Here is a 44,984-nt window from a genome sequence, read left to right as displayed (position 1 = left end):
CAAAAACTGGATAATCTCAAGCGCGACATCGGCCAGACCGAAACCGAGAAAGACAGCGCCAGCGACGCCCTGGCCGACTCCGAAGCCGCGGTTTCCAAGGCCACCCGCTCCTTGCGCGATCTCGGCGCGGAACAACAACAGACCGAAGCCAAACTGGCCAAGCTGGCGAAACAGCACGACGAGTTGAGCAAGACGGTAGCTTTGCAGCAGACCCAGCTAGCCAACCTGCTACGCCAGCAATACGTAGCCGGCAATGAAGACCGCATTAAATTGCTGTTATCGGGCGACAACCCGAATCGCATCAATCGCGATCTGCAATACATGGGTTATGTTTCGCAGGCGCAAGCCAGACTGCTGGAATCGCTGCGCGCCAATCTGGCCGCGGTGGAAGCCAACCAGACTGAAGCCCAGAACGCCAAGGATGACCTGGATGAAATCGCCCAGGAACAGCGCGATCAAAAGAATCTGCTGGAAAAGGAAAAGGCCAAGCGCGCTGCCCTGCTGACCCAGCTGTCCAGCAAACTGGCCAGCCAGCGCAAGGAAGCCGGCAATATCCAGCGCGACGATCAGCGGCTGTCAGGCTTGGTCGACAAGCTGGCGCAATTGATCGAAGCGCAAAAGAAAGCCGATGCCGCGGCGCGCGAGAAGTTGCGCCAGCAGCAACTGGCACAGGCGCAAGCCAAGGCCCAAGCCCAGGCAGCGCGTGAACGTGAGCGCCAGCGTTTGCTTGAGCAACAGCGCGCCGCGCAAGCCAATAAGCCGCCGGCCACCGATAATCAGGTCAAGCCGAAGGTCCCGAATCCGGATGCGATCGACGACGATCAGCCGCCGGCGGTGGCGGCAACGCCAGCCCCGCCGTCGACAGCACGCAACGATCTGACCCCGGAAGCCGACGCCAAGGATAACGCCTACGGCAGGCCGTTCGAATCCCTGCGCGGCCAGCTCAGGCTGCCGGTGCGCGGCGACGTCATGGCCCGCTTTGGCAGCAAGCGCGGCGACGGCCCAAGCTGGAAAGGTTTGTTTATCCGCACCGCCGAAGGCAGCGAAGTCAAGGCGGTTGCCGCCGGCCGGGTGGTGTTTGCCGACTGGCTGCGCGGTTTTGGCAATCTGATCATTGTGGATCACGGCAGCCAGTACATGACGATTTACGGTAATAATCAGGCATTATTGAAACGTCCCGGAGACGCCGTGAAAACCGGCGACGTGATTGCCAGCGCCGGCAACAGCGGCGGTAATGAACAATCAGGTTTATACTTTGAAATTCGGCATCAAGGCCGTGCGTTTGACCCACTCGGATGGGTAACTACTAGGTGAAACATGGGCAGTAAACTCAAGAATATCGGTCTGATCAGTCTGGGCGTCATTGCAGGGATAGGCGCTTCCATCCAGTTCGACGCGATTGCACAGAAAAGTGCCGCAGCACCGTTGCCGCTGGAAGAATTGCGGCAACTGGCCGATGTTTTCGGCCTGATCAAATCCGATTATGTCGAACCGGCCGACGATAAAAAACTGTTGACCGAAGCCATTTCCGGCATGGTGGCCTCGCTCGATCCGCATTCCGCCTATCTGGACAAGAAGGCCTACAAGGAACTGCGCGAGAGCACCCAAGGCAAGTTTGTCGGCCTCGGCATCGAAGTCGGCATGGAAGACGGCTATATCAAGGTGGTTTCGCCGATCGAGGATTCGCCGGCCTACCGCGCTGGCATCAAGGCCGGCGACCTGATCACCCGCCTCGACGCTACCCCGGTCAAGGGCCTGACCTTGGAGCAAGCAGTCAAGCGCATGCGCGGCGAGCCTAACACCAAGATCACCCTGACCATCTCGCGCAAGGATGAAGACAAGCCGCTGATCTTCAGCATCACGCGCCAGGAAATCCGCGTGCAAAGCGTCAAGGCGAAAGTGATCGAACCGGGTTACGCCTGGCTGCGGGTGACTCAGTTCCAGGAACCGACGGTCGACGACATGGCCAAGAAAATTGCCACCGTCTACGCGCAAGAACCGAATCTGAAGGGCCTGGTGCTGGATTTGCGGAACGATCCGGGCGGCGTATTGCCGGGCGCGATCGGTGTCTCCGCCGCCTTCCTGCCCAAGGATGCGGTGGTGGTCACCACCAACGGCCAGCTGCCAAGCTCGAAGGCATCGTTCTACGCCAAGCGCGAATACTATGCCAATCCGGGCAATGACCCGCTGGCGCGCCTGCCGGAAGCGCTGAAGAAGGTGCCGATGGTAGTCTTGGTCAATACCGGCTCCGCCTCCGCCTCGGAAATCGTGGCCGGCGCCTTGCAAGACTATAAGCGCGCCACCATCATGGGCACGCAAACCTTCGGCAAGGGTTCGGTGCAATCGGTGATCGCCCTGCCGCCGGAGCGCAACACCGCGGTCAAGCTGACCACTGCCCGTTACTACACGCCGAACGGCCGCTCGATCCAAGCCAGAGGCATCGTGCCGGATGTGATGGTGGATGAGTATGCCGACGGCGACGGCTTGAACGGCCTGCGTCTGCGCGAAGCCGACCTGACCAAGCATCTGAGCAATGATACCGATAAGGGTCCCGAAGTTGCCGCTGCCAAGGTCGACGAACTGGAAGAAGCACAGCGCATTGCCGCGATTGAAAAGAAACGCAAGCCATTGGAATTCGGCAGCAAGGAAGATTTCCAGCTGGTGCAGGCGCTGAACCAGTTGAAGGGTCTGCCGGTACAAGTATCCAAGGTAAAACCGGAAATCCGCTCGGAAACCGACAAGGACGGCAAGACCTCCAAAGATGACAAGCCGGCTCCGGAAGACGGCGCCATCATCAAGAAAGATGAATCGAAGAACGAGAAAAAATAATCGTTTTTCACGCTAAACCAGGGCCTGTTAACATTTGATTGGAACGCATCTCCCAAATCAAATGTTAACAGGCCCTAGGGCCGCAGCGATGCGGCCTTTTTTACGTTCGCCCTACCCGCGGTGCCATTGCCCGGCACTGCGGTGAAATTTCCGCAGTATTGTTTATCTATTTGGCGGCTCACCATGAACGACCAGCAACTACTCCGCTATTCACGGCACATCCTGTTGGATGACATCGACATCGCCGGCCAGGAAAAATTTCTGGCGGCGCATGCGTTGATCGTCGGCGCCGGCGGCCTCGGCTCGCCGGTTGCCATGTATCTGGCGTCGGCCGGAGTTGGCCACATCACGCTGGTGGATAACGACAATGTCGACCTGACCAATCTGCAACGGCAAATCCTGCACACCAGCGAACGCGTCGGCCTGGCCAAGGTCAGCTCTGGCAAAACCGCCATGACGCAAATCAATCCGGATATCCAGGTGGAAGCATTGGCGGAGCGCGCCGACCAGGCGCGTCTCGATCAACTGATCAGCGCCGCCGACGTGGTGATCGATTGCAGCGACAACTTCGCCACGCGGCAAGCCATCAATGCCGCCTGCGTCGCCCATCAAGTGCCTTTGGTCTCCGGCGCGGCGATCCGGTTCGACGGCCAGATCAGCGTATTCGATGCGCGCGACGCCAGCTCGCCTTGTTATGCCTGCCTGTTCCCGCCGGATCGGGAATTTGAAGAAGTCGCCTGTGCCACCATGGGCGTATTCGCACCGCTGGTCGGCATCATCGGCAGCATGCAAGCGGCCGAAGCGCTCAAGCTGATCGCCGGCATCGGTACTTCCTTGTCGGGTTTCTTGCTGATGCTGGATGCGCGCAGCATGGAATGGACCCGCATCGGCGTTGCCCGCGATGCCGGCTGCCCGGTATGCGGCAAACACGATCACCCCTGAATATGGAAAACCGCTATCGCCCGCCAGTAGCGGGCGATAGCAAACTCCTCAATCAAGCGCTATGCAAAGCGCGGGCAGCGTTTGCCGGCTGCGCTGCTTTCAGAACCCGCAGTTTCTGGATGGTGTCAGCACAAGCACGTGCAGCTTCCGCGCCCTTCACCAGAAAATGTTCGAAGAAATATTTCTGATGTTCTGCGCCGCCGTGGAAATGATGCGGCGTCAATACCGCCGACAGCACCGGCACGGCGGTTTCCAGCTGCACCTGCATCAAGCCGCTGATCACCGCCTGCGCCACGAATTCATGGCGATAGATGCCGCCGTCCACCACCAGCCCGGTAGCCACCACAGCAGCGTATCTGCCACTGTTGGCCAGCAATTTCGCATGCAAGGGAATTTCGAAAGCGCCGGCGACTTCGAAGAAATCGATGTCTTGTTCGGTGTAGCCGGCTTTGGCGATTTCGGCGATAAAGGCGATCCGGCATTGATCGACGATCTCGCGGTGCCAGCCGGCCTGGACGAAAGCGATGCGCTCATTGGCCGCGGCGCCAGGAGTTTTTGATTTGATATCGACTGCTTGATTGTGCTGCTGTTGCATTTGAAGACTCCTGTTTAGAAAATAAAACAGGGCGTGTTGGATCGAAAGGAAGCGCGAATTTATACGGAATCCACAAGCGTCGGCCAGCAATAACAATAGCAACGGCACTGCTGCCGCCGCGTCAGCCAGACACTTATCAATTCCTCAAAACCAGCACGCAACCTGTTCTCTCTTTATCCGGACTATACCGTCGGCCCCGGGATCGCACCGGGTCTGCTGACCTTGCCGCGGCTCATCTTGCCACCGACACTGCAACAAGCGCTCGCGGGCTATGCGCATTGCGCGCAATTACCGCCGGTGGGGAATCGCACCCCGCCCTGAGAACGTTTCGCTCACAACTTGAGCGAGCAGAGAATTTATCACAGAAGTTGGGCCGCTGCAGAGGCCGGTCCAAATCCGAGAACATGGTATCAGCCGGTTTTCTTGGCCAGCCCGAGATAGGTGGCGATCACTTTCGGATCATGCGCCAGTTGCTCAGCCGGCCCCTGCAGCACCATGTCGCCGGTTTCCAGCACATAGGCATGATCGGCAGCCTGCAAGGCGGCGCGGGCGTTTTGCTCGACCAGCAAGATCGCCACGCCGGTCTGTTTCAGGCGCACGATGATGTGGAAGATCTCTTTCACGATCAGCGGCGCCAGGCCCAGGCTAGGCTCGTCCAGCATCAGCAACTGCGGCTTCGCCATCAAGGCGCGTCCAAGCGCCAGCATCTGCCGTTCGCCGCCGGACAGGCTGCCGGCCTGCTGTTTGCGGCGCTCCTGCAAGCGCGGGAACAAGTCGTAGACCACCGCCATCTGGTCGGCGTAAGCGTGGTCGCCGGCTTTATAGCGGCGGTAACTGCCTAGCAGCAGATTGTCTTGCACCGTCATGCTGGCAAACAGCTCACGCGTTTCCGGCACCAGGCACATGCCGCGCGCAACCCGTGTTTCGATCGCCACGCCGTCGAGATCCTGGCCCAGCAGATTTATCTTGCCGCGCATGCTGCCGTTGTTCGGCATGGCGCCTGCGATCGCGTTCAGCATGGTCGATTTGCCGGCGCCGTTGGGACCGATCACGGTAACAATCTGGCCGGCGCCGACTTGCAGACTGGCGCCGTGCAAGGCTTCGACCTTGCCGTAAGCAACGTGCAGATCGTCGACTGCAAGCACTGGGGTGGTCACGGAGTTACTCATCGATGCCTCCCAGATAGGCTTCCAGCACTGCCGGATCCTGTTGTATCTCGGCCGGCAAGCCTTGCGCGATCTTGCTGCCGAACTCCATCACCACCAAATGATCCGTCAGGTTCATGACAAAATCCATATCGTGCTCCACCAGCAAAATACTCATCCCTTCCGCCTTCAGCTTGCGCAATAAATCTGCCAGCGCCAGTTTTTCCTGATAACGCAAACCCGCTGCCGGCTCGTCCAGCAACAGCAAGGTCGGATCGCAGCACAGCGCGCGGGCGATTTCCAGAATCCGCTGCTGGCCCAGCGCCAGGCTGCCAGCTTCTTCATACAGCAGATGCCCGAGGCCGACCCGCTCCAATTGTTTTTTCGCTTCAAACAACAGGGTCTGTTCTTCGGAGCGATTCAGTCGCAGCAAACTGCGCGCGATATCGCTCACATCGTCGCGGTGAGCGCGCAAGTGCGCGCCGATGGCGACGTTTTCAAGCACCGTCATGCTGCTCATCAGCCGCACATGCTGGAAGGTGCGGGCAATACCGCGGGCGACGATCTGGCGCGACGGCAAGCCGGATATCTGCTGCAACTCGCTCTGCGCACGGAACTTGATCGATCCGCTGGTCAACGGCAAGACCCCGGTAACCAGATTGAACATGGTCGATTTACCGGCGCCGTTAGGACCGATCAAACCAACGATCTGGCCGGCCCTGACGCTGAAGCTCATGTCGTTGACCGCCACCAGGCCGCCGAATTCCTTGCGGGCACGCTCTATCTCCAGCACCACATCGGCATCCGCATGCCTGGCCCGGATAGCCAGCGGCGTGGCAGACTGCGGCGCCAGCGCCGTTGGCTTGCTTGGCATCCAGCGCCGCAAGAAAAGAGATAAATACGGCCACAAACCGTCGCGTGCGCGCTGCAACAGCAGCAGCATCAGGATGCCGAAAACGATGGTTTCGAAATTGCCATTGGCGCCCAGCAATTTCGGCAGCAACGATTGCAACTGATCCTTCAGCAAGGTCAGCAACGCCGATCCGAGAATCGCGCCCCACACATAACCGGCGCCACCGACCACCGCCATGAACAGGTACTCGATACCGGCGTTCAGGCCGAACGGCGTCGGGCTTACCGAACGTTGCAGATGCGCATACAACCAGCCGGATACACTGGCCAGCAATGCCGCCAGCACGAAGATCAGCACTTTGATCCAGGTAGTGTTGACGCCCATTGCCTCGGCCATCACTGCGCCGCCGTTGAGCGCGCGGATGGCGCGGCCGGAGCGCGAATTCAACAAGTTCTGCAAACCGATCAGCGCCACCAGCAGGATCGCCCAGATCAGGTAAAACATCTTGCGGCCGCTGTCGAGTTCGACCCCAACCAAGTTGAGCGCGGGGATGCCGTTCAAGCCATCGTATTTACCGAGGAATTCCAGATTGCCGAACAAGAAATACAGCGACAGCGCCCAGGCGATGGTGCCGAGCGGCAGATAATGGCCGGACAAACGCATCGTAATCGCGCCGATCGCCAGCGCCGCCAACGTCGTCACGCACAAACCGGCCAGCAAGCCCAGCCACGGCAACAGGCCGAACTGGGTGCTCAGATAAGCGGTGGCGTAAGCGCCGAGGCCGACAAAAGCCGCCTGGCCGAACGAAGTCAGGCCGCCCACCCCGGTCAACAGCACCAGACCCAGGGCGACGATGGCATACAGGCCGATGTAGTTGGCCAGGGTGATCCAGAATTCCGGTGTCGGCAAGATCGGCAGCACGACCATCACTACGACGAAACCGAGCAATGGCAACTTGTTAAGGGAAAATGGTGACATCATTGATCACCCTCATCGATCTGCTTGCTGCTCAGCGAACGCCATAACAGCACCGGGATGATCAGGGTAAATACGATCACTTCCTTGAATGCGCTGGCCCAGAAAGAGGAATACGATTCCAGCAAACCCACCAGCAAAGCGCCGGCAGCGGCAATCGGATAACTGCCAAGGCCGCCGATGATGGCGCCGACAAAACCCTTCAAGCCGATCAGGAAGCCGCTGTCGTAGTACACGGTGGTCAACGGCGCGATCAGGATGCCGCACAAGGCGCCCAATGCAGCGGCCAGCGTGAATGCCGAACGCCCCGCTTGCGCGGTGCCGATACCGACCAGGCGCGCCCCGAGCCGGTTGACGGCGGTGGCGCGCAAAGCCTTGCCGGACAAGGTGCGTTCGAAATAAACGTAGAGCGCGACAATCAGCAGCAGCGAAACCACGATGATCACGCAACTCTGGCCGGAAACAGTCAGGCCGCCGATCTCGAAACGGGCGTCGGAAAATGGCGCGGTGCGCGAACCTTCGGCGCCGAACATCAGCAGGCCGATGCCGATCAAGGCGTAATGCACCGCCACCGATACGATCAGCAGCACCAGCGTGCTGGCTTCCGCCAGCGGCTGGAACGCCAGCCGGTAAATCATCGGCCCCATCGGCACCACAATCAGCAAGGTCAGCAAAACCTGCAATGGCATCGCCAACGCGGCATGGCCATACCAACGGGTGACCCCATAGATAGCCAGTGGCAGCAGCACGAACTTCAGCAGCGCCAGACCGAGTCGCCGGGCGCGCAGGCTGTCGCCGCTGGCGTTATGGCCGAAAACCACGGTCGCCGCTTCCTGGATAAAACTCAGAATGCCGAGCACTACCAGCAATGTCGCCGACAGGGGGAATTTATCGGCCTGGATCGCCGCCAGCGTCAGAGCGCCGAAGGCAACGAATTCACCCTGCGGGATAAAGATGACGCGGGTGACCGAAAATACCAGCACCAGCGCCAGCGCCAGCAGTGCATATACCGCACCGCTGGTGATGCCATCCTGAGCCAGGATGGCGGCAATTGAAAGATCCATAGTTTACTGCGCAGCGCCTATCAGTTTCCACTTGCCGTTAACGATCTCCACCATCACACGCGAACGCTGATCGAAACCGACGTGATCGGTCGGGCTCATATTGACGATGCCTTGCGATACCGGCAGATTCTTGATGGCTTCGATAGCGTCACGCAGCGCAGCGCGGAATTCCTTGCTTCCCGGCTGGCCCTTTTTCAGCGCTTGCGGTGCGGCCGCGCCCAGCAGCATGCCGGCATCCCAGGCGTGGCCGCCGAAGGTAGAAATGCTGCCGGCGCCATAGGCTTTCTCATAAGCGGTGCGATAGGCCATGGCCGATTTCTTGACCGGATTGCCGTCTGGCAGCTGCTCGGCCACCAGCAACGGCCCGGCCGGCAGGAAGGTGCCTTCGCAATCCTTGCCGCAGACGCGCAGGAAGTCGTTGTTGGCAACGCCATGGGTCTGATAAATCTTGCCTTTGTAACCGCGCTCTTTCAGCGTTTTCTGCGGCAAGGCAGCGGGCGTGCCGGCGCCGGCAATCAGTACCGCATCGGGATTGGCGCTGGCCATCTTCAGCACCTGCCCGGTGACTGAAGTATCGTTGCGGGCGAAGCGTTCATTGGCGACAATCTTGATCTTGCGCAGCTCGGCCAGCTTGGAAAATTCGCGGTACCAGCCTTCGCCATAAGCGTCCGAGAAACCGATAAAGGCAACGCTCTTGACACCGGCGTCAGCCATGTGGGCGATGATCGCAGTCGCCATGTGCGAATCGTTTTGCGGGGTCTTGAAAACCCAGCGGCGCTTGGCATCGACCGGCTCGATCAGGGAAGCCGAAGCCGCCATCGAAATCATCGGCGTGCCCGACTCTGCGGCGACATCGCTCATCGCCAGCGAACCGGGAACCGCGGTCGAACCGATCAGCAAGTCGACCTTTTCTTCGCTGATCAGCTTGCGTGCATTCTTGACTGCGGTGGTGCTGTCGGTGGCGTCATCGAGCACGATGTATTGCACCTTCTGGCCGGCGATTTCCTTCGGCAGCAGCGCGAAAGTGTTTTTTTCCGGGATGCCAAGCGAGGCTGCAGGCCCGGTGGCGGAGACGCTCACGCCAACCTTGATCTGGGCGATGGCGCTGCTGTAGGCGGTCGCCAGCGCAAGAGTCAATACTGCGGAAAGGGTCGTCCCCAACAAAGTTTTTTTCATTGAATCTGCTCCGTTATGATGAAAATATCGCTAGCGTTAAACCAGCATCAATGCGATTTGCTGCGCGGCGTCGTCACCCGGCTTGTGCTGGAAACGGCTTTGGGCAAAACGCTGCCAGCGGCCCAGCACGAAGCTGGTCAGGATATTGGCGCGCAGCGCCACTTCCGCTTCATTCGACTCCCCTTGCGAGGCGGCGATCCGCAGCGCCTGCTTCAGCGCCAGCTCGATGCGGTCGACAAACTGATTCATGCGCAATTGCAGGCGTTCGTCCTCATTCACCAGCGCATCGCCGATCATGACCCGGGTCATGCCCGGATTGCGTTCGGCAAAATTGAGCAGCATCAGCGCAATCGCCTGCGCCTGATGCAAGCCTTTTTCCTGCTGTTCGGTAATCTGGTTGACCAGGCCGAAGACGCTGCTCTCGATGAAATCGATCAGGCCTTCGAACATCTGCGCCTTGCTGGCGAAGTGCCGGTACAGCGCCGCTTCCGACACCTCGATCCTGGCCGCCAGCGCGGCGGTGGTGATTTTTTCGCCCTTGGGCTGTTCCAGCATGCTGGCCAGGGTCTGAAGAATCTGGAGTTTGCGCTCGCCGGGTTTAGTAGTTGCCATGATTTTTATTTTAGTAATGATGGGATAAAGAAAAACTGCGCTTGCTCCCTGTCCAAGCCGCTGCAACAGCTATCGGTTGCAACAGCCCGGCCTCAACGCAAGCGGTGCAGATTCTTGCTCAGCAGCCGCACCGATTTTACTTTGACATCGACGTATTTGGGGCGCTTTATCAGATTTGACCGGTCGGCCAGGTATTGCGTGACCCAGACGGTACGCATGCCGACCCATTTGGCCGCCTTCAGCGTAGCTATCGTGTCTTCCACCAGAATGCAGCGGCGCGCCGCCATCCGCTCCCGCGCCAGCAGCTGGCGCAACAGGTGGCGCGACGGTTTCGGCCGCAATTGCCGATGAACGTGCATGGACTCGATCGAAATATGCTTGTCGAAGTGACGCTGCAAGCGCAAGTGGCGCAAGACGTCGCCTGAGTAGCGCAGCGGTGCGTTGGTCAGCAGTATCTTGCGCCCCGGCAGGCGCTTGAGCAAATTGATCAGGCCGCGTTCGGCCCGGATCATGCTCAGCAGATCGTCAAACCGATGCGCTTCGCGCAAAAAATCCTCGGGCCGCACCTGATGATGTTTGACCAGACCCAGCAAGGTTGCGCCATAACGCCGCCAGTAAGCCTCCCTGGCGGCAACGACCGTGGCGGCGTCGGCATCTACGCCGCCACTGCCCAGGGTGCGCGCCATGAAGGCGTTCATGTTGTCATGAATCGCCGGGAAAATTGCGTGCGAGGCGTTGTGCAGGGTATTGTCCAGATCGAACAGCCAGAGCGCTGTAGTATTCTTTGCCATTGTGCCGGGGGGTGCCTTCGGTGCATTCGTTATCAAGGAGAAAGTGTGCTTCGTCAGATTATAGTGACATTGTGCTGGTTGCCGCTAAGCCTGCTGGCTCAGACCGGCCCGGCTGCCCCGGCCAGCGCGGCAGACGCTGCGGCGGCCCCAGCCTTGGCCGACCACGGCCGCCAGGGCGGCGCGCTGTTCAAGATACAGCGTTCCAGCCATAGCGCTTATGTCTTCGGCACCATCCACGTCGGCCGTGCCGATTTTTATCCTTTCGACGACAAAGTCTTGCAAGCGCTGCAACAATCGTCATCGATAGCGCTGGAAATCGATCCCGGCAACACGCAGGGATTGGCCGCCCTGATGACCAAATACGGCGTCTATGCCGATGGCAAGTCGCTGGCGCAGGAACTGCCGTCGCCGCTGCAACAGCAGCTCAACCCGTTGCTGGAAAAATACGGCCTGACGCCGGCCGCCGTGACCAACATGAAACCGTGGCTGCTGGCGACCGTGCTGGGCATTGGCGAATATACGCATCAGGGTTATCTGCCGCAGTATGGAGTCGATACCACCTTGGCCGCCTTTGCGAAAAGCCACGGCAAGCCGCTGATCGAACTGGAGACTGCCGAACAGCAGGTGTCCTTGCTGGGCAAGCTGACCTCGGCCGAGCAGATCCAGTTCCTGCAAGACAGCATCGATGAAATACAAGACCCGGCCAAGGCGCAACGTTCATTGCAAATGATCGCGCTGTGGCGCAATGGCGATGTCGACGGCATGGCCGCCATGCTGGCGGAACTGACCAGTGACGACACTTTCACCGGAAAATTCGTGCAACGCGCCTTGCTGGATCAACGCAACCCGGGCCTGGCGGATGGCATCGCCAGATTGACGCGTTCGACGCCGCATGCTTTCGTCGGCATCGGCATGCTGCATCTGGTGGGTAAAAACAGCGTGCTGGCGATACTGCGGCAACGCGGTTATACGGTCACCCGGATTTATTAGCCGCCGTTTGCCGCAGCGCCATGACGATCCCGCATCCGGTTCCCTCGCTGAGCTCTCACCCTCTCCATTGGCGCGAACGGGAAAGCTTCGTCTTGCTGGACAGCGAATTCGGCGACGGCGAACATTTTTTCGCCACCTGGCAAGCTTGGCGCGACGATCCGCAGCGTCCCCGGCAATTGCATTATCTGGCGCTGCTGCCGCAACTTGCTGCGCTCGACGAGCTGCAACAAGTCTCGGCCAAGGCGCCGGAATGGCAGAGCTTGCACGCCGAACTGCGAGCAGCATGGCCGCCGGCGGTGCCGGGGTTTCATCGGATTTTTCTACAAGATGAACAACTTATCCTGACGCTGATGATCGGCGATAGCGCCGCTTGTCTGCGTCAGATAGTGGCAAAAGTGGATGCCTTCCGGTTGCATGGGCGCAGTTGGCAAACATGGCCGGCGCCGGCGCTAAATATTCTGGGCAGATTAGCTGCAGAACATGCCAGCCTGGATATTTCAGGAACGGAAGAGACTGCCCGCAAACAGTTACAGCAAGCCGGATTTGTGTTTGAAAGCGCGGCTGACGACGCCTCCCAAACCAGCGCCTTGCGCGCCCATTTTGCGCCGCGTTTTAGCGCACGGCTCACAGCAAGTTCGACAGCGGCGACTGTCCATAGCGACCGCCGCGCGATTGTCATCGGCGCCGGCCTGGCCGGCAGCGCAGCTTGCCAGCGCCTGGTGCAGCGCGGCTGGAGCGTTGATCTGATCGAGAGCCACACAACGCCGGCGCAACAAGCCTCCGGCAATACTGCCGGCATCTTCATGCCACTGCTTTCGCGCGACGACAACCCTGGATCACGCCTCAGCCGCAGCGCCTATTTATTCGCCCTGCAGGTCTGGCGCCAGCTGGGCGGCATCGGCAATACCTTTGACGGCGCGGCCTGCGGCGTCTTGCAAATCGCCCGCGACGCCGAACATGCCGGCGGCCAGCAGCAATTGGCCGACTACTGGCGTTATCCCGCCGACTATGCGCAGTGGCTGGATCAGGCTGCCGCAAGCCGTCTCGCCGGCAGCCCGGTCAGCGGCGGCGGCTGGTATTTTCCGGCCGCCGGCTGGGTGCGGCCGGGCAGTCTTTGCCAGACTATGCTGGAGAGCTGCGGCGATCGTCTGCAAATCCATTTCGGACAGCGCGCCGCAATCCTCGAACGTGAGCAAGACAGCTGGGCCGTACACGACCAGCACGGCGCAAAGATCGCCAGTGCGCCGGTGCTGATTCTGGCAAATGCCTGCGACGCCCTGCACTTTCCCCAGGCGGCAGATTTACCCTTGAGCGCCATCCGCGGCCAGATCACGTATCTCGATGCAAAGCAGGTTCCCGCCATCACGCCGGTACTTTGCGGCGAAGCCTACCTGACTCCGGCTTATGAGGGGATCTGCAGCGTCGGTGCTTCCTACGACGAGGATGAGCAAGCGACGCTGCGCCAAGACAGCCAGGACGCCAATCTGGCGCGCCTGGCCAACATCCTGCCGGGCTGGCGGGCGGGCCAATTGCCGCTGGCCGGACGCGTCGGCTTTCGCTGCGTGGCGAGCGACCGCTTGCCGCTGATCGGCGCCTTGCCGGACAAAAACGGAACATGCGCAGTGCGCGAAGCAAAACTGAAAGACCTGCCCCGCTTTGCCGGCCTGTACAGCCTGCTCGGTTATGCTTCGCGCGGTTTGATATGGGCGCCGCTGGCGGCAGAATTGCTGGCCTCGCAACTGAATGGCGAACCGCTGCCGATTGAGGCCGATCTGGCGGCGGCACTCGATCCGGCGCGTTTTTTATTAAAACAACGGCGACGCGGCTCGACGCCGCAACGATAAGCCGGCGCTAATCAAAAGATGCAGGGTTAGCAAGCAGCTAAATGGCCTGCTGCGCTGCCGTTGCGGTCGCCCTAAGGTAAAATAACGCCCTGCCGCGCGGCATTGTCGTTTTATCAAAATAATTGCGGGACAGCGCTCAAGAGCCGCCGCAAGGCGACCGATTATCCTGTCTCCACCTGACTTCCCGGAATACCCATGTTGCGATTGAATGAAATACAACTCCCCCTCGACCATCCTGAAGACGCACTGCACGCCGCGATTCTGGGGCGGCTGGGAATCGCCGCTGAGGAAATGCTCGGTTACACAATTTTCCGCCGCAGCTACGACGCCCGCAAAAAAGCCGCAGTGATCCTGACTTACTCCGTGGATGTCGATCTCAAGGACGAGCATACGGTCCTCAAACGCATGAAGGGCAATCGCAGTGTAGCGCCGACGCCTGACACCAATTACCGTTTCGTAGCGCAAGCGCCGGCCCGACTGAAAGTGCGGCCGGTGGTGATCGGCACCGGGCCGTGCGGCCTGTTTGCCGGCCTGATCCTGGCGCAGATGGGTTTCAATCCGATCATCCTGGAGCGCGGCAAGGCGGTGCGCGAACGCACCAAGGATACCTGGGGACTGTGGCGCAAACGCGAACTGCAGCCGGAATCCAACGTCCAGTTCGGCGAAGGCGGCGCCGGCACATTTTCCGACGGCAAGCTGTGGACCCAGATCAAAGACCCCAAGCATTACGGCCGCAAGGTGCTGACCGAATTCGTCAAGGCCGATGCGCCGGACGAGATCATGTACGTCAGCAAGCCGCATATCGGCACCTTCCGGCTGGTCAAGATGGTGGAGCAGATGCGCGCCAGCATCGAGGCGCTGGGCGGTGAGTTCCGCTTCCAGCAAAAGGTCGAAGACATCGACATCAAGATGGAAAACGGCCAGGGCCAGGTGCGTGCGGTAGTGCTCGCCAGCGGCGAGACCATCGTTACCGACCATGTGGTATTGGCAATCGGCCACAGCGCCCGCGATACTTTCCAGATGCTGTACGACCGCGGCGTGTATATCGAAGCCAAACCGTTCTCCGTCGGCTTCCGCATCGAACATCCGCAATCCCTGATCGACCGCTGCCGCTTCGGTCCCAGCGCGGGTAATCCGATACTGGGCGCTGCCGATTACAAGCTGGTGCATCACTGTGAATCTGGTCAAGCTCGTGGCCGCGCGGTCTACAGTTTCTGCATGTGCCCGGGCGGCACCGTGGTGGCGGCCACTTCGGAACCGGGGCGGGTAGTGACCAACGGCATGAGCCAGTATTCGCGCAACGAACGCAACGCCAACAGCGGCATCGTGGTTGGCATCACTCCAGACGACTATCCGGGCCACCCGCTGGCTGGTATCGACTTCCAGCGCCAGTGGGAATCGCGCGCCTTCGAACTGGGCGGCGGCACCTATGATGCACCTGGCCAGCTGGTAGGCGATTTTATCGCCGGCCGGCCGTCGACTGCGCTCGGTTCCGTGATTCCATCCTACAAACCCGGCGTCCATCTGGGCGATCTCAGTACGGCATTGCCAGACTACGCAATTGCCGCCATCCGCGAAGCCTTGCCGGTATTCGACAAACAGATCCGCGGTTTCGCCATGGCCGACGCCGTGCTGACCGGGGTCGAGACCCGCACTTCATCGCCGGTACGCATCAAGCGCCACGACGACAGCCTGCAAAGTTTGAATACGAGTGGTTTGTTCCCGGCCGGAGAAGGCGCAGGTTATGCGGGCGGCATCATGTCGGCGGCGATTGACGGCATCCGGGTGGCGGAGGCGGTAGCGCTGAGCATGCTTGGCAAAAATTGAGCAGAAATCAATGAGAAATTGAGCTGATTCAGGAACGACTGCTGACTTAACGTCTTTCTGCAACCTTGTACACGGCGTTGCGCTCGCGTTTGCCGACGGCCACAACCAGCACGATCAACTGCTTGTTGCGCACTTCGTAGACTAGCCGGTAGCCGGCTTGGCGCAGTTTGATTTTATATCGACACCCGGAGCCTGACAGCTGGGCGGACGGCAGATGGGGGCTCAGCAATCGTTCCGCCAATTTCCTCTTGAACTGTTCGCGGATGCCCTGATCCAGCTTGCGCCATTCCTTCAAAGCTTCCTCAAGGAAAGCTAGTTCAAAGCTCATCCAGCTTGACCTTGACGATAGCTTGCCCTTGGCGCGCGTCAGCAATCGCGTTCAGCTCCATGTCTTCCAGCTTGTTCATCAAGGCTTCATAGGCCTTTGCTGGCACGCAATAAAAAGCCGGCTGGTTCCGGTTTAATATCGCCACAGGAAATCCTTCACCGGCAGCAACGGTTCCCATAGGGTCTTTTTTAAGCTCGGAAACGCTTGCGGTCGTTTCAGCAAGTATCAGGTGGGCCATAGAAATACTTTTTAAAGTATCGTTAATAGCACCAATAATAGCATCTTTCATAGCATTCCAATAAATACCCTGGCCTGAGCCCGGAAAGTATTCGCTTAGTGAAAGATCGTAGTATGGCTGAGCTTTTGCCTCCTGCTTGCATGCAAACCTGTAAGTCTTGGCTGAATTTTTGTTTCTTGTCTAACAGGTTAAACAGGCTCGACCTGCTGCAGCGGCCGGCCCCTCGTCATTTATTGCCGGATTCAATTTTCCGTTTGACATACGCGGCATCCGTCAGCGTTTGCAGAAAAGCCACCAGATCGTCAACATCGCTATCGCTTAACGCCGGCGTGCTTCCTTCGCGCCGATTGTAGGGCACCGAATTGATATTGACGTTTTCCCGATAGGCTGGCGGCAGGTCGTCGAACTTGATCCCGCTCTTGTACCAGTCGCCTGGGTTGGTGGCGCGTGTCGCATAAAACGCGACGGCGTCGCGCAGCGTGCTGAATACGCCGTTATGCATGTAACTTTCGCGCACGGCGACATTGCGCAAGCTGGGCGTTTTGAAATAACCGCACCATTGGCTGCTGTCGGGCCATTGCAACTGGGCTGCGGTTTTGCATAAGCCGAGATCGTAGTATTTGGGATTGCGATTTTCTGCGATCCGGCGGTTACGCGGCATCGCTGCCGCATCGTAACCAAAATCGGTAAACATCGAGCGCGCCGGATTGCTGGAGCTGTCGTTGAATTTATGGCAGGACGCGCAATTGCCTTTGTCCGGATCTTTAAACAAGCGCAGACCGCGCATTTCCGCCGCATTCAATTGAATCCTGCCGCGGATATAGTCATCGTACCTGGAGCTGAACGGCGTCATTTCATCGCTGCGTAAAAAGGCTTCCAGCGCACGGCTGGCGGCTTGAGTCGCTTGCGCCGGCCGCTGAAAAATGGCCGCGCCAAACTGGGCTCGCATCTCGGACGCATACGCTTGCTGCAGTTTGCGCGCCAGCTGGCCGGGATTGCGGTTGTTCATTTCCAGGGGATTAAACAAAGGCCCCTGAGCTTGCTCAGCCAAGGTATTGGCGCGGCCGTCCCAAAAGAAACCGCCGAATGGCATCGGCACCAGCGCATCATCGTCCTGGTAAAAAAAACGCGGCGGCGTATAGCGCAGATACAAGACCGACGGCGTGTTGCGGGTACCCAGACTGGCCGGGCGGCTGCCGAGCGCGACACCGATGCGTGATCCATGATTGCCGGAGAAAGCCTGCGCTGGAGCGTGGCAGCTGGCGCAACTGGTGCCGCGCGGCTCCGACAGCCGGGTATCGAAAAACAATTGGCGGCCGAGCGCCACCAAGGCCGGAGGATCGGCCGGCGCGGCTGCGGGCGCCGGCATTTCCGGAAACAGCGGCGTATTGAGCGGCGCCGCATTCAGCTTGAACGGCAAGCAGCAAGCCAGCAGCAGTGCCAGCCACAGGCGCGGCATCAATTTGGCGCCAGATAACCGGTCTTGTCGCAACTGATGTTGTTGGCGTTTTGCAGGCAAGTGGTGAGCAGCTGTCCCTTACGCGTATAGGCTTTGTATGCCCATGTGCCATCGCTCTGACGATCCATCACCATGAAACCGAAGCTGCTGGTATGGGCAATCTTGTCGACGATGGCGCCGGGAGCGGGATTGGTGTTGGCGGGGAATGGATCGGCAAAATTCACATCCAGATTATCGCCGCCGTTGCCGGAAACAAAAGTGGCTGGATGATTGGATGAAAAATTAATGGCCTGGAAATCATGGACGTGGCCATGAATCGCCGTCTTCACCCCGGCTGGGTAGAAGGCAGTGGGATTGACGCTTTGCATCACCGATAGCAGAGCAGCATTGCCCGGCGCCGGCGCAGCGCCGGCCAATGGCGCAAAACCGAGAATCGGATGGTGGTTGGTGAAAATGCTGTTGACGCCGGCTTTCGCAGCCAAGCGGTTGACTGTCTGGAACTGCGCCTGATATTTGATGAATTGCGGATCGCTGATCGGCAACGCAGCCCGGCCCGCTTTCGACGAGTCAAACACAATCACTTGCGTATCGGCGCCGACTGCCACCGCATATGGATCGGAAAAATTGCCCAAGCCGTCGTTGGCCGGATCGTCGCAAGAGCGCTTGGCGTCGAACGGCTGCGTATCCAGGAAGCGGAACCAGCCCTGGCCGGCGCGGGCGCATTCCTCGTGATTGCCGCGCACCATGACCCAGGGCGCAGCGGCCATCAGGGGTGCAGCGGGCTGGAACAAATCGGCTTGCCAGGCATCCCAGCCATAACCCCAAGGGCTGTCTTTACAACCGCCGATATCTGCGGGGCAGGCGTTTTCGCGATAGTGATAATCGCCTATGTGCACTACCAGATCCGGCTGCATGGCGGCAGCGGTGCTGGCGATCTCGGGAAACGGCCAGGCGTCGCCGTCGGCGCAGGCTTGCCAGGCGTTATCGGCCTTCTTCAAGCGGCAACCTGTATCGGCCAGCACCACTACGCGCTGCGGCGCTTTCTTGGGCAACGGCAAAGAGCGGGAGCCGACCGAGATACCGCTGCTATCGGCAGGCACCTTGTATTCACAGGCGGTGACCGGGAAGGCGGAAGGCTTGGAGTCGGCGGCTGCGCTGGCGGTCGGGCGCTGCGCCGCGGTTGCCGTTGCGGCGCGCAAAGTCATCGCCATATAGTCAGCGCCGTCGAGGATTTCCGGACAACTGGCGTCGCTGGTGATGACCCTGACGGTGGCCTGGTTGTTGCTGCCGACGACCACCCAGGCCGCCTTCACGCCGGCGTCGACACTGCGGTTGCTGTCGCTGCCGCCGCAGGCAGCGACCAGCAGGCTCATGCCCAACGCTGATGCCAGTGCGAGCGCCGGTGAAACTGTGTTGTGCCGCAGTTGCTTTGTCGCGCCCATGTAGCTCGCCCGGGTCTGGAATATTGATGTTGAATAGTCAAAAATTATAAGAAATAAATATGACCTGCTTGTTACATCAGTTTGTTACAGCGGACGGACAAAAAAAATACGCCGTGAGCGTATTTTCTGAAAGCACATTGTGTCGCGGTTCCCCCAGGATCAGCTATTTGCCGGCGTCCCGCGTTGCCTGCAGCAAGCACTTCGACAGCTTATCGAAATGCAGCCACGCCGCCTGGCTCAATTCCACCTGCTTGCGGCGCGTATCGTCGGTATCCGTCAGCACGATCCAGCCCTTTTCCCGCATCGATTTCAGCCGCGCATGCAGCATGGCCGGCGATCCGAGTTCGCTTTGCGCCATCATGTCGCGCACCGACAGGCGCTCCTTGGCTTGCCCGGCGCGCGCGACGAAGGCCAGGATGCGATCTTCCAAAGGGTCTAGCGACGGCAACGACGGCAAGCCGCGCAGCGCATTTGCCAGTTGCAAAAAGCGCACGTATATATCTGCAGGTCGGTTATTTTTGTCCATGGCTGTATTTATTGTAAGCGGCTGCCGAAACACTCTGCTAACGCTGTTAAATCTGTATCGATCATACCCGCCATTTCAGGCTAATCGCAAGTATCTTCAGGCGTTCGCGCAGATGCTTCGGCGATTCGGCAAGTAATTGGATAAGTAATTAGGTAAGATACCCGCGCCATGACCATTCCCTCGTCCACCGCCGCGAAACTGCGCCTCAACCTGCTGACCGTCACCATCACGGTGGCGGTCTACATGCTGGTGTACATGGTTAACGACTGGCTCTTCAAGCACATTGAATTTACGCAGGGGATTGCCTGGATTTATCTGCCGGCCGGGATACGGCTTATCTGCACCTTGCTGTTTGCCGAAGCGGGCGTGCTCGGCATCCTGCTGGCTTCACTGCTGACTTCCAGCATCTACGCCATCTTTCCCGGCGATCCGGTCACCACCGTCGGCTATAGCATCATCTCGGCGCTGGCGCCCTATCTCGCCTATAGATTCACATTGCAAGAGATGCGCCTGCAACGCTCGCTCAGCAATCTGACCACCACCCGCCTGCTGGCTTGCATCTTGTTGTACGGCCTCGCCAATCCGCTGCTGCAGCTGCTGTGGTTTGTGCTGCGCGGCGTCTCCTATCATTTCTGGTCGGGCCTGATCGTGATGTCCATCGGCGACCTGACCGGCTCTCTGATCGTGGTCTATGCGATCAAGATCCTGCTGTCTTTTGTGCCGCTCCCGCCACATCGCTAACGATTGTAATACTGCCGAAATAATTCCTCGCTATTCTGCCGACAGTTATAGAAATTATAGCGGTTAGCGACTTCACGCTATCGCCGCGCATCTTATATCGGGGTAGTGCAATGCGTAGTTGGGACGAACCAAAAAAGCGGAAAGCCCGCGTCGAAATTATTCCTATGATCGACGTGATGATGTTTCTACTGGTGTTTTTTGTGCTGATCAGTCTCAACGTGATTCCTGCACTCGGCATGAAAACTCATCTGCCGACTGCCAGCAGCTCGCAGGATTTGAAACCGCAAAACAAGGCTGTCATCACGATTGGCCTCAACGACGCGCTGCAAGTCGACGGCGTCGACACCAAGCTCGGCGAGCTGTCGACACGCTTGAACCAAGCCAGGAAGAACGGCGAAAAACTCAACGTCATCGTCAACAGCGATCGCGGGGTTGAGGTGCAACGGCTGGTGGAAGTGATGGACAACTTGAAGCAGAACGGCTTCGAATCGATCTCCATTGCTACCCGCAAACCGTGATGCAAGCAATCATGACCATGCCGTTCTTCTACCGGTTTCGCGATGCGCTGGCAACGCTGCCGTCGATAATCATACTCGCGATCCTGATCTTTGCCGGGATTCAGAAAGCGGTAAAGATCCAGCCGCATGCAGATGATTCCCTGGTGCAGATCGCGTTGACGGAACCGGAGCCGCCGGCGCCGCCAGTGACTACACCCGCGCCGCCGACTCCGACGCCACCGCAGGTGGCCAAGCCGCTGCCAGTGCCGGTCATGCAGCCGATCCGACAGCCAACGCCACCGCAGACAGTGAGCGCTACGCCCCTCAGCAACAACCCGAGTGCCGAAGTGGCGGCGCCGCCAGCGCCACCCAAAGCCGTCGCCGCGCCTGCCGCCGTAGCACCGCCGGCTCCGGAACCCGCACCGCCCGTAGCCAAACCGAACAACGCCAGCATCGAGGCAGGTTATATCGCCAAGCTGCGGGCGCATCTGAATAGCATCAAGCGCTATCCAACCGGCCGCGAAGCCAGTCAACAGCGGCCACAAGGCAAGGTCAAGGTCTGGTTTGTACTGAATCGCGACGGCACCCTGGTGGAGCAAGGCATCGAAGAATCGGCGAACTCCATGCTGCTCGACGAGGCCGCCCGCAAGACCATCAACCGCGCCACCTTTTCTGCTTTTCCCGAATCCAGCTGGGCCGGAGAAGCAACTCACCGATTCAGCGCCGAACTGGAATTTATCCCGGGAGCGGGGTAAAGCAACAGCCAGCAGCAGTTTGAATACTTAGTTTGAAAACATCAAAAAACCGAAAACGTACAGGGAGTAATGCCATGCAATTCAAAGTCACCCGGCTGTCACTGCTGATCTCCGGGTTATTCATCGCCGCTAGTCCATTGGTCTATGCTGCGGACACATCCGAAGTGGGCAAGGTCACGGTGCAAGGCGATGCCGGCGGCGGCCAGAGCACCGGCCTGATCCAGCAAGAAGAATCAGCGAAAGCGCGCAGCTCGGTCAATCGCGACTATATGGAAAAGCAAAGCACCACCGGCAATCCGTTCCAGATGATCAATCTGCTGCCGGGCGTGAACAGCTACGATACCGACGGCACCGGCCTGTTCGGCGGCAATGTCCGGGTGCGCGGTTTTAACAGCGACCAGCTCGGCTTCACCGTCAACGGCGCACCGGTCAACGATTCCGGCAGCTTCGCCGTCTATCCGCAGGAATACACCGATGCGGAAAACCTGTGCGACATCTTCGTCACCCAAGGTTCCACCGACACCGAAGCGCCGCACGTCGGCGCCACCGGCGGCAATATCGGCATGACCATGTGCACCCCGGAAGATCAGCGCCGCTTCCGCACCGAATACACGTTCGGCTCGAACAATCTGCGTAAAGGCTATGTGCGCCTTGATTCCGGCAAGTTGTTCAACGATCGCTTCAAATTCTTCATCTCTTATTCCAAGGCGCAAGCCGACAAGTTCAAGGGCAAGGGCCGCGCCGACAAGCAACACGTCGACTTCAACAGCAAGCTGGATCTGGGCGGCGGCAGCTTTGTCGATACCGGCTTCATGTACAACACAGCGTTGAACAATAATTATCGCTCGCTGACCAAGGCGCAAATTGCCCAGTTCGGACGCAACCTGGATTACGGCACTGTAGCGCCGGTGCATCAGCCGGGCGGTCCTGGTGCCCAGAATGACTCGACCTACGGGCCGAACGCCGGCATCAATACCGGTAACAAAGACCTATACTACGGCTACAACCTGAATCCGTTCAAGAACTGGCTGGCCACCATGAACGCGCACTTCCAGCTGGCGCCGCAATCCAGCATCGATGTCAACCCTTACATGTGGTACGGCTTCGGCACCGGCGGCAATCAATTGCAAACTATCACCGAAGGTAATTCCGGTGCGTTGCTGGGCGGCGGCGTACGTGACGTCAATGGCGACGGCGACACCAAGGACACCGTGTTCGTCTATGAAGGCAGCCGCACCCGCACCTATCGTCCTGGCGTCACGGTCAAGTACAACCAGCAGATCGAGAACCACAAACTGATGGTCGGCTATTGGTACGAGCGCGCGCGTCATCAGCAAACCGGCCCGTTTGCGCCTATCGACAACAACGGCAATGCGGCCGATGTCTGGCTGAACAATCCCAGCGCCTGGTTGCGGAATCAGGACGGCAGCATCGTGCAATACCGCGACACGCTCACCATCAGCACCGGCAAATCGGCTTTTGCGCAAGACAACATCAGCTTGATGCAAGACAAACTGAACCTGCAACTCGGCGCCCGTTATTCGAGCATAGACCGTAACGTCACCAACAACCCGAGCCAAAGCTCGCCAGGGTTTTATACCGTGCAGAAATCGTATTCCGATCTGTTGCCTAGCCTCGGCATCCGTTACCAGCTCGATCCGGCGCAATCGGTATTCTTCAATGCTGCGAAGAACTTCAAAGCGCCAGGCAATTTCTCCTTTTTCAACCTGATCTCAGGCGGCAAATTTGTCAACGGCGTGTACACCGGCGGCACCGTGCGCAATGTGCCGGTGGATAAGGAAACCTCTTGGAACTACGACCTGGGCTACCGTTACGCAGCCGATAAATGGACGTTTTCGGGATCGGTATTCTATGTCGATTACAAAAATCGGATTGCCACCTCGTTCAACCCGGATACCGGCAATCGTATCGATTACAACGTCGGTGATTCGACGTCCAAAGGCTTTGAACTGGAATCCGGTTACTCGCTCACCAAGAACCTGAGCTTGTACGGTTCGCTCTCCTATATCAAGAGCAAGATGGATAAGGATATGCCTTGGGCGGCCAACTTCAACCTGCCAACCGGCGGCAAAGAGTTCCCGGATACCCCGAACTGGCTGAGCGGCCTGAGCCTGCAATACGCACAAGACAGCTGGTATGTATTCGGCCAGGCCAAATACACCGGCAAGCGTTATACCACGCTGGTCAACGACGACAGCCTGGGCGGCTATACGGTGTTCAACGCCGGCGCCGGCTATACCTTCCCGTCCACCACGTGGCTGAAGAAACCGACGCTGCGCTTCAACCTCAACAATATCTTTGACAAGCAATACCTGAACCTGAACGCCGGCAGCGGCAGCCAGTTCACCAGCAATGCGGTCGCAATCGGAAGCAGTGCGCCGGCCACTCCGCCGACGTTCTACGTCAGCGCGCCGCGCAGCTTCAGCGTCACTTTGGTGGCGGATTTTTAATTAAGTTGTAGCTATCCCTGGCGGCGGCTCCTAAGTTGGAGCCTGCCGCTGCAACAAACGTGCATTCGTGCGCAGAGAGGTCAACATGAACATGCAACTATTCCACGAACTCGCTTTCTATCTGATGTACGCCTGCGCTGCCCTGGCGATATTCGTGATTGTCGAACGCGGGCTGTTTTTCAATTACACTTTGCGCCAGGCAATCGGCCTGGAAAAAGCCATGACTCACGCCGTGCAGCACGTGCAGGAATTGCCGAGCGCACTGACGTCGCGCGCCAGCCTGCCGCTGACGCTGGTGTCTGACATCCTGGCGGAAAAACATCAGCTGACCAGTGAAAAAGATCTGGAGGATTTCAGTGAGTCGGTATATATCGCCAACCGCGGCGAAGTGCAGCATCGGCTGTGGATTCTCGACACCATCGTGACCGCCGCTCCCCTGCTCGGTCTGCTCGGTACGATTTTGGGTATTATCGATACTTTCAAGGCGCTGGCGGTATCCGGCGTATCCGATCCGGGCCAGGTGTCGCAAGGCATAGGCACCGCTTTGTATGCGACCGCGCTGGGCATAGGCATTGCGGTAGTCGGCATGTTTTTCTTTAATATGTTCCAGGAACGGATCGAGCGCATCAACGATCATTTGAAAGTGCTGATGCTGCGTGCCTGCGTCGGCCGTGCGGCTGGCGGCGACACGCAAGCTGCGATACCGGCTGAATCCGGAAAGTTGCATCTCGCCTGACCAGGATGGAAATGCGTAAGATAGAAACTCCTAGACTGATCGCCTCGATAGCAATTCTGCTGGGCTGCGCCGGCAGCACCCATGCCGAATTCGGCATTCCCGGTTACGAACTGGTGCACACGGTTCCGCTCGAAACCACACTGGCAACGCCCGATTTGCGTGAACCGCTGCAGGTCTGGAGCGAGATGTTCGATAGCGCCAAACACCAGATCGTGCTGGGTCAGTTTTATGTCGCCAGCCAGCCTGGCGCGGCGTTCGAACAGGTGATAGCCCGGCTCGCCGCAGCCGGCGCGCGTGGTGTCAAGATTCGTTTCCTGATGGAGGAGAAAGGCAAGTTCGCCTCCGATATGCCAACCATCGAGCGGCTCAAGCAGATCCCCAACCTGGAATTCCGCTATCTCGATTACTCCAAGCTGACCGGCAACGGCATCATCCACGCAAAATATATGGTGGTCGATGCCAGCACCGCCTACGTCGGCAGTCAGAATTTCGACTGGCGCTCGTTTGCCCATATCCATGAAACCGGCTTGCGCATCACCGACGCCGCGGTGGTCGGCCAGCTGCAAAATATTTTCGAACAGGATTGGCATGCGCAGGAATTGATCGCGCAAGACAAACAGGTGGCGAAACTCAATCAGAGCGTAGTAAGCACCGATGACCGGCAAACGTCATTTCTTTTAGCCAGCCCGAACGCGTTCAATCCGCCCGGCGTCGGCGACTCCGAAACCGAGCTGCCGAAACTGCTGGCTGCAGCTAAATCCGAAATCAGGATACAGCTGCTCGACTATGCGCCGTTAAGCTATGGGCCGAATCACACGCGTCCGTATTACCCCGTGATCGACAACGCGATCCGCGCCGCACTGGCGCGTGGCGTCAAGGTCAAGCTGATGGTGTCGAACTGGAATACCGAACAGCCGGCGATCGCCTATCTGAAAAGCCTGGCGCTGCTGCCCGGCATGGAAATCAGAATCGTCACGCTGCCGCAGGCCAGCACCGGTTTCATTCCTTTCGCCCGCGTGATCCATAGCAAGACCATGTCTATCGACGGCCAGCTGGCGTGGATCGGCACCAGCAACTGGAGCGGCGGCTACCTGGATATGTCGCGCAACCTGGAGATCGTGCTGCGCAACGAGAAGATGGCGCAACGGATTGCCGACTTGCACCAGCAGACCTGGGACTCTGCATACGCACAGCCTATCGACGTGATGAAGGCATATCCCAAGCCGGTGAAGGGCAAGGAATAATCCGGCTTGGGTTACGCTTGGGTTGCGCTTGGGTATGGCGTCAGACAGCGCCGACCACAGCAGTCAGCATGCTGATAGAACCGATATCGATACCATCCACTGCAATCGAAATCGTCTCGTCATCCTGTTTGGCGCCTGCGATGTACAGCAGCGGCAGATAGTGTTCTGGGGTCGGCACCGACAATTGCGCATCCTGCCCCTGATCGGCGTAGTCGATCAGGGCTTGCTGATCGCCGCTTAGCAGGCTCTCGCGGATGTGGTCATTGAAACGCTGAGCCCAGCCATGCACCGGCGCATCCTGACTGCGATTCATCAAGCGCAGGTTATGCACCACATCGCCGCTGCCGATGATCAGCACGCCTTGTTCGCGCAATACGGCAAGTTTACGTCCCAGATCAAAATGAAACTGCGCCGGCCGGGTAGCATCGATACTCAGTTGTATCACCGGCACGTCGGCCTTGGGAAAGGCTTTGACCAGCACCGACCAGGTACCGTGATCGAGCCCCCAGGAATGATCCATGGCGACCGCTACCGGCGCCAGCAGATCGCGCACTTGCGCCGCCAGTTGCGGATCGCCCGGCGCAGGGTAGCGGACATCGAACAGCGCCTGCGGAAAACCGCCGAAATCGTGGATGGTTTTCGGCTGCGCCATCGCGGTGACGCCGGTGCCGCGCGTGTACCAATGCGCGGACACCGACAAGATCGCCTTCGGCTGCCGCTGCGCCACACTAGCACCCAGCCGGGTCCAGGCAGCAGTGTAGCGATTCTCTTCAAGCGCATTCATCGGGCTGCCGTGACCGAAGAAAATCGCCGGCATGCGGGTGGCAATGGTGCTCATCTTGATCTCTTCCAATAGGCTTATTTGTCAGATTACTTGTCGACCTTGGCGTTACCCAGCGCAAACGCGCCGTTGCCCAGCAAGGCCACTGAAATGGCGGTGACCACCATGAATGCAGGATATTCCCAGCCGCCGTTAGGGCTGGTGAAAACCCAGCCGTTGCCGGCATGGACCGATAATGCGCCCAACAGCACCGGCAGGGAAATCACGGCGGCAATCCGCGCCTGAAGGCCAAGCACCATGGCAATCCCGGTCAGCACCTCGATTGCCACCACAGGGTAGACCGACCATGCCGGAAAACCCTGGCTGGCAAAGAAACCGGCCGCGCCCGCTAAAGTGAATACGAAAACCTTGAGATAAGCATGCGCCAACAGGGCAATGCCCAGGGTCAGCCTGAGCAGGGTAGCGGCATAGATGCCGGGGTTACTTGTGTTCATGATATTACCTTCGAAAAAATAGTGAAAAGCCAAGATAGTTTATGGATCGTGTTTCACTATATATTCTTGCAGTGAAAAGAAAAATGCGATTTTATTAAAATACCATTTCCGAATTTCAAAACAATAAGGCATTGCGATGAATCTGTTCGAGGCCATGAAGGTGTTTGTCAAAGTGACTGAAACCGGCAGCCTGTCGGGCGCTGCGCGGATTCTGAACTTGTCGAATCCATCGGTGACACGGCATATCGCCGAGCTTGAGGAATACCTGGGCGCGCGCCTGCTGAATCGCAGCACGCGCCGCCTCAGCCTGACCGATACCGGCGGCGCCTACCTGGAACGCTGCAAGCAGCTGCTGGCCGATCTTGAGCAAGCCACGCTGGCGGCAGGCATGCACGCCGCCAATCCGAGTGGCGTGCTGCGCGTCAATGCGCCGGTTTCGTTCTCCGTCAGTCATTTGGGCCGGCTGCTGCCGCTTTATGCGCAACGCTATCCCAATGTCGAACTGGACGTGACCTTATCCGACCGGATTGTCGATCTGGTCGAGGAAGGTTTCGATCTGGCGATCCGCATCGGCAGATTGCAGAATTCCAGTCTGGTGATGCGCAAGCTGGCTACGGCGCATGTGTTGACCTGTGCCGCCCCGGCCTACCTTGAGCAGCACGGCGTGCCGCAACATCCCGACGACTTGGCCCGACATGCCTGTCTGACTTATGCCTATACGCTGCCGGATAACGAATGGCGCCTTAAGCGCGACGGCAAGACGCACACGGTACGCATCAGCGGCGGCTTGCATTGCAATAACGGCGATCTGCTGCTGGCGGCGGCGATTGCCGGCATGGGCGTCATACGGCAACCGACCTTCATCATCGGCGATGCGATCCGCGACGGTCGCTTGCTACCGATCCTGACCGATTATCACGGTGATGAGCTGGCGATCCACGCGGTATATCCGAGCCGCCAGCATCTGTCGGCCAAGGTGCGTACCTTTGTCGATTTCCTGGCGCAGCAATTCGGCGAGGTGCCGGCCTGGGATCGCGCTTTGCCCATTTGAAAAAAGGCCGCATCTGCGGCCTTTTCCGGGTCAAGAAGAGTAGACCTTACTTCTTGCTACGCGGGGTAGTGGTCTGGCTCAGCTGCGCACTGGCGTTTTGCAGGTTGGCTTCCAAGGTTTCAACCGCCTGCTTGGTATTCTTGGTCAGCTGTTCATAACCGGCATTGGCGTTGCTGATCACCGATTTTAGAATCGAGATCGCGCTTTCCGAACCGGGTGGCGCGTTCTTGCTGACCTCTTCTATCAAGGCATTGATTCTGCGGCTGGTTTCTGCGACTTGCGCTTCTGCCGCACGAGTGTATTCAGCCTGGGTGCCGGAGGCGATGCTGGCCAGGTGACGGCCATAGGCTGCCACTTTTTCTGCACTCGGTTTGGCTTGTGCGGCCGAGATGGTGAGGAATTCCTGCGGGTCTTTGGCGCTCATCAATTGCTTGGTGGCGTCGCCGGATTCTTCCAATGAAGCCTTGGTGGCATTCAGATTGAGTTCGATGACTTTCTCAACGCCCTCGAAGGTTTTTGCAGTCAGGGTATTGAGCAATGCCAACTGGGCTTCAAAATGGGCTTTGGTTGCTGCGGCAAACTTTTCATGAAACGAAAACATGGCCTTCTCCTGTGTGAACAAATCAGTATTGCTATCAATATGGCAATATCCCGTTTTCCATTCTACAAGCAAAATGTGACTCTGCCCCCTGCCAAATTTGACAGTGGACTAACCTGCCGTTGCCGCGCAAACCACCCTGTCTTTCGGTTTTCTGCCGAGACCGGTGCGGCAAGCACGGTAGGCGGCAACTGTACTTTCAAACAGCTGGCGCGCCTGCGTCAGCGGCAGTTTCGCCAGCCGTTCAGCCAGCTTGCGGCTGACCTGGAAGTGCTGGTAATCGATCGGTTTTTTCCAATCGCCTCCCCAGATCAGAAACCCATGCTGAGCGAATAGTTCCACAACTTGTTCACTGCTTCCGGGCCGGCTTGCGACCCGCTCGCCGAAAGCCTGTCCGGTCGGCGGACTATATGCCAGCTGGCCCTGAGGATCGCGCAGCACATACGGGTTTTGCAAAGGATTGATATCGATCGCTAAGCCGTAGGCATGCAAGGACGCCAACTTGCCGCCGGTGATCGGCCGGTCGTTAAAGGCAGAGGTATTATTGTCAGCCATCGATGCGTCGTCGTTGCCTTGATAATGCTCCATCAGGCGTGCCTGTGCAAGCGGGAAACGACGCTTGAACAGCTCGTCGAACAGCGCTTTTACCTGCGGCGCGACCGCTGCCATCACCATGATCTCGCCATCGTCGTGGCGCACTTGATCAAAGTCGATATACGCGAAACGGACCACCTGCAGTTGCGGACAATCAACCGGCGCGCCGGGCTGCAGCACGTGCTGCTTGAGAATCGCGCATTGCCGGCTATCCAGCGTGGAAATGCCGGGCTGCGCACCGGCATGCGGCGCCACGCCTGCCAGCAGCAAAAGCAACGGCGCGGTCAGGCGCAAAACAGGGATAGACGCCATCGATTTCACGCTGACGCCGGCGTGACCAACTCATGCACCACCAGGCCGGCGTCGGAATTGCCAAAGGTGTCGCCATTGGCCCTGATGCTCGCGGCGGTATGCATGGCGTCGGCGTAGCCTTGCTCCCAGCGCCATTCGATCGAGCCACGCGAAAAATTGATGTCCTTGGACGCCATATTCCAGTCGTGGCCGCCGTAGCGCAGGCGCACCACGTGAATCGTACCTTGGTCGGACATGCCCTTGAACTCATTGAGATCCGATTTGCTGCGCAGTTCCGGCGGCAATTTCTTATACAGAGCAAAGGCGGCATGGCGCAATTGATACATGCGCAAATAATTCTGGATATGACGCTCCGAGCGTGAAGCAAATGTCACGTCTTTCTGACGATTCTCGATCTGGTTCAAAGTCGTCGGCTCGGGGCCGTTGGCGTTCCATAAATCCACCAGCACGCAAATGGTGTGGCCATCGACCTCGGTCTTGGCTTCGTCCTCCAGCACCACTTCCAGCGGCGTATTCGAATACAAGCCGCCGTCCCAGTACAGATCGCCGTCAACCCGCACCGGTGCAAAGCCGGGTGGCAACGCGCCGCTGGCCATGATGTGCTCGACCCCGATCTGCCGTTCCAGCGAATCGAATTTGACCAGGCTGCCGCACGCCACTTTCATCGCGCTGACGGTCAGGCGGATGCCGCCCGGCGCATTCAGAAAATCGAAATCGACCAGTCGGTTCAGCGTCTCGGCCAGCGGACCGGTGTCGTAGAAACTGGCCTGCTCGGGCTCTACCGACATGCCTAGCTGGAACGGATTAGGTCCACGCGGCGAGAAAAATCCTGGCACCCCGCGCATTGTCACATCGGCCGTGGTCCACCAGGTATTGAACTGGCGCGCAGTATCCGTGACTTTGCTCAAATCCATCAAATCGCCGTGACCGACCTGTTCCCAAAATTCCTTCAGCCGCGAAAGCCGCAGATCGCGTTCGTTACCAGCAATAATCGCAGCATTGATCGCACCGATGGAAGTGCCAACCACCCAATCCGGAGTAAAGCCGTTTTCGTGCATCGCATGATAGACGCCGGCCTGGTATGCGCCCAGCGCGCCCCCGCCCTGCAGCACCAGCGCCACCCGGGGACCGGCTGATGCGGTTTTGGTTTTAGTCCGTGTCTGTGCTGTAGCTTTATTGCTCATTTGACGCCCATCTTTTCTTATGGAAGAGCAAATATATTACCCGATCGCGAGCTGCTGCGACGGCGGCCTTCGCTATGTCATCAAATCATCACAAATCGTAACGATTCTCATTTGTGATATAGTGACACATCCTTAAATGTAACCATTTGTTACTGGCAACAAATCTTCATTCCCCCTCATCAAAACAGGAGTTTTCATGCTTTTGCGCTCTCTCATCGCCAGCGCCGTTCTGGCTGCCAGTACCGCCTCTGCCATCGCTCAGGAGCAAGTGCTGAACCTGTATTCCGCACGCCACTATCAAACCGACGAAGCGCTGTATGGCAATTTCACCAAGACTACCGGCATCAAGATCAACCGCGTCGACGGCGACGACGCCGGCACCATCGCGCGCCTGAAAAGCGAAGGCGCGGCCAGTCCGGCCGATGTGATCTTGCTGGTGGATGCCGCGCGTCTGTGGCGTGCAGAGAATGACGGCTTGTTCCAGCCGGTGAAATCGGCCATCCTCGATCAGCGCATCCCGGCCAATCTGCGCGGCAAGGACGACGGCAAGGGATCGCAATGGTTCGGCTTTTCGACCCGCGCCCGCGTCATCGTCTACAACAAGCAAAACGTCCAGCCGCAAGACGTCGACACCTACGAAGCGCTGGCCGACCCGAAGAACAAGGGCAAGCTGTGCACCCGCTCCGGTTCGCATCCTTACAACGTCTCGCTGTTCGGCTCCTTGCTGGAACATCACGGCGAAGCCAAGACGGAAGCGCTGCTCAAGGGCTATGTCGCCAACCAGGCACGTTCGCCGGTGGGTGGCGATACCGACCAGATCAAGGCCGTCGCCTCGGGCGAATGCGGCGTGGCGATTTCAAATTCCTACTACGTTGCGCGGCTGATGAAATCGACCAAGCCGGAAGATATCGAGGTGATGAAAAAAGTCGGGGTGATCTGGCCTAACCAGAAGACTACCGGCGCCCATGTCAACATCGCCGGCGCCGGTGTCGCCAAGCATGCGCCGCATCGCGAAGCGGCAGTCAAGTTCCTGGAATACCTGTCCAGCGACGACGCCCAGCGCTATTTTGCCGAAGGCAATAACGAATCGCCGGCAGTCAAGGGCGTGAAGAGCGGCAATCCGGCACTGGATGCACTCGGCCCTTATAAAGCGGAGGTGATCGATGTCTCGGCAGTTGGCCGCAATCAGCAAAAGGTGCAGCAATTGCTGGATCGCGCCGGTTATAAATAAAGCACTGAGGTCGAAACATTAAAAAGGCTGGCGCACGATGCGTCAGCCTTTCTCATATCCGCGAGCGGCCTATTTTTTCCTGATCATGTAAATCGCCAGCCCCACCAGCAGCACCACGCCAAATTCCAGGCCGACCACAATATATTTCGCCATGATGATTATTTTTCCGAAAAGTCATGCAATTGAAAAATTTACAAAGGGAAGGTCACTACGTGACTCACATCCAGCTTAATGCCTATCCATTCGTCGACGGCATGATCGTGATGGGACGGCACCAAGGCCAGCAACTCCTGGCCGCACGCCAGTTGCAGCGTGTATAAGAATTCTGCGCCACGGAAAGATTTGCGCTTTATCCGTGCCTTGAACGGAGAGGCATCATCATGCACAATATCGTCGGCGCGCAACAATACGTCAAACGGCTCGCGCCCATGCACCTGGATTTTCTGCAAGGCAGCGGCGCTGACATCCTGCAAATCGCCCAACACCGTCGACACCGCCAGCCGCCCCTCGCTGTCGATCAGGCGGCCCGGCAGCAACACGCCGTGGCCGATGAAATCGGCGACAAAGCGGGTCGCCGGGCGATGATACAAATCGTAGGGCGCCGCCCATTGCTGCAGATGGCCATGCTGCATCACGCCGACCACATCGCCGATGGCGAAGGCTTCCAGTTGATCGTGGGTCACCATCAGCGCCGTGATGCCAGCCTGTTTCAGAATCTGCCGCACGTCGTGCGCCAGACGCTCGCGCAACTCGATGTCCAGGCTGGAAAACGGCTCGTCCAGCAGCAACAGGCGCGGCTCCGGCGCCAAGGCCCGCGCCAGCGCCACTCGTTGTTGCTGGCCGCCCGACAATTGATGCGGATATTTTTCCTGCGCGCCTTCCAATCCCACCAGCGCCAGCATTTCCGCGACCCGCCGCCTTCGTTGCTGGCGCGAGGCATGGTGCAAGCCGAAGCCGATATTCGCGGCAATGCTGAGATGCGGGAACAAGGCAAAATCCTGGAACACCATGCCGATGCGGCGCTGCTCGGCGGCAATCCTGGTTTGCGGCCCGTCCAGCAGCCGCTGATCCAACGCAATTTGTCCGCTCTGTGCCTGCTCCAGGCCGGCGATCACGCGCAGCAAGCTGGTCTTGCCGCTGCCAGAGGGGCCGATCAGCACGCCCAGATGGCCGGCCGCCAGCTGCAACGACACGGCTTGCACCGCCGGCGCCGGCGCGCCTGGATAACTGACACTGACTTGATCGAGAGTGAGAAACATGGGAAGCAGGTAGGTGAAGCTGGTTACAATTCGTGCCGGCTCGGGATACAGCCGTCTTTGCCGCTCAATGCCAAAGGCGGAATGCCCTAGTTTACCGCACTCCAATTTAAATCCCGCAATTCCCCTATTTGCAAGCACATGCCACTGATCGCTTTAATCGCACTGTTGATCGCTCTTCCCATACTCGGCATCGCCGGCGCCTGGCTGCAACTGGACGCGCAGGCGCTCGATCTGTTGTCGCAACAGATGCAAACGGTGTTGCCAGCCTACCTCGCCACATCCGCCTGGCTGGCGCTGGCGGTAACTGTCGGCGTGGTGATTGTCGGCGCCGCCACGGCGGTCACGGTCAGCCTGTTCGAGTTCCGCGGCCGCCGTTTTTTCCAATGGGCGCTGCTGCTGCCGATGGCGATGCCGGCCTATGTCTCGGCCTATGCCTATACCGATTTTCTGCAATACAGCGGCTTGCTCCAAAGCGGTTTGCGCCAGCTCATCCCGGGCCTGCGCTTGCCGGAAATACGCAGCCTGCCCGGCGCGATTTTCCTCTTCATTTTCACGCTCTATCCCTACACCTACCTGCTGGCGCGCAATGCCCTGAACGAACGCGGCCTGCATCTGATGGAGGCAGCGCGATTGCTCGGTACGCCCCTGGCTGCGCGCATCCGCCGCGTGGCGTTGCCGCTGGCGCGGCCGGCGCTGATGGCCGGCGCCGCGCTGGCATTGATGGAAACGCTGGCCGACTATGGCGTCGGCGCTTATTTTGGTCTGAGCACTTTCACCACCGGCATCTACAAAGCTTGGCTGGCGATGGACAACCAGATGGCAGCAGCGCAACTGGCGTCGGTCTTGCTGGCCATCGTTGCGCTGTTGCTGTGGGTTGAGCGCAAGGGCCAGCAGCGCCTGCGCTTTTCCAGCGTGCGCGGGCAACGCAGCGACGCGCCGGAGACCCGGCTGACACCTTTGCTTGGCGGCCAGCGGCTGATTGCGTGGCTGATCTGCGGCCTCCCGATCGTGCTTGGTTTTGTCTTGCCGGTATTGATCCTGCTACGGCTGATGTGGCGCGAAATCCTGCATCAGGAAAGCGATCCCTATCTGCACAGCGGCGTCGATCTGCTGCGCTACGCCGGCTGGGCCTGGAACAGTTTCCGTTTCGGCGCCATCGCTGCGGTACTGGCGGTAATAGTGGCGCTAGCGCTCAGCTATGTGCAACGGGCGCGCAATCTGCCTGTTTGCAAGCTATGGCTGTTGCGGCTGGTTACCCGCATGGCGGCCATGGGTTATGCCGTACCCGGCTCGGTGATTGCGGTCGGCATCCTGCTGCCGCTGGCATGGTTGCAAGTCGTCGCGCCACAGAACCAGGCCGGGATTCTGGTGACCGCCACCTCCCTGGGCATCTTGTACGCCTACCTGGTACGTTTCAGCGCGGTTGCCGTGCAATCGATAGAAGCCGGCTACGCCCGCATCCCCAGCACGCTGGATGAAGCGGCACGCACCCTCGGCAGCAACGGCTGGCGTATCGCCCGCGTCCTGCACGCGCCGCTGTTGTGGCGCTCGATGGCGACCGCGTTCCTGATGGTGTTCGTGGATGTGGTCAAGGAGTTGCCCGCCACCCTGCTCCTGCGACCCTTCAATACCGATACGCTGGCAGTGATTGCGCACAACCTGGCGCGCGACGAGCGGCTCGGCGAAGCGGCGTTGCCGGCACTGACCATCGTCGCGGTGGGACTGATCCCGGTATTGTTGGTGACAAAGGCGCTCAGCAGGCGCTGAAGCGTAAAATGGCGCATTCTGCAGTTTCTGCCGCCAATCTTTCCGTTAGCCAACTATGACCATTCTGCTGTCCACGCTCAACGCGCGCTATTCCCATGCCTCGCTCGGGCTGCGCTATTTGCAGGCAAACATGGGCGATCTGCGCGAGCTCACGCAATTGCATGAATTCGTCATCGGCGCCAAGACCACCGACATCGTCGAGAAACTGCTGGCGCACAAAGCCGCCACCGGCACCACCATCGTCGGCTTCGGCGTGTACATCTGGAATATCGAGGAAACCACCAAGGTGGTGGCGATGCTGAAGCGGGTGGCGCCTGACATCGTGATCGTATTGGGCGGGCCGGAAGTGTCCTACGAATCGGCCGAGCAACAGATCGTCCAGCTCGCCGATTACCTGGTGACGGGCTGGGGCGATGTTACCTTGCCGCAGTTATGCCGGCAGATCCTGTACGGCCCGCAGCCGTTGATGAAAGTCCATGCCGGAGTGCAGCCGCCAATGGCTGATATTGTCTTGCCGTATAGCTTGTACAGCGACCACGACATCGCCCATCGCACCTTGTATGTGGAGGCTTCGCGCGGCTGTCCGTTCAAATGTGAATTTTGCTTGTCGGCGCTGGACAAGACGGCATGGCCTTTTGCGCTGGACAATTTCCTGGCCGAGATGGAGTCGCTGCATGCGCGCGGCGCGCGGCTGTTCAAATTCGTCGACCGCACTTTCAATCTGAACGTCAAGACCAGCCTCAAGATCTTGCAATTCTTTCTCGACAAGCTGGCGGCCGATCCCGACGACCCGGTGTTTGCCCACTTTGAGCTGGTGCCGGATCATCTGCCGGATGCCTTGAAGGATGCAATCTCGCAATTTCCGCCCGGCGCGCTGCAATTCGAAATCGGCATCCAGAGTTTTAACCCGGAAGTGCAGGCCTTGGTCAGCCGCAAGCAAAACAATGAAAAGGCGGCGGAAAACATTCGCTGGCTGATCCAGCAATCGCAGGCGCATCTGCACGTCGACCTGATTGCCGGCCTGCCGGGCGAAGACGTCGCCAGCTTCGCCCGCGGTTTCGATCGCCTGGTGGAGTTGCAGCCGCATGAAATCCAGTTCGGGATTCTCAAGCGCTTGCGCGGCACGCCCATCATCCGCCATACCGAACCCTACGGCTTGATCTTCGATCCGCATCCGCCCTATACCATCCTGGCGACCGATCTGATCGACTTCCAGACCATGCAACGCCTGCAACGATTTTCCCGCTACTGGGATCTGGTCGCCAATTCAGGCCGCTTCGCGCACACGCTGCCAATCCTGCTGGGCGACTCGCCGTTCGCGAATTTCATGGCGTTTTCCGATTGGCTGTACGGCAAGACCGATGCGACCCATCGGATTGCGCTGGATAGGCTGGCGGGTCTGGTCGGGCAGTGGTTGCGATTACAGGGGATGGGTGAAAGTGCGGTTAACGCCGTGCTCAGCACGGACTATGCGGGCAAGCCAGCCAGGCCGACGGACTTGCCGCAGCTCCCGCTCAAGGCTGACGGCCTGGTTGCGCCCAAACGTCAGGCGCGGCACTTAGCCCATTGATTTGGCGGCGGTGCTGAGATCCAGCATATGCTGGCGCCAGGCGCCGATCAGCTGTTGCGCAACGCTGTCCATGGTGGCCAGCGCGACGCTGCTGCTGTGATTGATGATCATCAAGGCATACACGTTGGCCAGCGCATTGACCTCAGGCGACAATGCGCATTCTTCCCCTACCGCAGGCCGTTGCAGACGCCAGTAATTGATGGCTTGTTCCAGTTCGGGCAATGAGATATTCATGGCTTTATTGTACCTGCCATAAGCGGCTTGTCAGGCATCTGGCTGGAATATTGTCAAAAAACTACGCCGGCAACCAGGATGATGTTGGCATACGGCGTGAATTCGCCGGTGCGGATAACGGCTTTGGCGCTTTGGGTCATGCGCTTGAAATCGGCATGCGACAAAGTGCGCTTGTCGGCTAGGCCGAGAGTGTCGATCTGCTGCGCCAATTGCGGGCTGTGCAGCGGCAGCTCGTCGGCCAGCACATGGTGTTCGACCTGCATTTCCGTCAATACCGTTTGCAGGGTCGCCATGAAACCGGGTACGCCGCGCGTCAGCGCCAGGTCGATCAGCGGCACGCCGGGCGGCACCGGCAAACCGGCGTCGCCGATCACAATGCTTTCGCCGTGACCGAGCGAGGCAATCAATTGCGACAGGGCGATATTCAGCAATGGGCTCTTTTTCATCTCAAGCCTCCAGTTCGTGACGATAAGGAATCGAGGTCTGTGCGCCGATGCGCGCCACGCTCAAGGCTGCTGCGCGTTGACCGAAGGCGATGGCGTCGGCTTCGCTGCGGCCTTCGGCCAGGGCGGCGACAAAACCGCCGATGAAGGTATCGCCGGCGGCGGTGGTATCGACCGCCTTGGCCGGTTGCGCAGCGAAATGAACGGAGCCGGACGACAGCGCGGCATACACGCCCTTCTCGCCCAACGTGACCAGCACATTGGCGCTGCCGGCTGCACGCAATTTTGCGGCTGCGGCTTCGATCGCGGCGTCGTTATCGAGACTGGCAGCGTTCAAACCGGCCAGCATGGCCGCTTCGATTTCATTCGGAATCAGATATTCCACTTGCGCCAGCAAGGCGGCAGGCAAGGCTTGCGCCGGCGCCGGATTCAGCACCACGATCTTGCCCAGTTGATGCGCCAGCTTGATCGCATGGCTGACGGTGGCCAGCGGCGTCTCCAGCTGCAAGACGACGATACGCGCCTGTTCGATCAGGCTGCGGGCAGCGTCGATATGGGCCGGACTCAGCGCGTCATTGGCGCCGGCCGCCAGCACGATGCTGTTCTGGCCGTTGGCGTCGACCAGGATCGAGGCTACGCCTGACGCTTCCCCTTGTATGGTGCTGACATGGCTATCGTCGATGCCATCGCGGCGCAAGGCAGCGCGCAGTTCTGCACCAAACGCATCGTCGCCGAGACAGGCGACCATCGCCACTTTCACGCTGTCGGCGCTGAGGCGCGCGCAAGCGACGGCCTGATTGGCGCCCTTGCCGCCGGAGATGGTCTGGAAGCGGCCGCCGGACAAGGTTTCGCCGGGATGCGGCATGCGCGGCACGCGTAGCACCAGATCCATATTGATACTGCCGATGATGACGATCATGTGTGTTTTTAAAAGTAAGGGTTACTAGAATTTATTGTACTCACGGCCCAACGGTCGAGCCTCGGATATGCAATTCGGGGGCAATCGAAATCCGCTGCAAGGGCCGATCCGGCGTCGCAATCCGTTGCAGCAGGCACTCGGCGGTGAGCTGTCCGAGCTTGCGCGTATTCTGGGCGACGCTGGTCAAGGTCGGATGGACGAATTGCGCCAGGTCGATATCATCGAAACCTACCACCGCCAGCGCCTCGGGCACCGCGATGCCGCGCTCTGCCGCGGCACGCAGCGCGCCGATCGCCATCAGATCGTTACAGCAGAAAATCGCATCCGGCGCTTGCGAAGGCAGGGATGCAAAGCGCGCCAGCAGGCTACGGGCCGCCAGATAGCCGCCGGCGCTGGTGAAATCGGCATAGGCCAGCAAGCTGTCAGGCAACGCAACGCCGGCGGCCTGCAAAGTCTGGCGCAAGCCGCCGATCCGCTCGCGCGAAATCGCAATGTCTTGCGGGCCGCCGATGCAGGCAATGCGACGCCGGCCCAAGCTCAGCAGATGCTCGGCCGCCAGCACGCCGCCGGCGACGTTGTCGACCGCCACCAGATCGATCGCCATGTCTTTCGGCGCACGGTCCAGCAGCACGGTCGGCACTTTCATCTTGCGCAACAGTTCGCCATCGGTCTGCGCCAATGTGGCCACGATCAGGCCATCGCAGCGTTTGGTCAGCAGCACGTTGAGATAATCGCGTTGCTTGGCCGGATCGTCATCCGAGTTGCACAAGATGACGCTGTAACCGGCGGCATAACAACTGTCCTCAATGCCCCGTGCCACTTCCGAAAAATACGGATTGGTGTTGTTCGGAATGATCAGGCCGATACTGCCGGTGGTCTTGCTTTTCAAGGAGCGCGCCAGCGCGCTCGGCACATAGGCCAGCGATTCCACCGCCGCCAGCACCCGCGCCCGGGCGTCGTCGCTGACCGGGCGGGTCTGGTTGAGGACGTGCGAAACCGTGGTGTACGAAACCCCGGCGGTGCGCGCTACATCCTTGATGGTTGCCATATTATTTACTCAAGCCTGATGCAGATTAGTGCGTTGAACGTTCGCCGCGGCGGCGATAGGTATCCAGCACCACCGCTGCCACAATCACCAGTCCGGTGATGATGCGTTTCATCGGTTCGCTGACGCCGACTTGCGCCAGGCCTGCTTCCAGCACCGAGATAATCAGCACGCCGATGAAAGTGCTGATCACCGAACCGCGCCCGCCCATCAGGCTGGTGCCGCCGATCACCACCGCCGCGATTACTTGCAGCTCCATGCCGACGCCGCCGTTAGGATCTGCCGCTTCCAGCCGCGATACCTGGAACAACGCACCGACACCCGCCAGCAAACCCATCAAGGCAAACACCAGCACCTTGCTGGGACGCGGATTGATACCGGCCAGGCGCACCGCCTCTTCATTGGTGCCGATGCCGATCCAATGGCGTCCCAGCACGGTCTTGGTCAATACCAGATGGCCGACGATGACGACCACAATGGCCGACAGGAAAGCCGGCGACATGCCAAGCAGGATCGGCGAGCTGATGCCGTCCACCGCGCTGCCGATATATTCAGTGCGCGAATTGGTGACCTGGTAAGCCAGGCCGCGCGCCATTTCCAGCACGCCCAGCGAGACGATGAAGGAAGGAATCCGCCAGCCGACTGAAATCGAACCGGTCAGCATGCCGCACAAGCTGGCCACCAGCACGCCCAGCGCGGCGGCGCCAAACAAGGGCCAGCCCCAGCGCACCATCGCCATCGACAGCACCGAGGCTGCCAGCGCCATCACCGAACCGACCGAGAGGTCGATGCCGCCGATGATCAGCACAAAGGTCATGCCGACCGCCATCACCACCAGCGTCGGAATATCGTTGGACAAGGTTGTGAAAGTGGCTGAGGTCAGGAAATTTTCGCTTAAGAAAGAGAACAGCACGCACATGGCAAGCAGCGCGCCGATCAGGCCCAGGTAATTCTTCAGGCCGGACATGCTTTGGGTAAAACCTCGGGTAAAAAAGAGAGTTGTCATGATTTTCGATTATGTTGATTTCAGCGCGGACTTCAGGCGGCTTGCGCGGTTGATGTATCTGCCGGGGCGTTATTGCCGGCGCCGTTGCCGTTCACGTAGCCGCTGAACGCAGCGGCCAGAATCGTCTCCTGGCTCCACTCACCGCGCTCGAAGGTGTCGACCAGCTTGCCGGCGCTCATCACGGCGATGCGGTCGCAAATCAGCATCAGTTCGCGCAGGTCGCTGGACACGATCAGCAGGCCCTTGCCTTGCCGCGAAAGTTCGGCCAGCAGTTTATAGATATCGAACTTGGCGCCGATATCGATGCCGCGGGTCGGCTCGTCGAACAGCATGATCGGGCAATCGCGGTACAGCCAGCGCGCGATAACCACCTTCTGCTGATTGCCGCCAGACAGTTCGCCAGCCGCCTGCATGCCGTTGCGCGAGCGGATCCGCAAGCGCTTGATGTAGTCCGCGGCGACCTCGGCTTCGGCCTGCTTATCGAGTATCCCGAACTTGCTGACAGCCGGCAGTTTAGCCAACGTGGTGTTAAGGCCAATCGATTGCGGCAACAGCAATCCCTGGCTCTTGCGGTCTTCGGTGATCATGGCGATGCCGGCGGCGATGGCGTCTTTCGGCGAGGAGATTTTGGCGGCCTGGGTCTGATCGCCGATGAATACTTCGCCGTGATCGGCGCGATCCGCACCGAAAATCAGCCGTAGCAATTCGGTGCGGCCTGAGCCGATCAACCCGGCGACGCCGAGAATTTCACCGGCGCGCAAATCGAATGAGGTCGGTGCAACCACTGCGCCACGTCCGAGATCGCGCACCCGCAGCAGGGGCGCGCCGATGCTGCGATGGCCGAGATCGAGTTCAGCTTCCGCCGCACGACCAACCATCAATTGCACCAGCGCCTCAGTGTTGTAGCCGTCGATAGCGTCGTCACATACCAGCTGTCCATCGCGCAATACGGCGATGCGGTCGGCCACGCGCTTCAGCTCTTCCAGCCGATGCGAAATATAAATGATGGCGACGCCTTCCGATTGCAGCCGCGCAATCTGCGTGAACAGCAACTCGACCTCGCGGCTGGTCAGCATGGCCGTAGGTTCGTCCAGCACCAGCAAACGGCAGCTGCCGATCAGGTTGCGCGCAATTTCCACCATTTGCTGATGGCCCACGCCCAGTTCGCCGACCGGCGTCCACGGATCGAGATCGGTCAGGCCTACCGCCGCCATCTGGACCCGAGTCGCCTGCGCCAGCGCGGCCTTGTCGATCCAGCCGAAGCGATGCGGCAGCTGGTTGAAATACAGGTTTTCGGCAATGCTCAAGGTTGGAATCAGATTCAATTCCTGCATCACCATGCGGATACCCAGATGCTCGGCATCCTTGCGCGAACCCGGCTGATAGCTGTGGCCGTCGAGCAGCATGCTGCCGGTAGTTGCGTCCACCAGGCCGCAGACAATTTTCGACAGAGTGCTTTTACCGGCGCCGTTTTCACCGGTCAGGGCCAGGATCTGACCTGGGCTGATGCTGATCGAGACGTCGCTCAATACCGGTTCGACATAGGTCTTGCCAATTCCGGCCAAGCTTAAAAAGGGAACTGCGGCTGCAGCGGTACGCACCTCAGGCTGGTGCGCCGCGATGAATTCGTTGGACATTCTGTCTCCACCAATGGCAGGTGTAGTAGCGTGTTGACGATAAGCTCGTCGGGGACAGGGCTGAGCCGCCGCACGCTTGCTTCAACGGCTACGGCTGCCCAGCCCTGTCCCGCGTTGCTTGATTACTTGCTGTCTTTGGTCACCAGCGCGACCTTGGTTTCAACCGTGCCGCCGAGGGTGTTCTGGGGTTTTTTGTCGGTGATTGCCTTCAATACCGTCTCGATGCCGAACACTGCTTGTTGCGAAGCGAACTGGTCGGCTGTCGCCAGCACGCGGCCGTCTTTCAGCATAGGCTTGATGGCGTTGATGTTGTCGTAGCCAACCACCAGCACCTTGCCAGTCTTGCCTGCAGCCTTGACCGCGGCGACTGCGCCCAGCGCCATGTTGTCGTTACCTGCCAACAATGCCTTGATATCCGGATGCGCATTCAGCATGGCGGCGGCAATCTGGTTGCCCGGCGCCATTTCCCATTGACCCGATTGCACCCCGACGACCTTGGCGCCGGCTGCAGTCATTGCATCCTGGAAACCCAAGGTACGTTGCTGCGCATTGATGGTGGTGGAAACGCCTTCAATGATCCCGACCTTGTCGCCGCTCTTGATTTGCTTGGCCAGGTAGTCGCCGACCAGCTTGGCGCCCTTGCGGTTATCCGGGCCGACGAATGGCACTGTGATGCCTTTTTCCTTGAGGGCCGCGTCATCCAGCTTGTTGTCGATATTGACCACGATGATGCCGGCGTCAATGGCTTTTTTGATGACAGGCACCAGCGCCTTCGAGTCAGCCGGTGCGATCACCAGGCCGTTGACCTTGGAGACGATCATCTGTTCGACGATCTTGATCTGGTTCGAGGTGTCTTGTTCGTCCTTGATGCCGTTGGCAATCAGGTCATATTGCGCAGCGTGCGCCTTCTGGTGTTCCTTGGCGCCGTTTTCCATGGTCAGGAAAAATTCATTGGCCAGCGATTTCATTACCAGCGCAACCTTAGGTTTGGCGGCGGTCTGCGCCAGCGCTGGCAAAGAAGGCAGTGCACATACGAGAACGGTGGCAGCAATCAGCTTGAGGCGGGTACGGGTATTCATCGAAAGTCTCCTGAAAATTTTTATTAAGTTCGGCTATGAAGTTCGGCTATAAAACGCGTTGTTGAACGGCATAACCGTTCGGGTCGGCATGCCATCATTTGGAACGCGCAAACGTTTGCGCGTTTCGATGATAGCATCAGATCCGGCAAAAACTCAAGACCGTTGCGCTGCTTGCCGAAACCGCAATAGATTTTTCGAGGAAGTTGATAACAAGAGATTCTGGTCGCAATACCAACCGCCGATCAACCGCTGACCAATCGTTGATCAGACGGACAGGAAGCGCTCCAGCCGTTGCACGCCGTCTTCCAGGCGCTCCAGCGAACTGGCAAAACACCAGCGCACATAACCCTCCCCTTCCGGACCGAAGGCATTGCCGGGAGCCAGGCCCAGTCCGGCGTCGCGCACCAGTTGCTTGCACAGCGCCAGGCTATCGCTGACGCCATCAACGCGGAAGAACAGATACATAGCACCCTTCGGCCGCGGTGCGGTGATCCCCGGCATGGCATTCAAGCGCTGATACAGAAAATCGCGCGCAGCGCGATAACGCGCCACCGTGCTGCCGATGATTTCATCGCCACGCTCGATGGCAACCACGCCGGCCCGTTGCACAAACCCCGGCGCGCAGGACGTGTTGTATTCGATCAGTTTGCCGATGTCCGTCATCAGGGCCGGCGGCGCCACCAGCCAGCCCAGCCGCCAGCCGGTCATCAGCCAGGATTTGGAAAAACTGTTGGAGGAAATCAGCCTGTCGTCGGCATCAGCGATATCCAGAAAGGAAGGCGCGCATTGCAGTGCATCTGGCTGCTCGGTGTAGACCAGCCGTTCATACACATCGTCGGCGACAATCCAGATGCCGTGCCGGCGGCAGTGCGCCAGCACGATTTCCTGCTGCGCGCGCGGCATCACCCAGCCGGTCGGATTGTTGGGCGAATTCAACAGGACCGCGCGGGTGTCCGGCGTCAAGGCGTCCAGCAGTTGTTGCAGATCGAGTTCCCAGGTCTGGCCGAACTGCAAGGCCACCCGCACTACTTCGGCGCCGAGGATTTTCGGGATCTCGGCGACGTTCGGCCACAGCGGCGTCACCGCCACCACGCGATCGCCGGGGTTGATGATCAGTTGCGACAACACCATCAATGCCGATACGCCGGACGAGGTGACCGCTATCCGGCTGGCGTCGAGCGGCTGATGCAAGGCCGACAAATAAGTGGCAATCGCCGCCCGCAAAGGCGGGATGCCGTAGTTGTGGGTGTAGAAAGTATCGCCGTCATCCAGCCCGGCCTTGGCCGCTTCGCGAATGAAGCTTGGGGTCACCTGATCCGGTTCGCCGAACCAGAACGGCAATACATCGTCGCGGCCCATGCCGGCGTTGGCAACCTCGCGGATACGCGAGGCTTCCAGTTGACGAACCACGGCACGGGCGACGGCGGGATGATCCAGAGACATGGCAATATCCAGTGAGCAAAAGCGATAAGCAAGTGTAGCCGAAGCATGGCTGGCGGTGGCACGGCAAAATCACCGAGCCGGTGATCCAGGCTGTTTCCACGTCAAATAAAAAGCCGCTCAACTGAACTGCCCCCATAAAGTTGGACGGTTTGATTTGCTAGGCTGCTAAGGGCTGGGTTCTGTATTGCACAGGACTCAGCCCGTTTAGTTTCAATTTGATGCGGTCGTGATTATAGTAGTGAATGTACTTCTTCAAA

Annotated in this window: 43 protein-coding genes and 1 riboswitch; of the genes, 16 read left to right on the top strand and 27 right to left on the bottom strand. The window is 59.1% G+C overall.

Annotation, left to right across the window (positions count from 1 at the left end):
- The 3 genes from KHU33_RS13885 to KHU33_RS13875 all read left to right on the top strand — a co-directional run.
- On the top strand, positions 1 to 1,314 hold a 1,314-nt coding region (locus KHU33_RS13885; protein ID WP_211463848.1), incomplete at its 5' end, for a murein hydrolase activator EnvC family protein.
- Between the two features lie 3 nt (positions 1,315 to 1,317).
- Positions 1,318 to 2,829, top strand: coding sequence for a S41 family peptidase (locus tag KHU33_RS13880; protein WP_211463846.1), 1,512 nt, complete (start codon positions 1,318 to 1,320; stop codon positions 2,827 to 2,829).
- Positions 2,830 to 3,012: 183 nt separating this feature from the next.
- On the top strand, positions 3,013 to 3,771 hold the full coding sequence (locus tag KHU33_RS13875; protein ID WP_211463845.1) for a HesA/MoeB/ThiF family protein: 759 nt from the start codon (positions 3,013 to 3,015) through the stop codon (positions 3,769 to 3,771).
- A 52-nt stretch (positions 3,772 to 3,823) separates the two neighbouring features.
- Here KHU33_RS13875 and KHU33_RS13870 read toward each other — a convergent pair whose 3' ends face one another.
- The 7 genes from KHU33_RS13870 to KHU33_RS13840 all read right to left on the bottom strand — a co-directional run bounded on the left by KHU33_RS13870 (position 3,824) and on the right by KHU33_RS13840 (position 10,982).
- Positions 3,824 to 4,366, bottom strand: a complete 543-nt coding sequence (locus KHU33_RS13870; RefSeq protein WP_211463844.1) for a 6,7-dimethyl-8-ribityllumazine synthase — start codon at positions 4,364 to 4,366, stop codon at positions 3,824 to 3,826.
- A 160-nt stretch (positions 4,367 to 4,526) separates the two neighbouring features.
- Positions 4,527 to 4,695, bottom strand: a riboswitch (FMN riboswitch).
- Positions 4,696 to 4,776: 81 nt separating this feature from the next.
- Positions 4,777 to 5,535: an ABC transporter ATP-binding protein gene (locus KHU33_RS13865; RefSeq protein WP_211463839.1), complete on the bottom strand. Its 759-nt coding sequence runs from the start codon at positions 5,533 to 5,535 to the stop codon at positions 4,777 to 4,779.
- On the bottom strand, positions 5,528 to 7,345 hold the full coding sequence (locus KHU33_RS13860) for a branched-chain amino acid ABC transporter ATP-binding protein/permease (protein WP_230414261.1): 1,818 nt from the start codon (positions 7,343 to 7,345) through the stop codon (positions 5,528 to 5,530). Before KHU33_RS13860 ends, KHU33_RS13865 begins: the two co-directional genes overlap by 8 nt.
- Positions 7,342 to 8,403, bottom strand: a complete 1,062-nt coding sequence (locus KHU33_RS13855) for a branched-chain amino acid ABC transporter permease (RefSeq protein WP_211463837.1) — start codon at positions 8,401 to 8,403, stop codon at positions 7,342 to 7,344. The genes KHU33_RS13860 and KHU33_RS13855 overlap by 4 nt, the downstream gene beginning before the upstream one ends.
- A 3-nt stretch (positions 8,404 to 8,406) precedes the next feature.
- On the bottom strand, positions 8,407 to 9,579 hold the full coding sequence (locus KHU33_RS13850; protein WP_211463835.1) for an ABC transporter substrate-binding protein: 1,173 nt from the start codon (positions 9,577 to 9,579) through the stop codon (positions 8,407 to 8,409).
- A 36-nt stretch (positions 9,580 to 9,615) separates the two neighbouring features.
- Positions 9,616 to 10,191, bottom strand: a complete 576-nt coding sequence (gene slmA, locus KHU33_RS13845) for a nucleoid occlusion factor SlmA (protein WP_211463832.1) — start codon at positions 10,189 to 10,191, stop codon at positions 9,616 to 9,618.
- 92 nt (positions 10,192 to 10,283) lie between these two features.
- Complete coding sequence (locus KHU33_RS13840) at positions 10,284 to 10,982, bottom strand: pyrimidine 5'-nucleotidase (protein WP_211463831.1); 699 nt, start codon at positions 10,980 to 10,982, stop codon at positions 10,284 to 10,286.
- Positions 10,983 to 11,027: 45 nt separating this feature from the next.
- Between KHU33_RS13840 and KHU33_RS13835 the strand changes: the two genes are divergently transcribed.
- The 3 genes from KHU33_RS13835 to KHU33_RS13825 all read left to right on the top strand — a co-directional run bounded on the left by KHU33_RS13835 (position 11,028) and on the right by KHU33_RS13825 (position 15,643).
- A complete protein-coding gene (locus KHU33_RS13835) occupies positions 11,028 to 11,972 on the top strand; it encodes a TraB/GumN family protein (RefSeq protein WP_211463829.1) in 945 nt (314 codons plus the stop codon).
- A gap of 20 nt (positions 11,973 to 11,992) precedes the next feature.
- Positions 11,993 to 13,816 (top strand): FAD-dependent 5-carboxymethylaminomethyl-2-thiouridine(34) oxidoreductase MnmC, encoded by a 1,824-nt coding sequence (mnmC, locus tag KHU33_RS13830; protein ID WP_211463827.1) that lies wholly within the window; start codon positions 11,993 to 11,995, stop codon positions 13,814 to 13,816.
- A gap of 195 nt (positions 13,817 to 14,011) precedes the next feature.
- Positions 14,012 to 15,643 carry an NAD(P)/FAD-dependent oxidoreductase gene (locus KHU33_RS13825; protein ID WP_211463825.1) on the top strand — a complete coding sequence of 544 codons (1,632 nt, stop codon included), beginning with the start codon at positions 14,012 to 14,014 and terminating at the stop codon, positions 15,641 to 15,643.
- Between the two features lie 46 nt (positions 15,644 to 15,689).
- On the opposite strand, the gene KHU33_RS13820 is transcribed toward KHU33_RS13825, so the two are convergent.
- From KHU33_RS13820 to KHU33_RS13800, 5 genes are all read right to left on the bottom strand, one after another.
- Positions 15,690 to 15,971: a type II toxin-antitoxin system RelE family toxin gene (locus tag KHU33_RS13820; RefSeq protein ID WP_211463823.1), complete on the bottom strand. Its 282-nt coding sequence runs from the start codon at positions 15,969 to 15,971 to the stop codon at positions 15,690 to 15,692.
- The gene (locus tag KHU33_RS13815; protein ID WP_211463857.1) at positions 15,961 to 16,209 is read right to left on the bottom strand and encodes a type II toxin-antitoxin system Phd/YefM family antitoxin; all 249 of its coding nucleotides are present in this window, start codon (positions 16,207 to 16,209) and stop codon (positions 15,961 to 15,963) included. Before KHU33_RS13815 ends, KHU33_RS13820 begins: the two co-directional genes overlap by 11 nt.
- Before the next feature lie 226 nt (positions 16,210 to 16,435).
- Complete coding sequence (locus KHU33_RS13810) at positions 16,436 to 17,668, bottom strand: cytochrome-c peroxidase (RefSeq protein ID WP_211463821.1); 1,233 nt, start codon at positions 17,666 to 17,668, stop codon at positions 16,436 to 16,438.
- On the bottom strand, positions 17,668 to 19,110 hold the full coding sequence (locus KHU33_RS13805; RefSeq protein WP_211463819.1) for a metallophosphoesterase: 1,443 nt from the start codon (positions 19,108 to 19,110) through the stop codon (positions 17,668 to 17,670). The genes KHU33_RS13810 and KHU33_RS13805 overlap by 1 nt, the downstream gene beginning before the upstream one ends.
- A gap of 163 nt (positions 19,111 to 19,273) precedes the next feature.
- Entirely contained in the window at positions 19,274 to 19,636 is a 363-nt protein-coding gene (locus KHU33_RS13800; protein ID WP_211463817.1) for a winged helix-turn-helix domain-containing protein, read from the bottom strand.
- Positions 19,637 to 19,804: 168 nt separating this feature from the next.
- Here KHU33_RS13800 and KHU33_RS13795 point away from each other — a divergent pair, with 168 nt between their 5' ends.
- The 6 genes from KHU33_RS13795 to KHU33_RS13770 all read left to right on the top strand — a co-directional run bounded on the left by KHU33_RS13795 (position 19,805) and on the right by KHU33_RS13770 (position 26,080).
- Positions 19,805 to 20,377, top strand: coding sequence for an MASE1 domain-containing protein (locus KHU33_RS13795; RefSeq protein ID WP_211463815.1), 573 nt, complete (start codon positions 19,805 to 19,807; stop codon positions 20,375 to 20,377).
- 110 nt (positions 20,378 to 20,487) lie between these two features.
- Positions 20,488 to 20,895: an ExbD/TolR family protein gene (locus KHU33_RS13790; RefSeq protein WP_211463813.1), complete on the top strand. Its 408-nt coding sequence runs from the start codon at positions 20,488 to 20,490 to the stop codon at positions 20,893 to 20,895.
- Complete coding sequence (locus tag KHU33_RS13785) at positions 20,895 to 21,629, top strand: TonB family protein (RefSeq protein ID WP_230414259.1); 735 nt, start codon at positions 20,895 to 20,897, stop codon at positions 21,627 to 21,629. The genes KHU33_RS13790 and KHU33_RS13785 overlap by 1 nt, the downstream gene beginning before the upstream one ends.
- A 74-nt stretch (positions 21,630 to 21,703) precedes the next feature.
- Entirely contained in the window at positions 21,704 to 24,100 is a 2,397-nt protein-coding gene (locus tag KHU33_RS13780; RefSeq protein WP_211463811.1) for a TonB-dependent receptor, read from the top strand.
- Positions 24,101 to 24,185: 85 nt separating this feature from the next.
- On the top strand, positions 24,186 to 24,836 hold the full coding sequence (locus KHU33_RS13775) for a MotA/TolQ/ExbB proton channel family protein (protein ID WP_211463809.1): 651 nt from the start codon (positions 24,186 to 24,188) through the stop codon (positions 24,834 to 24,836).
- A gap of 11 nt (positions 24,837 to 24,847) precedes the next feature.
- Entirely contained in the window at positions 24,848 to 26,080 is a 1,233-nt protein-coding gene (locus tag KHU33_RS13770; protein WP_211463807.1) for a phospholipase D-like domain-containing protein, read from the top strand.
- A gap of 40 nt (positions 26,081 to 26,120) precedes the next feature.
- On the opposite strand, the gene ygiD is transcribed toward KHU33_RS13770, so the two are convergent.
- Both ygiD and KHU33_RS13760 read right to left on the bottom strand, forming a co-directional pair.
- Positions 26,121 to 26,918: a 4,5-DOPA-extradiol-dioxygenase gene (gene ygiD / locus KHU33_RS13765; protein ID WP_230414258.1), complete on the bottom strand. Its 798-nt coding sequence runs from the start codon at positions 26,916 to 26,918 to the stop codon at positions 26,121 to 26,123.
- A gap of 32 nt (positions 26,919 to 26,950) precedes the next feature.
- Positions 26,951 to 27,355: a DoxX family protein gene (locus KHU33_RS13760; protein ID WP_211463805.1), complete on the bottom strand. Its 405-nt coding sequence runs from the start codon at positions 27,353 to 27,355 to the stop codon at positions 26,951 to 26,953.
- A gap of 136 nt (positions 27,356 to 27,491) precedes the next feature.
- Between KHU33_RS13760 and KHU33_RS13755 the strand changes: the two genes are divergently transcribed.
- The gene (locus tag KHU33_RS13755) at positions 27,492 to 28,406 is read left to right on the top strand and encodes a LysR family transcriptional regulator (protein WP_211463803.1); all 915 of its coding nucleotides are present in this window, start codon (positions 27,492 to 27,494) and stop codon (positions 28,404 to 28,406) included.
- Positions 28,407 to 28,452: 46 nt separating this feature from the next.
- On the opposite strand, the gene KHU33_RS13750 is transcribed toward KHU33_RS13755, so the two are convergent.
- The 3 genes from KHU33_RS13750 to KHU33_RS13740 all read right to left on the bottom strand — a co-directional run bounded on the left by KHU33_RS13750 (position 28,453) and on the right by KHU33_RS13740 (position 31,094).
- Positions 28,453 to 29,007 (bottom strand): phasin family protein, encoded by a 555-nt coding sequence (locus KHU33_RS13750; protein ID WP_211463801.1) that lies wholly within the window; start codon positions 29,005 to 29,007, stop codon positions 28,453 to 28,455.
- 108 nt (positions 29,008 to 29,115) lie between these two features.
- On the bottom strand, positions 29,116 to 29,910 hold the full coding sequence (locus KHU33_RS13745) for a M15 family metallopeptidase (protein ID WP_211463800.1): 795 nt from the start codon (positions 29,908 to 29,910) through the stop codon (positions 29,116 to 29,118).
- A gap of 5 nt (positions 29,911 to 29,915) precedes the next feature.
- On the bottom strand, positions 29,916 to 31,094 hold the full coding sequence (locus tag KHU33_RS13740) for a patatin-like phospholipase family protein (RefSeq protein WP_211463799.1): 1,179 nt from the start codon (positions 31,092 to 31,094) through the stop codon (positions 29,916 to 29,918).
- Between the two features lie 196 nt (positions 31,095 to 31,290).
- Here KHU33_RS13740 and KHU33_RS13735 point away from each other — a divergent pair, with 196 nt between their 5' ends.
- Positions 31,291 to 32,325 (top strand): Fe(3+) ABC transporter substrate-binding protein, encoded by a 1,035-nt coding sequence (locus KHU33_RS13735; RefSeq protein WP_211463798.1) that lies wholly within the window; start codon positions 31,291 to 31,293, stop codon positions 32,323 to 32,325.
- A 191-nt stretch (positions 32,326 to 32,516) separates the two neighbouring features.
- Here KHU33_RS13735 and KHU33_RS13730 read toward each other — a convergent pair whose 3' ends face one another.
- The gene (locus KHU33_RS13730; RefSeq protein ID WP_211463797.1) at positions 32,517 to 33,584 is read right to left on the bottom strand and encodes an ABC transporter ATP-binding protein; all 1,068 of its coding nucleotides are present in this window, start codon (positions 33,582 to 33,584) and stop codon (positions 32,517 to 32,519) included.
- Positions 33,585 to 33,722: 138 nt separating this feature from the next.
- Between KHU33_RS13730 and KHU33_RS13725 the strand changes: the two genes are divergently transcribed.
- Together KHU33_RS13725 and KHU33_RS13720 are read left to right on the top strand one after the other, a co-directional pair.
- Positions 33,723 to 35,351, top strand: coding sequence for an ABC transporter permease (locus KHU33_RS13725; RefSeq protein WP_211463796.1), 1,629 nt, complete (start codon positions 33,723 to 33,725; stop codon positions 35,349 to 35,351).
- Between the two features lie 55 nt (positions 35,352 to 35,406).
- Positions 35,407 to 36,921 (top strand): B12-binding domain-containing radical SAM protein, encoded by a 1,515-nt coding sequence (locus KHU33_RS13720; protein WP_211463795.1) that lies wholly within the window; start codon positions 35,407 to 35,409, stop codon positions 36,919 to 36,921.
- Here the strand turns inward: KHU33_RS13720 and KHU33_RS13715 are convergent.
- From KHU33_RS13715 to KHU33_RS13675, 9 genes are all read right to left on the bottom strand, one after another.
- Complete coding sequence (locus tag KHU33_RS13715; RefSeq protein ID WP_211463794.1) at positions 36,910 to 37,155, bottom strand: DUF3717 domain-containing protein; 246 nt, start codon at positions 37,153 to 37,155, stop codon at positions 36,910 to 36,912. The genes KHU33_RS13720 and KHU33_RS13715 overlap by 12 nt on opposite strands.
- Positions 37,156 to 37,208: 53 nt before the next feature.
- Complete coding sequence (gene rbsD / locus KHU33_RS13710) at positions 37,209 to 37,601, bottom strand: D-ribose pyranase (RefSeq protein ID WP_211463792.1); 393 nt, start codon at positions 37,599 to 37,601, stop codon at positions 37,209 to 37,211.
- 1 nt (position 37,602) lies between these two features.
- Positions 37,603 to 38,517 (bottom strand): ribokinase, encoded by a 915-nt coding sequence (gene rbsK / locus KHU33_RS13705; RefSeq protein WP_211463789.1) that lies wholly within the window; start codon positions 38,515 to 38,517, stop codon positions 37,603 to 37,605.
- Positions 38,518 to 38,557: 40 nt separating this feature from the next.
- The gene (locus KHU33_RS13700; protein ID WP_211463787.1) at positions 38,558 to 39,565 is read right to left on the bottom strand and encodes a LacI family DNA-binding transcriptional regulator; all 1,008 of its coding nucleotides are present in this window, start codon (positions 39,563 to 39,565) and stop codon (positions 38,558 to 38,560) included.
- Between the two features lie 25 nt (positions 39,566 to 39,590).
- Positions 39,591 to 40,568 (bottom strand): ABC transporter permease, encoded by a 978-nt coding sequence (locus tag KHU33_RS13695; protein ID WP_211463785.1) that lies wholly within the window; start codon positions 40,566 to 40,568, stop codon positions 39,591 to 39,593.
- Between the two features lie 32 nt (positions 40,569 to 40,600).
- Positions 40,601 to 42,205, bottom strand: coding sequence for a sugar ABC transporter ATP-binding protein (locus tag KHU33_RS13690; protein WP_211463783.1), 1,605 nt, complete (start codon positions 42,203 to 42,205; stop codon positions 40,601 to 40,603).
- 122 nt (positions 42,206 to 42,327) lie between these two features.
- Positions 42,328 to 43,284, bottom strand: coding sequence for a sugar ABC transporter substrate-binding protein (locus KHU33_RS13685; protein ID WP_211463781.1), 957 nt, complete (start codon positions 43,282 to 43,284; stop codon positions 42,328 to 42,330).
- A gap of 264 nt (positions 43,285 to 43,548) precedes the next feature.
- Positions 43,549 to 44,727 (bottom strand): pyridoxal phosphate-dependent aminotransferase, encoded by a 1,179-nt coding sequence (locus KHU33_RS13680; protein WP_211463778.1) that lies wholly within the window; start codon positions 44,725 to 44,727, stop codon positions 43,549 to 43,551.
- Positions 44,728 to 44,884: 157 nt separating this feature from the next.
- Positions 44,885 to 44,984: IS3 family transposase (locus tag KHU33_RS13675; protein ID WP_211463850.1), on the bottom strand; the 100-nt coding region annotated here is incomplete at its 5' end.

The organism is Collimonas silvisoli, assembly GCF_018305005.1.
Taxonomy (GTDB): Bacteria; Pseudomonadota; Gammaproteobacteria; order Burkholderiales; family Burkholderiaceae_D; genus Collimonas; species Collimonas silvisoli.
Note: the sequence above shows the minus strand (reverse complement) of the source record. Positions and strands in the feature narration are given on the sequence as shown.

Bases quoted from the DNA above. Each gene is read 5' to 3' on its own strand.
- slmA (WP_211463832.1), bottom strand. From the start codon at position 10,191: ATGGCAACTACTAAACCCGGCGAGCGCAAACTCCAGATTCTTCAGACC.
- KHU33_RS13720 (WP_211463795.1), top strand. From the start codon at position 35,407: ATGACCATTCTGCTGTCCACGCTCAACGCGCGCTATTCCCATGCCTCG.
- KHU33_RS13780 (WP_211463811.1), top strand. From the start codon at position 21,704: ATGCAATTCAAAGTCACCCGGCTGTCACTGCTGATCTCCGGGTTATTC.
- KHU33_RS13725 (WP_211463796.1), top strand. From the start codon at position 33,723: ATGCCACTGATCGCTTTAATCGCACTGTTGATCGCTCTTCCCATACTC.
- KHU33_RS13865 (WP_211463839.1), bottom strand. From the start codon at position 5,535: ATGAGTAACTCCGTGACCACCCCAGTGCTTGCAGTCGACGATCTGCAC.
- KHU33_RS13840 (WP_211463831.1), bottom strand. From the start codon at position 10,982: ATGGCAAAGAATACTACAGCGCTCTGGCTGTTCGATCTGGACAATACC.
- KHU33_RS13680 (WP_211463778.1), bottom strand. From the start codon at position 44,727: ATGTCTCTGGATCATCCCGCCGTCGCCCGTGCCGTGGTTCGTCAACTG.
- rbsD (WP_211463792.1), bottom strand. From the start codon at position 37,601: ATGAAAAAGAGCCCATTGCTGAATATCGCCCTGTCGCAATTGATTGCC.
- KHU33_RS13880 (WP_211463846.1), top strand. From the start codon at position 1,318: ATGGGCAGTAAACTCAAGAATATCGGTCTGATCAGTCTGGGCGTCATT.
- KHU33_RS13860 (WP_230414261.1), bottom strand. From the start codon at position 7,345: ATGATGTCACCATTTTCCCTTAACAAGTTGCCATTGCTCGGTTTCGTC.
- KHU33_RS13730 (WP_211463797.1), bottom strand. From the start codon at position 33,584: ATGTTTCTCACTCTCGATCAAGTCAGTGTCAGTTATCCAGGCGCGCCG.
- KHU33_RS13745 (WP_211463800.1), bottom strand. From the start codon at position 29,910: ATGGCGTCTATCCCTGTTTTGCGCCTGACCGCGCCGTTGCTTTTGCTG.
- KHU33_RS13750 (WP_211463801.1), bottom strand. From the start codon at position 29,007: ATGTTTTCGTTTCATGAAAAGTTTGCCGCAGCAACCAAAGCCCATTTT.
- KHU33_RS13810 (WP_211463821.1), bottom strand. From the start codon at position 17,668: ATGCCGCGCCTGTGGCTGGCACTGCTGCTGGCTTGCTGCTTGCCGTTC.
- ygiD (WP_230414258.1), bottom strand. From the start codon at position 26,918: ATGAGCACCATTGCCACCCGCATGCCGGCGATTTTCTTCGGTCACGGC.
- KHU33_RS13855 (WP_211463837.1), bottom strand. From the start codon at position 8,403: ATGGATCTTTCAATTGCCGCCATCCTGGCTCAGGATGGCATCACCAGC.
- KHU33_RS13850 (WP_211463835.1), bottom strand. From the start codon at position 9,579: ATGAAAAAAACTTTGTTGGGGACGACCCTTTCCGCAGTATTGACTCTT.
- KHU33_RS13770 (WP_211463807.1), top strand. From the start codon at position 24,848: ATGCGTAAGATAGAAACTCCTAGACTGATCGCCTCGATAGCAATTCTG.
- rbsK (WP_211463789.1), bottom strand. From the start codon at position 38,517: ATGATCGTCATCATCGGCAGTATCAATATGGATCTGGTGCTACGCGTG.
- KHU33_RS13805 (WP_211463819.1), bottom strand. From the start codon at position 19,110: ATGGGCGCGACAAAGCAACTGCGGCACAACACAGTTTCACCGGCGCTC.
- KHU33_RS13685 (WP_211463781.1), bottom strand. From the start codon at position 43,284: ATGAATACCCGTACCCGCCTCAAGCTGATTGCTGCCACCGTTCTCGTA.
- KHU33_RS13775 (WP_211463809.1), top strand. From the start codon at position 24,186: ATGAACATGCAACTATTCCACGAACTCGCTTTCTATCTGATGTACGCC.
- KHU33_RS13800 (WP_211463817.1), bottom strand. From the start codon at position 19,636: ATGGACAAAAATAACCGACCTGCAGATATATACGTGCGCTTTTTGCAA.
- KHU33_RS13875 (WP_211463845.1), top strand. From the start codon at position 3,013: ATGAACGACCAGCAACTACTCCGCTATTCACGGCACATCCTGTTGGAT.
- KHU33_RS13760 (WP_211463805.1), bottom strand. From the start codon at position 27,355: ATGAACACAAGTAACCCCGGCATCTATGCCGCTACCCTGCTCAGGCTG.
- KHU33_RS13690 (WP_211463783.1), bottom strand. From the start codon at position 42,205: ATGTCCAACGAATTCATCGCGGCGCACCAGCCTGAGGTGCGTACCGCT.
- KHU33_RS13820 (WP_211463823.1), bottom strand. From the start codon at position 15,971: ATGAGCTTTGAACTAGCTTTCCTTGAGGAAGCTTTGAAGGAATGGCGC.
- KHU33_RS13735 (WP_211463798.1), top strand. From the start codon at position 31,291: ATGCTTTTGCGCTCTCTCATCGCCAGCGCCGTTCTGGCTGCCAGTACC.
- KHU33_RS13755 (WP_211463803.1), top strand. From the start codon at position 27,492: ATGAATCTGTTCGAGGCCATGAAGGTGTTTGTCAAAGTGACTGAAACC.
- KHU33_RS13785 (WP_230414259.1), top strand. From the start codon at position 20,895: ATGCAAGCAATCATGACCATGCCGTTCTTCTACCGGTTTCGCGATGCG.
- KHU33_RS13795 (WP_211463815.1), top strand. From the start codon at position 19,805: ATGACCATTCCCTCGTCCACCGCCGCGAAACTGCGCCTCAACCTGCTG.
- KHU33_RS13695 (WP_211463785.1), bottom strand. From the start codon at position 40,568: ATGACAACTCTCTTTTTTACCCGAGGTTTTACCCAAAGCATGTCCGGC.
- KHU33_RS13870 (WP_211463844.1), bottom strand. From the start codon at position 4,366: ATGCAACAGCAGCACAATCAAGCAGTCGATATCAAATCAAAAACTCCT.
- KHU33_RS13740 (WP_211463799.1), bottom strand. From the start codon at position 31,094: ATGAGCAATAAAGCTACAGCACAGACACGGACTAAAACCAAAACCGCA.
- mnmC (WP_211463827.1), top strand. From the start codon at position 11,993: ATGACGATCCCGCATCCGGTTCCCTCGCTGAGCTCTCACCCTCTCCAT.
- KHU33_RS13825 (WP_211463825.1), top strand. From the start codon at position 14,012: ATGTTGCGATTGAATGAAATACAACTCCCCCTCGACCATCCTGAAGAC.
- KHU33_RS13715 (WP_211463794.1), bottom strand. From the start codon at position 37,155: ATGAATATCTCATTGCCCGAACTGGAACAAGCCATCAATTACTGGCGT.
- KHU33_RS13700 (WP_211463787.1), bottom strand. From the start codon at position 39,565: ATGGCAACCATCAAGGATGTAGCGCGCACCGCCGGGGTTTCGTACACC.
- KHU33_RS13815 (WP_211463857.1), bottom strand. From the start codon at position 16,209: ATGGCCCACCTGATACTTGCTGAAACGACCGCAAGCGTTTCCGAGCTT.
- KHU33_RS13790 (WP_211463813.1), top strand. From the start codon at position 20,488: ATGCGTAGTTGGGACGAACCAAAAAAGCGGAAAGCCCGCGTCGAAATT.